This window comes from Microbacterium sp. KSW4-4, assembly GCF_023091185.1.
Taxonomy (GTDB): Bacteria; Actinomycetota; Actinomycetes; order Actinomycetales; family Microbacteriaceae; genus Microbacterium; species Microbacterium paraoxydans.
This window is the reverse complement of the sequence record NZ_JAHWXJ010000001.1, coordinates 392068-448810: the sequence shown is the minus strand read 5'-3', so window position 1 is coordinate 448810 and position 56743 is coordinate 392068. Positions and strand designations below refer to the sequence as shown.

Sequence of the window (56743 nt, the reverse complement as noted above, 5' to 3'; positions counted from 1 at the left end):
AGGACGATCGCCGCGCCGAAGCGGGGGAGAGAAGTGCGAGTATTCATGATGATGCCTTTCAGGAGTTCTCTGCCGTGTCGTCGCCGGATTCCGGCGGCACGGCCGCCGCGCGGCGGCGGCGGAGGATGAGGAGGAGGGCGAAGGCGGCGACGGCGAGTGCCGCGCCCGCCCCGCCGACGAGCAGGACCCGGATCGGGCCGCCCGTCTCGTCTGCGTTCTGATCCGATGCGGTCGACGATCCGTCCGGGGCGGACGCGGTCGACTCCGGGTTCCCTGTCGATGCCAGCGGGACGGCGTCACCGATCGCGAAGGGGATGACCCCCGCGATCGGATGTCCGTCCTCGGAGACGACCTGCCAGCGCACCTGGTACCCGCCGTCCGGCATGTCGGGCAGGAGGGCAGCGGTGATGTTCCGTCCGCGCACCTCCACCTCGCCCGTCGCCCAGTCCTCGCCCTCCGCGTCGACGACGAGGACGACGGCCCCGGCGGTCGACTCGTCGAGGACGAGGAGTTCGCCCGAGAACGTCATGGTGACGCTCGAGGGCGCAGCGTCGAGATGCTCCCCGTCGCCTGGGCTGCTCTCGATGAGTTGGTCATGGGCGGTCGCCGGCGCTGCCGTCGCGAGGATCGCGACAGCCGCCAGCACCGCCCCGGCCGCGAATCTGCGGACAGGGGACATGGAAGAGCCTCTCTTCAGACGTCGCCGAGCGACGCGGGTACCTGCGTTCGGACGCGCGTCACAGCGGACGGCGCGAGGACGCACCGCACGGCGGGAGGCCGCGGGCGCGGATCAGAGCGCGGGGAGAGAGGGCGGGGCGCGCCCGAGAAGCGGAGTGAGGAGGCGAAGACCACGGCCCGCCGGCACGAGGAAGAGCCCGGCGAGGCGGAACGGAGAAGCAGCGGCGCGCGGGGCGAGCGTCGCGTCCGCACGCCGACGCACCCAGCGGACCATTCGGACGGCGAGAGCGCGCAGGGTGAGCAGCAGCCGCTCCCCGCGGTGGAGCGCCGTCACCGTGACGACCGCGGCGAGGGCATGCCCGAGCCACATCGCGGCATCCCCGCTCGCGACGACCGCAGAGCCTTCGGCTGCGGGGAGCACGAGCGGAGCGCCGTGCACGTGACGGATCGCCGCGCCGGACGGAGTGACCGTGCCGAGCACGAAGAGGACGTGGAAGAGGAACTGGCTCACGACCACGGAGAGCGTGAGCCGGGTGAGGGAGAGCCTTCGTCCGGCGAGGAGCACGCTCACCATGAAGGCGAACAGCCAGGGCACCAGGATGCCCAGAGGGCCCGGCATCTCTCCGCCGCCGCTCACGTGACCCGCCAGGGCCACGAAGATCGCGAGCGACGAGGTCGCGAAGCCCCGCACGACGGCGGGCTTGCGGGACGGGCTCACGGGCACCAGTCTGCCATGCGCCGGCGGTGGCCGCGGGCGTGAGCCAGGCGTCAGCTCCGCGGTGCGCCGGAGCGCTTCACGACGTCGTAGGCCGCGAGCGCTGCCTTCCGAGTCTCACCGAGGCCGACGATCGGCTCGGCGGGGGCGCCCGCAGCCCAGCGGCCGATGTACTGCCCCTCGCCGTCGAACTTCTTGGCCTGCAGCTCCGGGTTGAACACACGGAAGTACGGGGCGGCGTCGGCACCGGAGCCCGCGACCCACTGCCAGTTGAACGGATTGCTCGCGTCGTCGGCGTCCACCAGCGTGTCCCAGAACCACTCCTCGCCGAGCCGCCAGTCGATCAGGAGGTTCTTGACGAGGAACGATGCCGTGACCATCCGCACCCGGTTGTGCATGTACCCCGTGTGCCAGAGCTCGCGCATGCCCGCGTCGACGAGGGGGACTCCGGTCTCGCCGTGCTGCCAGAGCTCCAGCCGCGCGGGGTCCAGGGGAGGCCACGGGAACGCGTCGAACTCGCGCCGCAGGTTCTTCGTCGCGAGATCCGGGAAGTGGAACAGCGTGTGCCAGGCGAACTCGCGCCAGCCGAGTTCCGAGAGGAATCCGCCGGCCCCGTCGACCTCGATCGCCTCGTGCCACACGGTGAACGGACTGAGCTCGCCCCAGCGCAGACGCGGGGACAACCGGGAGGTGGCACCGGCAGCCGGCGCGTCGCGAGCGTGGTCGTACGTGCGGAGGTCTTCGGCGAGGAAATGCCGCAATCGGCGGCGCGCGGCGGGCTCGCCGGGCTCCCAGGTATCGCGCAGACCGCCCGCCCAGTCTGGGGCGGTGGGCAGGAGCCTCCAGTCGTCCAGCGCGTCGGAGCGGAGCCGCCTGCCGTCGCCGCGGAGCTCTCGAGGCTCAGGGAGCGGGGCGCGCGGGGCCGGGAGGGCCAGGCAGGCCCGCCAGAACGGCGTGAAGACCGAGTAGTGCGTGCCGCTCCCGGTGGTGACCGTCCACGGCTCGTGCAGAAGCGACGCCGCGAAAGAAGCCACCTGGAGACCGTCGTCGCGCAGCGCCGCCTTCAGCCCCGCGTCGATCTCGCGCCCGGCCGCCCCGTAGCGGCGGTTCCAGAAGATCGCTCCGGCGCCCGACTCCGCAACCAGCTCCCGCACGATCCGGTCGGCGGGCCCACACCGCAGCACCAGCGTCGCCCCCTTCTCCTGCAGCCGCTCGGCGAGCGAGGCCAGCGAATGGTGCAGCCACCAGCGCGCCGCGCCGCCCAGCGGACGGATGCCGGGGGAGTCCTCGTCGAGGACGAAGAGCGCGATGATCGGTTCGTCGCGCTCGACGGCGGCACGCAGCGCGGGGTTGTCGGCCAGGCGGAGATCGTCGCGGAACCAGACGATCGAAGGCGAGGTCATCGGGTCGCCCACAGGGCCCAGGCGATCAGCAGAGGTTGCAGGAACAGGCGGCCAAACCGCCGTCGGTCCGTATCGAGTCCCGGCGTCGATCGCCCGGTGCGCCACTGGTGCCAGTTGCCGGGGAAGACCGCGGCGAAGAACCCCGCTGTCGCCCACCCCATCTTCCGTCTTTCTCGCGGCAGTGCCACCAGCCCCGCGGCGAGCGCGACCTCGGCCGCACCCGACGCCAGGACGATCGTGTCCTTGTCCATCCGGGTCAGGTGGGTCGCCCAGTCGGGCACGACGACCCGGAACCCGCGGGTCTGGGTGAAGTGCAGCACGCCCATCGCCCCGAGGGCGAGCGCGAGGAGCCAGCGGGCGATCGTCCGTGTCATGCGCCCACGCTACCGTCCCCGTCGGACGCCGAGGCTGTCACACTGAGGCGATGACCGTGCTGCGCATCGCCGTCCTCTTCCTCCTCGCCGCCGTCGCCGAGATCGGCGGTGCCTGGCTCATCTGGCAGGCGGTGAAGGAAGACCGCGGGTGGTTGTTCGCGGTCCTCGGGGTCATGGCGCTCGGTGCGTACGGGTTCATCGCCGCTCTGCAGCCGGATGCGAACTTCGGCCGCGTCCTGGCTGCGTACGGCGGGATCTTCATCGCCGGATCCCTCGCCTGGGGCGTCATCGTCGACGGATTCCGCCCCACCTCGTGGGACGTCATCGGCTCCGTGGTGGCGCTGGCCGGGGCGGCGATCATCATCTTCGCGCCGGTGGCCGCGGATCCGCTGTCGGAGACCGCCGCGTGACGGTCGGCGACCCGCGAGCGGACGAGTAGCCTAGATCCAGACCCAGATGGAGTGATCAGTGCTTGAAAACGCCCAGCCGACCGACGGCTTCGCCCTGTTCTCTGACCGAAACGTCGTCGCCATGCGCGTCGGCGGCGTCCTCAAGGACCTCGCTGCGACGGTCACCGAGACCGACGACGTCGAGCCCGTCACGATCGACAGCCCCGACGGCCTGAACATCCTGCGTCACTCGACCGCGCACGTGCTCGCGCAGGCGGTGCAGCGGATCAACCCGCAGGCGAACCTCGGCATCGGTCCACCCATCACCGACGGCTTCTACTACGACTTCGGTGTCGACACCCCGTTCACGCCGGAGGACATCAAGGCGATCTCCAAGGAGATGCAGCGCATCGTCCGTGAGGGCCAGCGCTTCGTCCGTCGCGTCGTGACGGATGAGGAGGCTCGTGCGGAGCTGGCGGACGAGCCGTTCAAGCTCGAGCTCATCGGGCTCAAGGGCCCTTCGACAGGCTCAGGGACCCAGGGTGATGCCGAGATCGCGGAGGGGGCCTCCGTCGAGGTGGGCGAGGGCGAGCTCACGATCTACGACAACACCACCCGCGACGGCGAGGTCGTCTGGAAGGACCTCTGCCGCGGTCCGCACCTGCCCAACACGCGCATGATCGGCAACGGCTGGGACCTCACCCGCATCGCCGCCGCGTACTGGCGGGGGAGTGAGAAGAACCCGCAGCTCCAGCGCATCTACGGCACCGCATGGCCGACGAAGGACGAGCTCCGCGCCTACCAGGAGCGCATCGCCGAGGCCGAGCGCCGCGACCACCGCAAGCTCGGCGCCGAGATGGACCTGTTCTCCTTCCCGGACGAGATCGGCTCGGGACTGGCGGTGTTCCACCCCAAGGGCGGCATCATCCGCTACGAGATCGAGGAGAACCTGCGCAAGCACCTGCTGCGCAACGGCTACGACCTCGTCAACAGCCCGCACATCACGAAGAAGGATCTCTTCATGACGTCGGGGCACCTGCAGACCTACGCGGACGGCATGTTCCCCCCGATGCACCTCGACGAGGTCGTCGACGACGAGGGCAACGTCACCCGCCAGGGCCAGGACTACTACCTGAAGCCGATGAACTGCCCGTTCCACAACCTCATCTTCCGTTCGCGCGGGCGCTCCTACCGGGAGCTGCCGCTGCGTCTGGCCGAGTTCGGCACGGTCTATCGCTACGAGAAGAGCGGAACGCTGTCAGGGCTCACCCGCGTGCGCGGCCTGACCCAGGACGACGCGCACATCTACGTCGCCCAGGACCAGGTCAAGGAGGAGCTCACCACCAACCTGAACCTCGTGCTCGACCTGCTCCGCGACTACGGCCTCAACGACTTCTACCTCGAGCTCTCGACGAACGAGGAGGGCAACCCGAAGTTCCTGGGCGAGCCCGAGCAGTGGTCGACGGCGATCGACACGCTGCGCGAGGTCGCGATCGAGTCCGGTCTCGAGCTCGTGGCCGACCCGGGCGGCGCGGCCTTCTACGGCCCGAAGATCTCGGTGCAGGCTCGCGACGCCATCGGCCGCACCTGGCAGATGTCGACCATCCAGCTCGACTTCAACCAGCCCGACCGCTTCGAGCTGGAGTACACCGGTCCTGACGGGCAGAAGCACCGCCCCGTGATGATCCACCGGGCGCTCCTCGGCTCCGTCGAGCGCTTCTTCGCGATCCTGCTCGAGCACTACGCCGGCGACTTCCCGCTCTGGCTCGCGCCCAGCCAGGTGGTGGGTGTGCCGGTGGCCGAGCAGTACGGCGACTACCTGGACGACGTCATCGCGCAGCTGCGCGCGGCGGGCGTGCGGGCCGACGTCGATCACTCCGACGACCGCATGCAGAAGAAGATCCGGAATCACACCACCGCGAAGGTCCCGCTGATCCTCATCGTGGGGGAGCAGGATCGCGCCGCGGGGACCGTGTCGTTCCGCTTCCGCGACGGCACGCAGGAGAACGGCGTGCCGGTCGCCGACGCCGTGCGCCGGATCAGCGCCGCCATCGCGTCGCACGCGCTGGTGTTGAAGGCGGGAGACCTCGCATGACGGGCGGTGAGGCGGACCTCGAGGACGCCTCCCGTCTCGTCGGGGTGCCCGACGAGTTCCAGCGGCTGTGGACCCCGCATCGGATGGCGTACATCCAGGCCGGGCCGGAACCGCTGCGCGAGGAATGCCCGTTCTGCGAGGCGCCGAAGTACCCGGACGCCGAGCGGCTCATCGTGGCGCGCGGGGAGACCGCGTACGTGCTGCTGAACCTCTTCCCGTACAACTCGGGGCATCTGCTCGTGTGCCCGTACCGGCACATCGCCACCTACGACCAGGCGACGCCCGAGGAGGTCGCGGAGATCGGCGCGCTCACCCAGACCGCGATGCGCGTGCTCCGCGAGGTCTCCGGCTGCGACGGCTTCAACCTCGGGATGAACCAGGGCGCGGTGGCCGGAGCGGGCGTGGACGCGCATCTGCACCAGCACGTCGTGCCGCGGTGGCGCTCAGATGCGAACTTCTTCCCGATCATCGCCAAGACGAAGGCGCTCCCGCAGCTCCTCGGTGAGGTGCGGGAGGCCGTCGCGGAGGCCTGGCCCGCCGCCGATCGCTGAGCCGCCTCTGGGTCGCTGAGCCTGTCGAAGCGTCGTGACCCGGCCCTTCGACAGGCTCAGGGACCCAGGGTCGAGGAGGAGTCAGCGCACCTGGCGGGCGGTGAACTGCATCCGCGGGTTCGCGTAGAACTCCTGCGCCTCGACGAGCTGCAGCTCGCGCTCGCCCGAGTCGAGCGTGGCCTGCAGCAGGTCGTAGACGCTGGAGGCGGTGCGCTCCAGAGCGATCTGCGCGCTGCCGGTCGCGACGTAGTGCGCGGTGAACAGCGCGGCCGTCACGTCGCCGGAGCCGTTGGCCTTCATCGGCAGGTGCGGGGTCTGCACGAGCCAGGCGCCTGCGTCGTCGACGGCGAGCATCTCGATCGTGCCCTCTTCGCGGTCGGGCCGCTCGACGCTCGTGACGAGCACCGTGCGCGGCCCCATCGCCCGCGCGAGGTCGACCGACGCGAGGGTGGACTCGAGCGTGTCGGGCTCGGTCTCGGTGAGGAAGCCGAGCTCGAACTGGTTCGGCGTGATGATGTCGGCCACGGGAACCACGCGTTCGCGGAGCAGGATCGGGATGGCCGGAGCCACGAAGCAGCCGGACTTGGCATTGCCCATGACCGGGTCGCACGCGTACAGCGCATCGGGGTTGGCCGCCTTCACCCGGGAGACCGCGTCGATGATGACGTCGCCGATGCCTTCGCTGCCCTGATAGCCGCTGAGCACGGCGTCGATGGAACCGAACACGCCGCGTTCCTCGATGCCGGTGATGACCTCGCCGACGTCGGCCGGGTCGATCAGCGGGCCGCGCCAGGCGCCGTAGCCAGTGTGGTTCGAGAACGTCACGGTATAGACCGGCAGCACCTCGACGCCGATGCGCTGCAGCGGGAAGACGGCGGCGGAGTTGCCGACGTGACCGTATGCGACGGCGGACTGGATGGACAGGATCTTCATACCCGGTCCCTTTCATTCTGGGCGGGTCGATGCCCGCGTCGGGTGATCATCGTCCGGCGGCGACGAGGTCGGCGATGAGGGTCTCCGTGTCGTCCTCGGCGAGGTCGTGCACGGTGAGTCGGAGGTGATGCGAGGGCTCGGCGCGCTCGTCGAGCGCGAAGTCGTCGCCGGTGCGCGCGAGCCAGCCGCGCCGCATGAGGTGGTCGGCGACCGTGCGCGCGGGCTTCTCGAATCCGACCCACAGGCTCAGGCCGTCCGGGTCGGGCGCGTCGATGCCCGCGGCGCGCAGGCGTGCCGCGAACGCGGCGTTCCGCACGGCGTAGTGCCGGCCCGCCTCCGCGATCTCCTCGCGGACGTCGGGGTCGGTGAGTTGGGCGAGCGTGAGGCGCTGCAGCAGGTGGCTCACCCACGTGGTGCCGGGGCTGAGCCGCATCGCCAGGCGCTCTGCGGTTTCCGGGTCGGTCGCCGCGAGCGCCAGGCACATGTCAGGCCCGAGGAACTTCGACACCGAGCGCACCAGGGCGAACCGCTGGTGGCCGGGGCCGATCAGCGATTCGAAGGGACGCTGGGAGAGGAGAGAGAAGTGGTCGTCCTCGATGACGAGCACATACGGGTGGTCGGCGAGCACGCCGCGCAGCGCCTCCGCGCGGGCGGGGGAGAGGCTCACCCCCGTCGGATTCTGCGCGCGCGGGGTGCAGATCACGGCGCGGACGCCCGCGTCCAGAGCGGCGCGGAGGCCATCGACCGTCATGCCCTCGCTGTCCACCGGGACTGTGATGGCGCGATACCCGCCGAGCCGCACGGTGTGGATGCTCGCGAGGAAGCAGGGGTCCTCGAGTGCCACGGCGTCGTCACGCATGAGCGCCTGCGCGAGCAGGCGTTCGACGGCATCGACCGCACCGCTGGTCACGGTGACCCGGAAGTCGTGACCGGGGAGGTCGGCACCCATCCACTCCCGCGCCCACGCTTCGAGACCGCGGTCGATCACCGGCTCCCCGTAGAGCACGGGACGACGACCGATCGTGCCGAGCGCCTGCGACGGGTCGGGGATGCGGGCCGGGTCAGGGTTGCCGGTGCCGATGTCGCGGAGCACGGTGTCCGGTGCGTAGCCCTCCTGCGGCACGACGTCGACCCCGGCGACGACCGTGCCCGCGCGCCCTCGCGAATGCACGAGTCCCGCCTGCGCGAGCTGGCGGTAGGCGGCGACCGCCGTGTTGCGGTTGACCCCGAGGGTCGCCGCGAGCTCGCGCACGGGAGGAAGGACCTCGCCGGGCCGGAGCGTGCCGCGGTCCCGGAGGGCGCGCACGCTGTCCGCGATCTCCGCCGCGGTGGTTCCCCTGATCTGCTCGCTCATGATCCTCCTCCGAGATTCTAGGTGGATCGGACAGTGCTACCTTTGATCTAGATCAAAACCGATTTCGGATCATCCGACAGGAGACCCCCATGACCGAGCAGCCCACCACCGGATCCGCACGCGTGAAGCGCGGTCTCGCCGAGATGCTCAAGGGCGGCGTCATCATGGACGTCGTCACCGCCGAGCAGGCGAAGATCGCCGAGGACGCCGGTGCCGTCGCCGTGATGGCGCTGGAGCGGGTCCCCGCGGACATCCGCGCGCAGGGCGGTGTCTCCCGGATGAGCGACCCCGACATGATCGACAGCATCATCGACGCGGTCTCCATCCCCGTCATGGCGAAGGCGCGGATCGGCCACTTCGTCGAGGCGCAGGTGCTGCAGGAACTCGGCGTCGACTACATCGACGAGTCCGAGGTGCTCTCGCCCGCCGACTACGTGAACCACATCGACAAGTTCGGCTTCACCGTGCCGTTCGTCTGCGGCGCCACGAACCTGGGGGAGGCGCTCCGCCGCATCAACGAGGGCGCTGCGATGATCCGCTCCAAGGGTGAGGCCGGCACGGGGGACGTCTCCGAGGCCATGAAGCACATCCGGAAGATCCGGGGAGAGATCGCCGCGCTTGCCGCGCTGCCGAAGGATGAGCTGTTCGTCGCCGCGAAGGAGCTGCAGGCACCGTACGAGCTCGTCGCGGAGATCGCCGAGACCGGGAAGCTCCCCGTGGTGCTCTTCGTCGCCGGAGGCGTCGCGACCCCGGCCGACGCGGCGATGATGATGCAGCTCGGCGCCGACGGCGTGTTCGTCGGCTCCGGTATCTTCAAGTCCGGAAACCCGGCCGAGCGCGCGAAGGCCATCGTCAAGGCCACCACGTTCTTCGACGACCCGAAGGTGATCGCCGAGGTGTCCCGCGGGCTGGGCGAGGCTATGGTCGGCATCAACGTGAGTGACCTGCCTGCGCCGCACCGCCTCGCCGAGCGTGGCTGGTAGCCCGCGCGTCGGCGTCCTCGCCCTGCAGGGCGATGTGCGGGAGCACGCCGCGCTCCTGGAAGTGCTCGGCGCCGACGTCACCCTGGTCCGTAGGGCCGAGGAGCTTGCGCGCGTCGACGGTCTCGTGCTCCCCGGCGGCGAATCGACCGTGATCGACAAGCTGTCCCGACTGTTCGGTTTGCAGCAGCCGATCCGCGACGCGATCGCCGACGGGATGCCGATGCTCGGCACCTGCGCGGGGCTGATCCTGCTGGCCGACGAGGTCGTCGACGCGATCGAAGGACAGCAGAGTTTCGGCGGACTCGATGCCGTCGTGCGGCGCAACGCGTTCGGGCGTCAGGCCGAATCGTTCGAGGCCGAGCTGACCGTGCCCGCGTTCGACGAGCCGGTGACGGCGGCCTTCATCCGCGGACCCGTCGTGGAGGCGGTCGGGCCGAGGGCCTCGGTGCTCGCGACACTGCCGGACGGCCGCGTGGTCGCAGTGGAGCAGGACGGGCTGCTCGGGCTCAGCTTCCACCCGGAGATCACGAACGAGACGCGGTTCCACCGGCGCTTCCTCGACCGGGTCGCCCGCCGCTGACGGTGTCGTGGGTTCAGGCATCGGCGCGAGTTCAGGCGCGTGCGCGCGCAGGTGCCTGAACTCGCGCGAACGCCTGCGCGAGCGGGACGACAGCGGTGCCGCGGCACGGTTCGATAGACTGGACGACGCCCTGGGCGGCGTTCCGGGGCGCAGACGACGAGCGGAGACTTATGTCCGGGCATTCCAAGTGGGCCACGACCAAGCACAAGAAGGCCGTCATCGACGCGCGCCGTGCGAAGTCCTGGGCCAAGCTCATCAAGAACATCGAGGTCGCGGCCAAGCTGGGCGGCGCCGACCTGCAGGGCAACCCGACGCTCTTCGACGCGGTGCTCAAGGCGAAGAAGACCTCGGTCCCCAAGGACAACATCGACCGCGCCATCAAGCGCGGCGCCGGCATCGGCGGTGAGGCCGTCGAGTACACCTCGATCATGTACGAGGGCTACGGTCCTAACGGCGTCGCCCTCATGATCGAGTGTCTGACCGACAACAAGAACCGTGCAGCGGCCGAGGTACGCACCGCGCTCAGCCGCAACGGCGGCACCCTCGCCGATCCGGGCAGCGTCGCGTACAACTTCAGCCGCAAAGGCGTCATCGTCGTCGGTTCCGAGGGCACGACCGAGGACGACGTCATGATGGCGGCGCTGGAGGCCGGCGCCGAGGAGATCGAACCGCACGCCGAGGGCTTCGAGGTCATCACCGAGGCGAGCGACCTGGTGGCCGTCCGCTCCGCCCTGCAGGACGCCGGGATCGAGTACGAGTCGGCCGACGTCGAGTTCGTGCCGAACCTCAAGGTCGAGATCGACGCCGAGACCGCCCGCAAGGTGTTCCGCCTCATCGATGCGCTCGAGGACAGCGAGGATGTGCAGAACGTCTTCAGCAACTTCGATCTGTCGGCCGAGGTCCAGGCAGAGCTCGAGAACGACGACGCGTAGGCGCGGCGCGAGCCGACGACGCGGCGCGCGGCCTAGCCTGGTCAGGTGACCACTTCGTTGCGCGTGCTCGGCATCGACCCCGGACTGACCCGGTGCGGTGTCGGCATCGTCGACGTCGATCGCGCTCGTCGCGGCACGCTCGTCCACGTCGGAGTCATCCGCTCCGCCCCGGATGCGGAGATCGGCGACCGGCTCGCGATCGTCGCCGCGGGGATCCGCGCGGCGATCGCCGAGCACCGGCCCGATGCCGTCGCGGTCGAGCGGGTGTTCGCGCAGCAGAACACGCACACCGTGATGGGCACGGCGCAGGCGAGCGGGGTCGCCCTCCTGATCGCGGCCGAGGCCGGCCTGCCGGCGGCGACCCACACGCCCAGCGAGGTGAAGGCCGCGGTGACCGGGTACGGCTCCGCCGACAAGCGTCAGGTCCAGGCGATGATCGCGCGGATCCTCCGGCTGGACGCGCCTCCGCAGCCCGCGGACGCGGCGGACGCCCTGGCGATCGCGCTGTGTCACGCTTGGCGCCGCGGCGCTCCGTCGACGAGTCGCACGGGTGGCGGCCTGACTCCCGCGCAGCGCGCGTGGGCCGACGCGGAGCGTGTCGCTCGAACATATCTACGAGCCGGCTCCTAGACTGACAGGATGATCTCCTCTCTGCACGGCACCGTGCTGCACACGACGCCGGACCAGGTCATCATCGACGTCGGGGGCGTGGGCTTCGCGGTCGCCGTCCCCGCGGATGTCGCCCACACCGCAACGGTGGGGGAGAAGCTCCTCCTGCACACGAGCCTCATCGTGCGCGAGGACTCGCTCTCGCTGTTCGGCTTCGCCGACCGCGGCGAGTTGGAGATCTTCTCCCTGCTGCTCAGCGTCACCGGCGTCGGCCCGAAGTCTGCGCTCGGGGTGCTGTCGCACCTCACCGCGGACCAGATCGCGGAGGCCGTGACCGCAGAGGACGATGCACCGTTCCGCCGGGTCTCCGGCATCGGACCGAAGACCGCGAAGCTCATCGTCGTGCAGCTCGCCGGCAAGGTCCAGGCCGTGGCTGCCCCGTCGTCGCCCGCCGGGTCGGGAGGGGACGATGTCGTGGCCCAGGTGACGGTGGCTCTGGTCGGCCTCGGCTGGTCCGAGAAGGTCGCCGCCGAGGCGGCGACCCAGACGGCGACGGACGCCACGGATGCCGAGCGGGCCTCCGTGGCCCTGCTGCTGCGGCGCACGCTCGCGCTGCTCGGCCCGGCGCAGGCAGGCCAGGGTCGTGGCTGACGCCCTCGATCCGACCGAGCCGACCGACGAGTCCGAGCTCGCCATCGAGGGCGCTCTCCGGCCGTCGAGCCTCGGCGAGTTCGTGGGACAGCAGAAGGTACGTGGACAGCTGCAGCTGCTCCTGGAGGCGGCCCGCATCCAGTCCCGCCCCGCGGACCACATCCTGCTCGCGGGGCCCCCGGGACTCGGCAAGACCACACTGGCCATGATCGTCGCGCACGAGAGCGACCGTCCGCTGCGCATGTCCAGCGGTCCGGCCATCCAGCACGCCGGCGACCTCGCGGCGCTGCTGTCGAGCCTCGTGCCCGGCGAGGTGCTCTTCATCGACGAGATCCACCGCATGGCCCGGTCGGCGGAGGAGATGCTGTACCTCGCCATGGAGGACTACCGGATCGACATCATGGTCGGGAAGGGCGCGGGGGCCACCAGCATTCCGTTGGAGCTGTCCCCATTCACGCTCGTCGGCGCCACCACGCGCTCCGGACTGCTGCCGAACCCGCTCCGCGACCGCTTCGGCTTCACCGGTCACCTCGAGTTCTACGACGAGGGCGAGCTGGAGCAGGTCATCGGGCGGTCCGCCTCGGTACTCGGCGTCGACCTCCCGACCGACTCGCTCTCCGAGATCGCGCGACGCTCCCGCGGGACCCCGCGCATCGCCAATCGCCTGCTGCGCCGGGTGCGCGACTATGCGCTCGTGCACGGCGGAGGCGAGGCGACCCTCGGGGGCGTGCGGGCGGCGCTCGACCTCTACGACGTGGACGCGATCGGCCTGGACCGTCTGGACCGCGCGGTGCTGGACGCCCTGGTCCGTCGGTTCCGCGGCGGGCCCGTCGGCCTCAGCACACTGGCGGTCGCGGTGGGGGAGGAACCGGAGACCGTGGAGAGCGTGGTCGAGCCCTACCTCGTGCGGATCGGCTTCCTCGGGCGCACCCCTCGCGGGCGGGTCGCGACGCCGGAGGCGTATGCCCACCTCGGCGTGGCGCACCCGGACGGGATGCTGAAGTTGGATGACCTATAATCGCTGAAGACTTCCCCGATACCGCTGTGCGCCCAAAGGCTGGTGCGTGCACCTGAGAAAGGCGCCATCCCCATGCCCATGGAATTTGTCCTCTTCGGACTCCTCGCCGTCCTGCTGATCTTCATGATCTTCAACACGCGCAAGCGCACGCGGCAGATGAAGGCCGAGCAGGAGGAGAAGGCGACCAAGACGGTTCCCGGCGCCAAGGTCCTGCTGCAGGGCGGCATCTACGGCACCATCGTCGCGTACGACGCCGAAGACCTCGACTCCCCGGCCCTGGTGGAGATCGCTCCCGGTACCGTCATCGAGGTGCACAGCCAGGCGATCCTCCGCGTCGTGGAGCCCAAGGACGCCATCGTCGACGCGCCCGTCGACGCCGCGGACGACCACGTCGTCGACGAGACCGCCGCTCCCGCGCTGGAGACGCCGGAGGAGACCCGTGCCCGCCTCGAGCGGGACGCCGACGACAAGTAAGACGAGGGCCGTCGCGGCCTCCCGGATCACCGTCCTTCCAGAAAGCTGAACACACGTGGCTTCATCCTCTCCTGTCCGTCACGCCTGGCGGGTCCTCCTCGGCCTGCTCCTCGTGACGGGCGTGCTCTTCGGCATCAACGCGCTGGGTGTGTACGTCTTCAAGCAGAGTTCGTGGACACCTGAGCTCGCGCTCGATCTGCAGGGCGGCACCCAGATCGTCCTGAGCGCGGAGACGGAGGACGGCGCGGCACCGACACAGGAGCAGCTCGACCAGGCCGCGGCGATCATCCGTCAGCGCGTCGACGCCTCCGGTGTGGCCGAGGCCGACATCACGACCGAGGGTGGACGCAACATCGTCGTCCAGATCCCCGGTGAGGCGGACGAGCAGACGCGGCAGCGGATCCAGTCCAGCGCCCAGCTCGAGTTCCGTCCGGTGCTCTACACCACGGCCGCGAGCACGGAGTTCGTCGGAGAGGACGGCAACTCCACCCCGTACCCGAGCCCTGACCCCTCGCTGAACGCCGAGCCCACGGCCGAGCCCACCGACGCCAGCGACCTGTCGTGGGTCACCGACAAGCTCGCGGCGGAGTTCCAGGCGTACGACTGCGCCAACCCGTCCAACGACCCGTCAAAGGCGCCGAAGGACGAGCCGGTGATCGCCTGCTCGCCCGACGACACCGCCAAGTTCATCCTCGGCCCGGCGGAGCTCGACGGCCGTGCGATCACCGACGCGACGGCGGGACGCGACCCGCGCTCCGGCGCCTGGATCGTGCAGCTCACCATGAACGGCGAGGGCGCGGACGCCTTCGGTCAGGTGAGCACCCGGCTCAACCAGAACCGCATCGACGGGCTGTCGCCGCGCGACCAGTTCGCCTTCGTGCTCGACGGCGAGGTCATCAGCGCGCCGCGAATGAACGGCGTCATCCTCGACGGCCGCCCCAGCATCTCCGGCAGCTTCACGCAGGAGAGCGCGACGACCCTGGCCGACCAGCTGAAGTTCGGAGCCCTTCCGCTCAGCTTCGAGGTGCAGAGCTCGGACACGATCTCCGCGACCCTCGGCACCCAGCAGCTCCAGATCGGCCTCATCGCGGGCCTCATCGGCCTCGCGCTCGTGGCGGTGTACTCGCTGCTGTCCTACCGGGCGCTCGGGACGGTGATCATCGCGTCGATCGCGGTGATGGCAGTGCTGACCTACATCGTCATCTGCATCCTGGCGTGGCGGATCGGCTTCCGCCTGTCGCTCGCCGGCGTCGCCGGCCTGATCGTGTCGATCGGCTTCACCGCCGACTCCTTCATCGTCTACTTCGAGCGCATCCGCGATGAGCTGCGCGACGGCAAGTCGATCACCGGTGCCGTCGAGGACGGCTGGGGTCGGGCCAAGCGGACGATCTACATCTCCAAGTCCATCAACGTCCTGGCCGCCGTGGTGCTGTACATCCTCGCCGACTCGACGGTGAAGGGCTTCGCGTTCACGCTCGGCCTCACCACCGTGATCGACGTGCTGATCTTCGTGATCTTCACCCACCCGGTGATGCAGCTGCTCGCTCGTACGCGGTTCTTCGGTGGCGGGCACAAGCTCTCCGGTCTGGATCCGGAGGCCCTGGGCGCCGTGTACCGGAGCCGCTCGCAGTACCGCGAGGTCGCCACGGCGTCCGCGGGGCGCGGAGCGAAGAACGCGCGTTCGCGCGGAGAGGCGGATCGCCGGCAGACCATCGCCGAGCGCAAGCGGGCGGAGGCCCTCGCCGCCGAGAGACAGACCACGGCCGGAAGTGAGGGAGACAACTGATGCCTTCCATGAATGAGTTCGGCAACAACCTCTACACGGGCAAGACGTCCTTCCCGTTCGTCGGGCGCCGTCGTCTCTGGTTCATCATCGCGATCGCTCTGGTCGTCGGCTCGGCCCTCGTGCCGCTGTTCCGCCCGATCCAGTTCTCGATCGAGTTCACCGGCGGTTCGCAGTTCACCGTCGCTGCGCCCGACACCACGGATCAGGACACCGCGACCGAAGCGGTGCAGTCCGTCGTCCCCGGTGCCGTGACCAAGGTCGTCATCGTCAACGACCAGGATGTCCGGGTGCAGACCGACCAGATGACCGCGGGCGAGACGCAGCAGGTGGCGCGCGCCCTCGCGGATGCCTACGGCGTCGAACCGGACGCCGTCGCCTCCTCGTACATCGGTCCGGCCTGGGGCGAGAGCGTGACCCGGCAGTCCCTGTGGGGCCTGGCGATCTTCCTCGCGCTGACCTTCCTCATCCTCGCCATCTACTTCCGTACGTGGAAGATGTCGGCGGCCGCGATCATCGGCCTGCTCGACGTGCTCGTGATCACGGTCGGCGTGTACGCCCTGGCCGGATTCGAGATCTCGCCCGCGGCCGTCATCGGCTTCCTCACGATCCTCGCGTACTCCCTGTACGACACCACCGTCGTGTTCGACAAGATCAGGGAGAACACCACGGAGGACGGGGAGAAGACGTCGCGGCTGTTCGGGGAATCGGTCAACCTCGCGGTGAACCAGACCCTCATCCGCTCGATCAACACCTCCGTGGTGGCCGCGCTGCCGGTCGGTGCGATCCTCTTCATCGGCGCCTTCTGGCTCGGTGCGGAGACGCTGACCGACATCTCGCTGTCGATCTTCGTGGGCATCCTCGTGGCGACCTACTCGACCCTGTTCGTGGCCGCGCCGCTGTACTCGCTCTTCCGCGAGAACGAGCCGCAGATCAAGGAGCGCGACGCCCGTATCCGCGCTGCGCGAGCCAAAGCGGCTGTCGAAGCCTGACGCCCCCGTTGCGGGGCCGACCCCCGCTCAGCGCGCGTAGGATTGTCTGATTCGGAGGTGAGTGGATGGCGGAGCCGCAGACGGCATCGCAGGGTTCGAGTCTGCGACGGCTGGTGCCCCGCATCTTCTCGCGTGCGTCCCGGATCAACGATCTCGACAACCTGATCCGCACCGTCAGGGCGAACCACCCCAAGGGCGACTTCGCCGTCATCTCCCGCGCCTATGCCGTGGCCAAGGAGAAGCACGAGGGGCAGAAGCGGCAGAGCGGCGAGCCGTACATCACGCATCCGCTCGCCGTCGCCCAGATCCTCGCGGAGCTGGGGCTCGGCCCGCGGGCGATCGCGGCCGCCCTGCTGCACGACACGGTCGAGGACACGGGCTATGCCCTCACCGACCTCACCGCCGAGTTCGGCGATGAGGTCGCGATGCTCGTCGACGGCGTGACAAAGCTCGACAAGGTCAAGTACGGCGAGAGCGCCCAGGCCGAGACCGTCAGGAAGATGATCGTCGCGATGTCGAAGGACATCCGCGTGCTGCTCATCAAGCTCGCCGACCGGCTGCACAACGCCCGCACCTGGGGCTTCGTCCCGCCGGAGAAGGCCGCGAAGAAGGCCAAGGAGACGCTCGAGATCTACGCGCCGCTGGCCAACCGCCTCGGTATCCAGGCGATCAAGTCGGAGCTCGAAGACCTCTCCTTCGCCGTCCTGCACCCGAAGATCTACAACGAGATCCACAGCCTCATCGCCCAGCGCACCCCGCAGCGGGAGAAGTACCTGAGCCAGGTCATCGAGGAGATCGACGAAGACCTCCGCGACCTGCGCATCCGCGGCAAGGTCGTCGGCCGGCCCAAGCAGCTGTACTCGGTGTACCAGAAGATGGTCATCCGCGGCCGCGAGTTCGACGACATCTACGACCTGATCGGGATCCGTGTCCTCGTCTCCTCCGTGCGCGACTGCTACGCCGTGCTCGGGGCCATCCACGCCCGCTGGACGCCGCTGCCCGGCCGGTTCAAGGACTACATCGCCACCCCGAAGTTCAACCTCTACCAGTCGCTGCACACGACCGTGATCGGCCCGGCCGGACGCACGGTCGAGATCCAGATCCGCACGCACGAGATGCATCACCAGGCGGAGTACGGCGTCGCCGCGCATTGGATGTACAAGGAGCGGATGAACGGCGGCGGCAAGGCCGAGGTCCGCGCCTCCGACACCGACATGGCGTGGCTCGCACACATCTCCGACTGGCAGGCCGAGACCGCGGACCCCGGCGAGTTCCTCGACTCCCTCCGGTTCGAGATCGGCGCCAAGGAGGTCTACGTCTTCACGCCGAAGGGGCGGGTGATCGGTCTCCCGGCCGGTGCCACCCCGGTCGACTTCGCCTATGCCGTGCACACCGAGATCGGGCACCGCACCATGGGCGCCAAGGTCAACGGACGCCTGGTGCCGCTGGAGTCCGAGCTGAAGAGCGGCGACGTCGTCGAGGTCTTCACGTCCAAGAACCCGGATGCGGGACCCAGCCAGGACTGGCTCGGCTTCGTCAAGAGCACGCGCGCCAGGAACAAGATCCGCGGCTGGTTCACCAAGGAGCGCCGCGAAGAGGCCATCGAGCAGGGCAAGGAGGCCATCGCGCGCGCGATGCGCCGGCAGAACCTGCCGCTGCAGCGTCTGATGAGCCAGGACTCGTTCACCGAGGTCGCCCACCAGATGCACTACGAGGACGTCTCGGGTCTCTACGCCGCCGTCGGCGAGGGGCACGTCTCGACGCAGTCGGTGCTCGAGAAGGTCACCGCGCTCGTCGCCACCGACGAGCCCACGACCGGCGCGATCGACCTCCCGGGAAGCATCCAGACCCGCGAGTCCCGGGGCGGCGATTCCGGTGTGCTCGTGCGCGGCGCGAACGACATCCTGGTGAAGCTGGCGAAGTGCTGCACGCCCGTCCCCGGCGATCCGATCGTCGGGTTCGTCACGCGGGGGAGCGGCGTCTCCGTGCACCGGGCGGACTGCGTGAACGTGAAGGCCCTCAGCGGCGAGCAGGATCGGTTCGTCGAGGTCTCCTGGGCACCGACGACGAAGAGCGTCTTCCGGGTGCAGATCCAGGTCGAGGCCCTCGATCGTTCCGGCCTCCTCTCGGACGTCACACGGGTGCTCAGCGAGCATCACGTGAACATCCTCTCGGCGACCGTGTCGACGACCGACGAGCGCCTGGCGTTGAGTCGCTTCGTGTTCGAGATGGGCGACGCGGTGCATCTCGACCGGGTCCTGAACGCGGTGCGCCGGATCGACGCGGTCTACGACGTCTACCGCGTCACCTCCTCCTGAGGAGCCTCTCCAGCGCGGCGAGGCCGCTGACGCTCCCGGGAACCCGGTGCGCTCCCTTGAGGGCCCGGATCGCACCCTCGAGAGCCGTGGGGTGGGCAGGGGCGAGCGCCTGCATCCAGGACAGCACACGCGGATCGCGGTGGAGCGTCGTGGCGAGATCGCACATCGTGCGGACGGGAGACGTCACGAAGATCCCGCCGAGGCGGCGCACGTCTTTCTCCGGGACCATCGTGTCGTGGAAGGACACGCGGGTGTGCACCCGCGGGCGCACACGACGTTCCACACAGCGACGCACGTGATGGATCGACGGCGGGGCATCGCCCGCTCCGTGTATCCAGGCGGCGCTCGGCCCGCACGCGGCGGCACCTTCCTGGACCAGGGCGGCGATGCTGCTCGCACGGACATCGGCGGATTCGGGAAGATCAGCGGGGATGTAGGCGTCGCCGACCTCGATGACATGTCCGTCGAGGCGGGCGGCGCTGAGTTCACAGACGCTGAGTCGCGCGCCGGGCAGATACAGCAGAGCGGGGTGCATCCCGCCAGTGTGGCGGCCTGCACCCCGCTCGTGCGGAGATCGGTGGATCTGTGGAGAGCTCAGCCACCCAGGGCGTTGAGCCAGGCGCGACGGGCCTCGAGGGCGTCCGCGGCCTCCTTGGCGGCCTTGCTGTCGCCGGAGGCCTCGGCGGCTGCGAGCTCCGCCTCCAGCTTCTCGATCGCCTCGTGGAGCTGCGAGCTCATGTCGTTCGCCCGCGCCTTGGTCTCCGGGTTGTTCTTCTTCCAGTCGACGTCCTCGCGGGCCTTGAGTGCCTGCTCGATGACGCGGAGCTTGTCGTCGAGCGCACGCTCCTTGTCGCGCGGGAAGATGCGGCCGACCTCGTCCCACTCGCGCTGGATGCGCGTGAGCAGGGCGCGGGCGCGCTTGATGTTCGGCTCGTCGGCGACAGCCTTGGCCTGCTCGAGCAGCGCCTGGCGGGCTTCGATCTTCGGAGCGGAGTCGGCTTCTTCCGCTGCGGCCTGCTCGGCACGAGCGGCGTAGAGAGCGTCGCCGGCGGCCTTGAAACGTGCCCAGAGGGCGTCGTCGGCCTTGCGTCCGGCGCGACCGGCCGTCTTCCACTCGTCGAGGAGCGATCGGTAAGCGGGGATGCCGTCGACACCGCGCGGGGCCAGGGCCTCGGCGCGCTCGACCAGTCGCGACTTCGCATCACGCGCCGCCTTGTGCGCATCGTCGAGCTCGGAGTAGAACGCCCGGCGGTGCTTGTCGACGACGGCCCTCGCGTCGCGGAACCGCTTCCAGAGCTGCTGCGAGACGCCCTTCGACAGGCGCGGACCGTTCTGCTGCTGGGCCTGCCAGGACTCGAAGAGCTCGTTGAGCTCGGCGGTGACCTGCTTCCACTGCACCTTGCTGAGGTCGCGGGCGGCGATGGCCTCGGCACGCTCGACGAGGGCGGTGCGCTCGGCGACGGCCTGCTCGACGAGCTCCTTCGCCTGCTGCGCCTCCTGGGCGGTGGCCTCGGACAGCGACGCGGTCAGCGCGGTGAGGCGGTCGCGGAGACCGGCGAGGTCGCCGACGGCCGCGGCATCCGTGGCCTCGTCGATGAGGTGCGCGGCCTGCTTGGACAGGTCGCTCGCGGAGGCACCGCCGGCCTGGTGGCGCTGCTCCAGGGCGACGACCTTGAACGCGATGTCGTCGTACTTGCGGACGTAGTAGGCGAGAGCCTCGTCGGGGGTCCCGTCCGGGTACTGACCGACGACGCGCCAGGACTCGCCTTCGCGCACCTCGACGGTGCCGTCTTCGGAGACGCGGCCCCATTCGCCGGCGGACGAGACCGGAGTCGGCTTCGCCGCGGCCGGTGCGACGGCGGCCGGAGTCGGCGTCTTCCGCGGCATCGGCACGGCGGGCGGGGTGGGAACGGGCGGGGTCGGCTTCGCGGGCTCGTTGGCAGACACGGTGATTCTCCTTGCGCGGTCACGCCGCGGGAGGCGGAAAGGACGAGGCTCAGCCTAGTACGCACTCTCTGATCCGCGAGACCCCGTCTTCCCGCCCAGACCCCGTGATTCGTGCGCGAACGAGGCGGGGTCTCGGCGACGAGGCGGGGTCTCGCGGGGTGGGACGTTACCGTTTCGTGAGCAGAACGTTCGATGCAGGACACACTGCGCGTCATCTGCGGGTAACACGGCGCTCCTATCGTCGCGACCACGACAGTCCCCAGGTCGACAGGAGTTCCATGGACGACATCCCAGCGCGCACAGTGGACATCGTCGTCGTGGGGGCGGGCATCGCGGCGCATCGTTTCGTCGCGCGGATGCTGGAGGACCCGGACCGTGCCGTGCGGATCACGGTGTTCGGGGATGAGGGACGCCTGCCGTACGACCGTTCCGGACTGGCGCGCGTCGTCGGCGGCAGCCCGGCGTCGGCGGGGGAGCTCGACCGCGCGCCGTTCCGCGACGACCGCGTCCGCCTCATCGACGACGACCGGGTCCTGCGGATCGACAGGGGAGGGCACCGCGTGCGGACGCGTTCGCAGCGGTGGTACGACTACGACGCGCTCGTACTCGCGACGGGGACCCACGCCCATCGGCTCGACGTGCCGGGGATCCGTGCCCGTGGCTCCTTCCTCCTTCGCACGATGGAGGACGCGCACATGCTGCGTGCGTTCCTCGCGGTCCGTGCGACGGAGATGCCGCGGGCGCTACGCGCGGTCGTCGTCGGCGGCGACGAGGGCGGAGTGGACGCCGCATGCGCGCTGCACGACGCCGGGGTGCAGACGACGATCGTGGACGCCGCGGATCGCCTGCTGCCCACGCACCTCACGCTTCCGGCGGCGAGCGCACTCCGCGGGATCATCGAGGCGCGCGGTATCGCGGTCCGGATGCGGACGCGGGTGACCCGCGTGGACCCCGACGCGACGGGCGCGGTGACGGCCGTGGAGTTCCAGGACGGCACGTTCGCACGGACCGACCTCATCGTGACGACGGGTGCGCGGGCACGCGATGAGCTGGCACGGAACGCCGGGCTCCGCACGCGGCCGGGCGGCGGTGTCCTCGTGGACGCAGACGGGCGGACATCCGACCCGCGCGTCCTCGCGATCGGCGACGTCGCCGCGGACCCGGCATCCGGCGGCACGGAGGCTGCCCTGGCGTCCGCGGATCGAGCGGCGGCCACCCTGCTCGGCGCTCGGGTCGCGAGCCCCGTGGGACACGGGTGGCACGGGAGCCCCGGCGGTATCGAGGTCGTGACCCTGCGTGTCGCGGACGGTGACGAACCGACGGTCGACGTCCCTCTTCCGAGCCGCGGAGACCGCGTGTTCGGGGAGGTCGTGCTCTCCGAGGATGCCCGTGTGGTGCACCGCGTGACGGTCATCGGCGCGTCGGCGGATGCGTCGCTCGCCGGGCTCGCGTCCTGGTCGCTCGACGGTCAGAGGGCGGCGCGGGCGCTGCTGGCCGCCGCCGTGACCGAGGACGGTGCGGAGGCTTGCACACATGGGCTGCCGTCCGCGCCGCTGGAGGTGCTGGCAGCGGAGCTCACGGACCGAGGAATCCGGACCGTCGCGGAGGCTCTGGACGGTGCGGTCGAGAGCCGCGGCTGCGGCCCCTGCCTCCGCCGTCTCGCGCTCGCGTTGCAGGAGCGCGCCGAGGTGAATTTCGGCGTACGGCCCGGCGACCGCGGAACCCTTCGCCCCGAGGTGCGTCTCCGCGGGACGGCGGCCGTTCCTGTCCTGGAGGTGCGCGTCGGCGCCGACTCCGACGGGGCGCTGCTCCTCGTCGTGGGTCGTCTCGCGGCACGACGGGAGGCGACGGTACGGATCGATCGAGGGCTCCTCGCCGTCAGCGGCCTCCGGGCGGAGGACATGCCGGACGCACTCGCGGACCTGCGAAGCGCCGGCGCCGTCGTTCCGGAGGCCTTGATCGGCGGGGCGGACCTCGCGCGGCCCGGAGGCCCGATCGCCGTCGTCCGGCACCCGTCACGGACAGGACGGCGCGCCGGTGGTGCGAGGTCGGCGGAGGGCTCGGCATGAGTGCGCCCCCGCGTCCCGCTCCGGCGCTGGTCGGCTGCCGCGTCGTGGTGGTCGAGGTGCCGCGGCCGGTGCGTCCGGAGCCGGTCGACGTCGACACGCTTCTGCGGATCCTCGCGGCGACGGGCTCGGAGGTCGTCCGGATCACTCCGCCGCGGGCGGACCACGCGATCCCCGCCGGCTCCAAGCGGACGCTGTACCGGATCGCGTCCGGTCAGGTGGACGCGGTGCTGTTCCCCGCGGCGGAGGCCCTACCCGGGTGGCTCGGAACGGTGGAACGACTGGGCATGCTCGACGCCATCCGCGAGCGGTCGCGCGCGTCCCGCCTGCTTCTCGCCACCAGCGATGCCGCTGCAACCGCGCGGTTGATGGAGAACGGCCTGCCGGCATCGACGTCGTGCGGGCCCACCGCGGACGATCTTGCCCGGAGCGCGCTCGCCCCTCTCACACACGGGGTCCTCGAGCGGCGGACTGCGGCGGGTCGGCTGGCGGTGCGCAGCGGCGGCGCGCTGATCGACGGCGGCTTCGTCCCGCTCTCCCGCGGCGCGGTCAGCATCCTCGAGGCCCTGTTCGTCGCCGACGGGCGCGTGCTCACCAGGGCCGAGATCGGCCAGGTGCTCCCCGGCGGTCGACGCAGTGCGCGTGCGGTCGAGGTCGCGGTTGCGCGGCTGAGGGAGGCCCTCGGCGAAGGGGACCTCGTGCAGACCGTGGTCAAACGCGGGTACCGGCTCGCCGTCCTCGACGAGGACTGACGACGCCGGAGAGCCTCACTCCGAGGGGGTCTCGGGAGCGGTCGGTGCCGGGCTCGGGGTGTCACTCGGCGCCGGGGAGGGAGCGGTCGACGACGAGGGCGACGGCGTCGGCTCCGGTGTGGTCACCTGCGCGTGCACGACCTGACTGACGATGGCGCCCACGACGATGAGGGAGCCGACCGTGACCGCGATGATGTTGTCGCGCGTGCGCCGGCGGATCTGGTCCTGGTGCCAGCGGGTACGGGCGGTGTGCAGCCGGGCGCGCTCCGCCTCGGTGCGTGTCTGCGCCTTCTTGGAACCGCGTGCGGCCATGCCCTGTCTCTCCCGTCCGACGCCGGTCCACGACGTCGCCTGAGAGCCTACCGGGGGCACGGCCTCGCCTCGTGTCCCCGGCCGCCGTTAGCCTGGAGGAATGTCCTCTCCCTCCGCCCTGCTCTCCGGGCAGACACCGCTCGCCGTGCGCATGCGCCCGGTGTCGCTGGACGAGGTCGCGGGGCAGCGCCACCTGCTGCGGGCCGGGTCGCCCATCGTGGCCCTCGCCGATCCGGAGGCCAGCTCGCCCGGCGCGGTGTCGATCATCCTCTGGGGTCCGCCGGGCACCGGAAAGACCACGCTCGCGCAGGCCATCGCCCGCTCGTCCGGTCGCCGGTTCGTCGAGCTCTCGGCGATCACCGCCGGCGTCAAGGATGTGCGGGAGGTCATGCAGGAGGCGATCACCCAGCGCGACCTGTACGGGCAGACGACGATCCTCTTCCTCGATGAGATCCACCGCTTCACCAAGGCCCAGCAGGACGCGCTGCTGCCCGGCGTGGAGAACGGGTGGGTCATCCTCATCGCCGCGACCACGGAGAACCCCTCGTTCTCGGTGATCTCGCCCCTGCTGTCCCGGTCGCTGCTGCTCACGCTGCAGCCGCTCACCGATGACGACATCGGCGTGCTCGTGGACCGCGCGGTGTCGGATGCCCGCGGACTCTCCGGTACGGTCGCGCTCAGCGACGAGGCGCGGTCGGCGCTCATCCGCCTCGCGTCGGGGGACGCCCGTCGTGCCCTCACCGGACTGGAGGCCGCCGCTGCCGTGGCGCTCTCGCACGCCGCCGCCTCCGAAGCCGACCACGACGGCGAAGACCCGGAGACGGTCGTCCCGGAGGTCACCGCCGACGACGTGGCGCAGGCCGTCGACAAGGCTCTGCTCCGTTACGACCGCCAGGGCGACGAGCACTACGACGTCATCAGCGCCTTCATCAAGTCGATCCGGGGTTCCGACCCGGACGCCGCGCTGCACTACCTCGCCCGCATGATCGAGGCGGGGGAGGACCCGCGGTTCATCGCCCGTCGGCTCGTCATCTCCGCCTCCGAAGACGTGGGGCTCGCCGACCCCCAGGCCCTCGGCATCGCCGTGGCCGCGGCCGACGCGGTGGCCTTCATCGGGATGCCGGAGGGGCGCATCCCGCTCGCCGAGGCCACCGTCTATCTCGCCACGACCGCGAAGTCGAACGCGGCCTACGTCGGCATCGACGCCGCCATCGCCGACATCCGCGCAGGGGGATTCGGGCGCGTGCCGCTTCACCTCCGCGACGCGCACTACCCCGGAGCGAAGCGCCTCGGGCACGGCCGCGGCTATCGCTACGCGCACGACAGCGAGTTCGGGATCGTGCCGCAGCAGTACCTGCCCGACGAGCTCGACGGGCGGCACTACTACGAGCCGAAGAACCTCGGCGCGGAGCGCGACATCAGCGCGCGGCTGGAGCGTATCCGCCGCATCCTCGGCGACCGCTGAACCGCCGGCCCCGGGCTTCGGCCGCCGTCTGATAGAATTGAGCGGCTCGAAACCGAGTTTTCGGGCATCTCCTCGTTCATACCCCACCTTGCTGGCGCCCCGGCGTGCGCTCCAAGGCAGAACGCGGGTGATACGTCCGCGAGTCGCGAAAGTCGCGACCGCGTCATCGGAAGGACAGCTTCGTGACCACGAAGTCCCAGGACCGCCGCAAGGTGCGTCTCAGCCGCGCTCTCGGCGTGGCTCTCACCCCGAAGGCCGCCCGCTACCTCGAGAAGCGTCCCTACGCTCCGGGCGAGCACGGCCGCACCAAGCGCAAGGCCGACAGCGACTACGCCGTCCGTCTGCGCGAGAAGCAGCGTCTGCGCGAGCAGTACGGCATCCGCGAGAAGCAGATGCGCAACACGTTCAACGAGGCCCGTCGTCAGGACGGTCTGACCGGTGAGAACCTGGTCGAGCTGCTCGAGATGCGTCTCGACGCCCTCGTGCTGCGTTCGGGCTTCGCCCGTACCACCGCGCAGGCTCGCCAGCTCGTCGTGCACCGTCACATCCTCGTCGACGGCCAGCTCGTCGACCGCCCGTCGTTCCGCGTGAAGCCGGGTCAGCTCATCCACGTGAAGCCCAAGAGCGAGGGCACCGAGCCCTTCCAGGTGGCGGCCGCCGGCGGCCACGCCGAGGTCCTGCCCGCCGTTCCGGGCTACCTCGAGGTCGAGCTCGACAAGCTCCAGGCCCGTCTGGTCCGTCGTCCGAAGCGCGCCGAGGTCCCCGTGACCTGTGAAGTGCAGCTCGTCGTCGAGTACTACGCGGCTCGCTGATCCAGCGGAAGAGCATCAGGCAGGAGGCGTCGGGGTTCCCGACGCCTCCTGTCGTTTCCGCCTACGATGGAGAGACCGCGCCTTCGCGGCTCTAGGGCAAGGATGACGACATGAAGAATGTGCTGTGGTTCCTGATCGGCGTGATCGGCGGCTTCGTCGCGGCTCACTTCATGAACAAGGACCCGCGGGGCCACGACATCCTGGCCGACGTCGACGCCCGCCTCAACGGCCTCGCCGCGATCCTCAGCGACGCGTATCGCGCGCAGGAGGCTCGGCTGACCGAGCCGGGCGAGAACTGACCCCCCGCATCTGCGCCTCGGCGCGCCCCCTCACGCAAGGACATCCGGCACTCCTATGAAAACTGCGGAAATCGCGCAGCGCTACCTCTCCTACTTCGAGAAGAACGACCACCTCATCGTCCCCTCGGCGTCCCTGGTCAGCGACGACCCCTCGCTGCTGTTCACCGTCGCCGGCATGGTCCCGATGATCCCGTACCTCACGGGCGTGGTCCCGGCGCCGCATCCGCGCATCGCCGACCTGCAGAAGTGCATCCGCACCAACGACATCGAGGAGGTCGGGCGCACCGCGCGTCACGGCACGTTCTTCCAGATGCTCGGCAACTGGTCGTTCGGCGACTACTTCAAGGAAGGCGCGATCCGTTACGCCTGGGAGCTGCTCACGAGCTCGGAGGCGGACGGCGGCCTCGGCTTCGACGAGAAGGATCTCTGGGTCACCGTCTACGAGACCGACGACGAGGCCGAGGCGATCTGGCGCGACATCATCGGGCTCAAGCCGGAGCGCATCCAGCGCCTCGGTCGCGCGGACAACTACTGGAACACAGGCCAGCCCGGTCCCGGCGGCCCTGACTCCGAGATCTTCTTCGACCGCGGCCCCGCCTACGGCAAGGACGGCGGCCCTGCGGTCGACGACTCGCGGTTCCTGGAGATCTGGAACCTCGTGTTCATGCAGGACTTCATCGAGAACATCCGCGGCAAGACCGAGTTCGACATCGTCGGCGAGCTGCCGATGAAGAACATCGACACCGGCATGGGGCTGGAGCGTGTCGCCTTCCTCAAGCAGGGCGTCGAGAACATGTACGAGACCGACCAGGTGCGTCCGGTGCTCGACCGCGCCGTCGAGCTCTCCGGCCGCCGCTATGGAGCGGTCCACGAGGACGACGTCCGCTTCCGGGTGATCGCGGATCACGTGCGCTCCTCGCTCATGCTCCTCTCCGACGGCGTGCGTCCGTCGAACGAGGGCCGCGGCTACATCCTGCGGCGCCTCATGCGCCGGACCGTGCGCGCCATGCGTCTGCTGGGCGTCGACGACCCCGCCTTCCCCGAGCTGTTCGCCGCCTCCCGCGATGCGATGAAGTCGGCGTACCCGGAGCTGGAGCGCGACTGGTCCGTGCTCTCCTCGGCGGCGTTCGCCGAGGAGGAGACCTTCCGGCGCACCCTGGCGCAGGGATCGACCATCCTCGACCTCGCGCTCGACGAGACGAAGAAGGGTGGCGGGAAGACCCTCAGCGGTTCCGAGGCGTTCCTGCTGCACGACACCTACGGCTTCCCGATCGACCTCACCCTCGAGGTCGCCGAAGAGGCCGGGCTGGACGTGGACCGTGCCGCGTTCGACTCCCTCATGCAGGAGCAGCGTCAGCGCGCAAAGGACGACGCCCGCAATCGCAAGCGCCAGCTCGCGGATGTCTCGGTCTACCGCGACCTGCGTGCGCTGGGCGAGACGGGCTTCGACGGCTACACGGCCCTCGAGGTGGAGTCCCGTGTGCTCGGCCTGCTCGTCGACGGGGCGCCGGTGCGCAGCGCCGCCGAGGGGCAGATCGCCGAGGTCGTGCTCGCCGAGACGACGCTGTACGCCGAGTCGGGTGGTCAGGTCGCCGACAAGGGCACCATCGTGGGCCCCGGCTACGAGCTCGAGGTGCTCGACGTGCAGCGTCCGGTCCCGGGGCTGATCAGCCACACGGTCGAGGTCTCCCGCGGCACGGTCGCGGTCGACGACATCGCGACGACGATCGTCGACGCCGCGAACCGGCGCGCCGCTCGGCAGGCGCATTCCGCCACCCACCTCGTGCACGCCGCCCTCCGCGACACGCTCGGTCCGACGGCCACACAGTCCGGGTCGCTCAACCGTGCCGGGTACATGCGGTTCGACTTCGCCTGGTCGCAGGCGCTGTCGACCGACACCCGCACGGAAATCGAGGAGATCACGAACCGCGCCGTGCAGGACGCCCTCGAGGTGACCACCCGCATCGTGACGCTCGACGAGGCCAAGGAAGCGGGCGCCATGGCGCTCTTCGGCGAGAAGTACGGCGACGTCGTGCGGATGGTCGACATCGGCGGCCCGTGGTCGCGAGAGCTCTGCGCCGGCACGCACGTGTCGACCAGTGCGGAGATCGGTCTGGTCAGCGTGGTGGGGGAGTCGTCGGTCGGCGCCTCCAACCGCCGGATCGAGGCTCTCGTCGGCGCGGATGCCTTCCGTGAGCTCGCGGCGGAGCGGGCTCTCGTGTCGCAGCTCACCGCCTCCCTGAAGACCCCGCGCGAGCAGCTCCCCGAGCGGATCGCCGATCTCGCCGCGAGCCTCAAGGCCGCGGAGAAGCGCATCGCGCAGTTCGAGGCGAAGGAGCGGGCGGGGCGCATCCCCGCGATCGCCGAGGCCGCGACGCGCGTCGGAGACTACCGCGTGGCGGCGCAGACGCTGGGGGACGTGGCCTCCGCGGACGATGTCCGCGAGCTCGTCAATGGCGTGCGCGACCGGCTGGGTTCCGACCCCGCGGTGGTGGCGCTCGGTGCGGTCGTCAACTGTCGCCCTGTCGTCGTCGTCGCCACGAACGAGGCCGCGCGCGGTGCCGGTGCGAAGGCGGGTGCGCTCGCGAAGCGCGCCGCCGGTGTGCTCGGCGGAGGCGGCGGCGGTCGGGACGACGTCGCCCAGGGCGGCGGTACCGACGCAGCGGCACTGCCCGCCGCGCTCGAGGCCGTCTCCCAGGAGCTGCGCGGCGCGTGAGCGGCTACCGCCGCGGTGTCCGGCTCGGCATCGACGTCGGCCGGGCCCGCGTGGGCGTGGCGCGGTCCGATCCGGACGGCATGCTGGCCGTCCCCGTCGAGACCGTACCCCGCGATGAGCGCTCGCTCACGCGCATCGCGGAGCTGGCTGCGGAGTACGAGCCGCTGGAGATCGTCGTCGGTCTGCCGGTGAACATGCAGGGTGCGGACACGCCGTCGACGGTGGATGCGCGCGAGTTCGCGGCGGCTCTCCAAGCGCGCAGCGGCGTGCCGGTACGCCTCGTCGACGAGCGTCTGAGCACGGTCTCGGCGCATGCGGCGTTGCGGAGTTCTGGGCGATCACAGAAGAACTCTCGTAGCATTGTGGATCAGGTCGCCGCCGTGGTGCTGCTGCAGCAGGCGATCGACACGGAGAAGAGCACCGGAAACCCGGCCGGTGCCCCGGTCCCCGTTGACGAGGAGCCCGCCTGAACATGTCCGAACGCGAGAGCCGTGCGCCCGAGCACGAGCAGAGCACCCGGTTGGGGGATCTGTTCGAGAACCTCCCCGCTCCGTCCCCGCAGGTCCCGACCGCCGGAGACGACACGCCGGCACCCGGATCCCGCCGCGCGGCCAGGGAGGCCGCGGCACGCGAGCAGGACGCCTCGCCCACTCCGGACGCCGGGGTCGCGCCCGGTGCCGATGTGCCCGCCCGCCCGGTCTCGGCGTCGGCGGCGACCACCGCGGATGCGGCCGTGACCGACCACCGGCCGCAGGCGAATGCCGCAGACGTCGAACCGGTCGTGACCCGCGCGATGCCCGTCGCCGCGACGAGCGCGGATGAGACCCCCGCTCCGGGGCCGCGCCGGTCGACCGGCACCGAAGACCCCGCACCCGCGCTGGGCGGCGGGCTCGACGAGATCTTCGCCGCCCAGGACGACGGCCGCGATCACGGCGCGCCGACCAAGAAGAAGCGCCGCAAGGGCTGCCTCGTCGCCCTGATCATCGTCCTGGTGATCCTCGGCGGCATCGCCGCCGGCGGAGTCTGGGTCGCCAACACCTTCGGCGACCGCATCGCCGACGCCATGGGGTGGGGGGAGCCGAAGGACTGGGAGCCCGGTCAGGCGACCGGTGAGGTGTACGTCACGATCAAGCAGGGCGACACGGGCGGCCCCGTGTCGACGGCGCTGTACGAAGCCGGCGTCACGAAGACCGAGGACGTCTTCTACGACTACCTCATCGACGAGAACATCGCGGTGACCTTCTATCCCGGCGTCTACCGCCTGCAGAAGAAGATGACAGCGGAGGATGCCCTCGCCGCGCTCCGCAACGAGGAGAACAAGCTCGAGAACACCGTCTCCATGCCGGAGGGCGGGACGATCGAATCGGCCCTGCCGTCCATGGCAGAGACTCTCGGGATGCCGCTGGCCGACCTCGAGGCAGCCGTCGCCGATCCGTCCGCGTACGGGGTGCAGGCGCAGAGCCTGGAGGGGTGGCTGTTCCCCGCGGTGTACACGTTCGACCCCGAGGTCACCGCGACGCAGGTCATCCAGCGCATGGTCGACCGGACGCGCGAATCGCTCGCCGCCGCCGGCGTCCCGGACGAGGACGCGCAGCGGATCCTCACGATCGCCTCGATCATCCAGCGCGAAGGCCGCACGGACGACTTCGCCAAGGTTTCCCGCGTGATCCAGAACCGCCTCGACGACGACATGCTGCTCCAGATGGACTCGACGGCGCAGTACGGGTACGGCTCCCTGCACGAGGGCGTGGTCTCGAGCTCGGCCGAGGCTCTGGAAGACCCCAACGAGTGGAACACCTACGTGAACAAGGGGCTTCCGGCCACGCCGATCGCGAGCCCGAACGATGCCGCGATCGATGCCGCGATGCACCCCGCGGACGGGCCGTGGATCTACTTCGTCACCGTCAACCTCGAGACCGGCGAGACGCAGTTCTCGGAGACCCTCGCGGAGCACGAGCAGGGCGTGGAGAAGTGGCGGGACTGGTGCCGCGCGAACCCCGACGCCGGTTGCTGACGCGGTGAACCGGAGACGACTGGCGGTCTGGGGCGACCCGATCGGGCACTCACGGTCGCCGGAGCTGCACGCTGCGGCCTACGCGGTGCTCGGACTGGACTGGGAGTACGAGCGCCGCCAGGTCGGCGCGGAGGGCTTCGCGGACGCGGTCGAGGCGCTCGACGACTCCTGGCGCGGCCTGTCGCTGACGATGCCGCTCAAGGAGGAGGCGTACCGGTACGCCGCCAGCCGGGATGCCCACGCGGAGCTGACCGGCGCGGTCAACACGCTCCTGGTCTCGGAGACCCCGGCGGGATTCAACACCGACGTCGGCGGGATCGTCGATGCGCTCGGGGACGCCGGCATCCGCGAGATCGGGACGGCGCGGATCCTGGGCGCCGGAGCCACGGCGGCCTCGGCCCTCGTCGCCCTCGCCGACCTGGGGGCGACACGGGTCGAGGTCGCCGCCCGTCGGCCGGAACGCGCCGCCGGGCTCGTCCGCATCGGAGAGCGTCGCGGCGTCGTGGTCACCCCTCGATCGTTCGAGGAGGTGGACGGCGACGCGGACCTCACGGTGGCGACGTTGCCCTCCGGCACCGCGCTGCCACCGGACGTCGCCTCCCGCCTGTCTGACATGGGCGGGACGCTCTTCGATGCGGCCTATGCCCCGTGGCCGTCCGCGCTCGCGACGGAGTGGGGCGATCAGCCGGTGGTCTCCGGGCTCGGGATGCTGCTGCATCAGGCGGTGCGGCAGATCCGGATCTTCCTGCACGGCGACCCGGTCTCGCCGCTGCCGGACGAGGAGGCCGTCCTCGCCGCGATGCGCGCCACCCTCTGAGCGCCGCCGGACGAAACGCGGCACGGCGCGGGGGGAAACGCATGGGAGACTAGAGCACATGCTCCGCGTGCTCACGGCCGGCGAATCGCACGGCCCAGAACTCATCGCCGTCATGGAGGGTCTGCCCTCCGGCGTCCCGGTGTCGTCCGAGGCCATCCAGGCCGACCTCGCCCGCCGCAAGCTCGGCTATGGACGCGGCTCCCGGATGAAGTTCGAACAGGACGAGCTCACGATCTCCGGCGGCGTCCGGCACGGGAAGACGCTGGGCAGCCCCATCGCCCTGCGCATCGGCAACACCGAGTGGCCGAAGTGGATCGAGGTCATGAACCCGGAGCCGGTGGAGCTCACCGATCGCTCGCGCGGTCGTGGCGCCCCGCTGACCCGGCCACGTCCGGGCCACGCCGACCTCGTGGGCATGCAGAAGTACGACTTCGACGAGGCCCGCCCGATCCTCGAGCGCGCGAGCGCCCGGGAGACCGCCGCCCGCGTGGCGCTCGGTGCCGTCGCCCGCTCCTTCCTCGGCGAGCTCGGCATCCGACTCGTCAGCCACACGCTCTCCATCGGTCCGGTGCGCGTGCCGGATGGCGCGGCGCTGCCGACCCCGGACGACGTGGACGCCCTGGACGCCGACCCGCTGCGGTGCTTCGACCCCGCGACCTCGGCGCTCATGGTCGCGGAGGTGGACGACGCCAAGAAGGACGGCGACACCCTCGGCGGCATCGTCGAGGTCCTCGCGTACGGCCTGCCGCCGGGGCTCGGCTCCCACGTGCACTGGGACCGCCGCCTGGATGCCCGACTGGCCCAGGCGCTCATGAGCATCCAGGCCATCAAGGGCGTGGAGGTCGGCGACGGCTTCGAGACCACGCGCCGCCGCGGCTCCGCCGCCCACGACGAGCTCTTCGCCACCGCCGACGGCATCGCCCGCGGCACGGACCGCGCCGGCGGCACCGAGGGCGGCATGTCGACCGGAACCGTGCTGCGCGTCCGCGCCGGCATGAAGCCGATCGCGACCGTGCCCCACGCGCTGCGCACGATCGACGTGGCGACCGGTGACCAGGCGACCGCGCACCACCAGCGTTCCGACGTCTGTGCGGTGCCCGCGGCGGGCGTCGTCGCGGAGGCCATGGTCGCCATCGAACTGGCCCGCGCCGTGCTGGAGAAGTTCGGCGGCGACAGCATCCGCGAGACGCGCCGCAACCTGGAGGGGTACCTCGACGGCATCCCGGCGGAGCTGCGCACGGCCCCCGCGTCCGAGGCGGCGCTCATCGCGCATGACGAACGAGGCTGAGCCGCTGACGCTGGTCCTCGTCGGACCGATGGCGGCCGGTAAGACCAGCGTCGGGCGACGCGTCGCGCGGCGGCTGGGCGTCGCCTTCGTCGACACCGACAAGCGCATCGTCGCCGCGCACGGCCCGATCCCCGAGATCTTCGCCACGCATGGCGAGGCGCACTTCCGGGACCTGGAGCGCGCGGCGGTCCGGGAGGCCCTCGCCGAGGGCGGCGTGATCTCCCTCGGCGGCGGCGCCGTCACGGATCCGGAGACGCGCGCGCTGTTGCGCGCCCACCCCGTGGTCTTCCTCACCGTGAGCGAGGCCGCCGTCGCCGACCGCCTGCGCGGCGGGACGCGCCCGCTGCTGGCGGGCGAGGACCCGGTCGAGAAGTGGAAGCGCATCTTCGCCGAACGGCGAGGATGGTACGACGAGGTGGCGTCGGCCACGTTCGACACCTCACGGCGTCCGATGCAGCGCATCGCCGACGAGATCGTGGCATGGAGGAGAGAACAGCGATGAGCACGACGACCATCAGCGTCACCGGGAACGACGCCTACGACATCACGATCGGACGGGGGATCCTCGACCAGGTGTCCGCGGCTCTCGCGCCGGGCGTCCGCAAGATCCTCGTCGTGCACCCGCCGACCCTCGCGGCCCGGGCCGCCGAGCTCCGCGACCGGCTCCTCGCCGACACCGCGGACGGGCCGCGCGAGGTGCTGCTCGCCGAGATCCCGGACGCCGAGCAGGGCAAGCGCATCGAGGTCGCCGCCTTCTGCTGGCAGGTCATGGGCCAGGCCGACTTCACGCGGACGGACGCCGTGGTCGGCTACGGCGGGGGAGCGGTGACCGACCTCGCCGGCTTCGTCGCGGCGACCTGGCTGCGCGGCATCCAGATCGTCCAGGTGCCCACCACCGTCCTCGGTCTCGTGGACGCCGCCGTCGGCGGCAAGACCGGGGTCAACACCGCGGAGGGCAAGAACCTCGTCGGCGCCTTCTGGGCACCGCGCGCGGTGATCGGCGACCTCGACGAACTGGGCAGCCTGAGCCCCAACGAGGCCACGGCCGGCTTCGCGGAGGTCGTCAAGGCCGGCTTCATCTGGGCGCCGGAGATCCTCGACATCGTCGAGGCCGATCCGGCGCGCGCGGTCGACTCCACGACGGACGAGTTCCGCCGGGCGGTCGAGCTCGCGATCGACATGAAGGCGCAGGTCGTCTCTGACGACTTCCGCGAGGCCGGACAGCGCGAGATCCTGAACTACGGCCACACGCTCGGCCACGCAATCGAGCACGCCGAGCGATACCGCTGGCGGCACGGGGCGGCCATCTCGATCGGCATGCTGTACGCCGCGGAGCTCTCCCGGCTCGCGGGGCGGCTGTCGGACGCCGCGGCGGAGCGCCACCGTACGATCCTCGAGTCGCTGGGCCTGCCCACGTCGTACCGCGCCGGCGCCTGGCCGCAGCTGCTCGCCACGATGCACCGCGACAAGAAGAGCCGCGGCGGGATGCTCCGATTCATCCTCCTCGACGACATCGCCAAGCCCACCGTGCTCCAGGCGCCGGACGAATCGCTGCTCTTCGCCGCCTACCAGGAGATCGGCGCATGAGCATCGCCGTCCGGCGCATCACACCGGAGGACTGGCGGGAGGTCAAGGCGCTGCGGCTGCAGGCCCTCGCCGACCCGGCCGCACCGATGGCCTTCCTCGACACCGTCGAGCACGCCGCCGCACAGCCCGACCGCTTCTGGCAGGAGCGCGCCGCGAATGCCGCGGGCGACGCCGCCGCGGCGCAGTTCGTCGCGATCGCCGACGACGGCGCCTGGACCGGGACCGTGACCGTGCTCCCGCATCGCGAGCAGCACGACGCGGGGCTGGTCGTGGGGGTCTATGTGGCGGATGCGCATCGCGGTGCGGGCGTCATCGATGCGCTCCTCGACGCCGCGGCGGCCTGGGCCCGCGATCGCGGCCTCCGCGCGCTCGTGCTCGAGGTGCACGTGGACAACTCCCGGGCTCAGGCCGTGTACCGCCGAGGCGGCTTCGTCCGGACCGGGGAGATCGAGACGGCCAACTTCGGGCGGGAATGGGTCATGCGCCGCGAGCTGGTCGACACCGGGAGCGTGCCCGCATGAGCGCCCCGCGTCGGCTGCTGCTCGTCAACGGCCCCAACCTCAACCTCCTCGGCACCCGCGAACCCGAGGTGTACGGCACCGCGACCCTCGCCGACGTCGAGCGGATCACCGCCGAGACCGCTGCCGCCCTGGGGTTCGAGGTGCGGGCGCTGCAGAGCAACCACGAGGGCGTGCTCATCGACGCGATCCACGATGCGCGGGCGGACTGCGCGGGCATCGTCATCAACCCGGGCGGCCTCACCCACACCTCCGTCGCCCTGCGCGACGCGCTCACCGGCGTCGCGTTGCCCTTCGCCGAGGTCCACATCTCCGACGTGTACGCCCGCGAGGAGTTCCGTCACCACTCGTACCTGCACGACGTCGCCGCGGTCCGGGTCATCGGACGCGGCGTGGGAGGCTACGCCGACGCGGTGCGGGAACTCGTCGCGCAGCTCTGAGCGCGCAGGATCAGGGCAGGCCCACGAGCAGCACGCACACCGTGATGCCCACGAGCGTCAACAGGGCCATGGCGAGGAAACAGGCGGCCAGGGCACGGAGCCGCGGCCGCACGCTCGCCACCGCGAGGCGGATGACGACCATCGCGACCAGGCCCAGGACCAGGATGATCGCGGTCACCAGGCCGACGGTCCCCGCCGCGCCGCCGCTGCGGACGATCCCGATCAGGGGCACGAGGCTGACCGCCGTGAAGATCGTGGCGACGATGAGCCACACCGCCCCGGACGATGTCCGCAGCGCCGGCTGATTCGCCACCCTGGTCGGGTCCCGGTCGCGATCGTCCTCGCTCATGTCGACTCCTTCTGTCCTCGTCCACGCTGCCCGGGGCCACGGGCATCGTCACGGGGCTTCCGCTCTCGCGGAGGAGCGTCTATCGTGCCCCGCGACGGCCCGCGCCGGGCATCCCGTAGAATCGACTGTCGGCCGACCCCGGCCCCCACGGACTCAGGAACGGAACTCCTCGCACATGGCATCCACCGCAGACATCAAGAACGGCGTCGTCCTCAGCATCGACGGGCAGCTCTGGAGCGTCATCGAGTTCCAGCACGTCAAGCCCGGCAAGGGCGGCGCGTTCGTCCGCACGAAGCTGAAGAACGTCGTCTCGGGCAAGACCGTGGACCGCACGTACAACGCCGGCGCGAAGATCGACATCGAGAACGTCGACCGCCGGGACTACACCTACCTCTACACCGACGGTGACGGGTTCGTGTTCATGGACCAGACCGACTTCGACCAGATCACTCTGCCTGCGGCCACGGTCGGCGACGCGAAGAACTTCCTGCTCGAGAACCAGCAGGTCACCATCGCCCTCAACAACGGCAATCCCCTCTACATCGACCTCCCGGCGTCGGTCATCCTCGAGGTGACCTACACCGAGCCCGGCCTGCAGGGCGACCGCTCGTCCGCCGGCACCAAGCCCGCCACGCTCGAGACCGGTTACGAGATCCAGGTCCCGCTGTTCCTGGAGACCGGCACGAAGGTCAAGGTCGACACCCGCACGGGCGAGTACCTCGGCCGCGAGAAGTAAGGCGTGAGCGCCCGCACGAAGGCGCGCAAGCGCGCGCTCGACATCCTGTTCTCCGCCGACGTCCGCGGCGACGAGGTCGCGGTGGCCCTCGCCGCCGAGGCGAAGCGCGCGGCGAACGAGCCCGCACGCGAGGCGTCGTGGCTGTACGCCCGCGAGATCGTCGACGGCATCATCGACCAGCGCGACGAGATCGACGAGCAGATCACGACGCACAGCCGCGACTGGAAGCTCGAGCGGATGCCCGCCGTCGACCGCGCCCTGCTGCGCATCGGCGCGTGGGAGATCCTCTACAACGACGAGGTGCCGACCGCGGTCGCGATCGACGAGGCGGTGGAGCTCGCGAAGGAGTTCTCCACCGACGAGTCGGGCGCGTTCGTGCACGGCGTGCTCGCCCGCGTCGCCCGCTCGGCCTGAGCGCCGCAGCGGCGGTGTCGGCGGTGGCGGGCAGGATCGTGTCATGATCCGCCCGCCCGCCTCCGCCACCCCGGGAGACGGCGCGCGGGATTGGCGTGCCCTGTTCGACGCCGGCGCTGCTCCGGCGGCGGCGACCCCGCTCGCCCTCGGGTTCGAGGTGCGCGTCCGCGACGCCCGAGGAGCCAATCCGTGGGCATCACGCCCGCAGCGCACCGCGACCCCCCGCGACGTCGCCAAGGGTGTGGGGGAGATCCTCCTCGGCATCCGTCCGCTGGAGCGGAGCGCGGCGACGGGGTCCTGGGTGCTCGGCTCCGCCACCTGGGACGCGGTCCGCCGCGCGCCGGACCAGTACGGTCGGGAACGGTCGCGGTGGTTCGCCGATCTGCTGAGCATCGCGCGCGACACGCTGCTCTCCGGCACGGCGGGGGACTGGCTCGTCGCCGACCTGATCGAGTCGCGGCTCCTCTGGGGGCATCTGCGGTCGGCGACCGACCTCGGCATCCCGCTCGTGGCGGCGCAGCGGTCGACGAGGCTCGTCCTCGCCGACACCGCGGAACTGACGGCGACTGTGTCCCGTGACGACGACGGCGGCCTCGTCGTCCGTCCGGTCGTGACCCTGGACGGGCGCGAGACGCCGCCGGGCAGCATCCGCGCCCTCGGGCGCTCCGGCGTGTACGAGGTCGCACAGAGCGGGTCGCGCCTGCAGGTGACGCTCGCGGAGCTTCCGCTCGCGGGGCCCGCGCCGTCGCTGCTCCGGGCCGGGATGCTCGTCGTCCCCGCGGCGGAGGAGGCGGCCTTCCTCCAGGACGCCTACCCACTCCTCGCGCGCCGTCTCCCCGTCCGCGCGGTCGGCCGCGTCGCGCTCCCCGACCTCCCACCGCCCCGTGCCGTGCTCCGGGTGGCGTTCCGTCGCGGAGACACCGTGGAGTACACCGTCGAGTGGGACTATCGCGGCTTCGGGCGGGTGCCGTTCACGCCGGGTCCGGAGGCCGTGCGCGATCCGGAGGCCGAAGCCTCTGTGACGCATCGGATCCGGAACGTCTGGCAGGAGCACGGCGTCGCGTTCGCCCCCGCGGGGGCGTTCCACGACGTGGAGGCCGCGGAGTTCATGACGCGCGTCGTCCCCGCCGTGGAGGCGGAGGGCGTCGAGGTGGAGGTGTCGGGCCGCCGCAAGACGTATCGCGAGCTCGCCGGGGAGCCGGAGATCACGGTCTCGACCGTGGAGAGCACCGACCCGGACTGGTTCGACCTCGGCGTGATCGTCCGCATCGACGGGCGGAACATTCCCTTCGAGCCGCTGTTCACGGCGCTGAGCGCGGGCCGGCGAAAGCTCCTGCTCGTCGACGGCAGCTACTTCTCCCTGAACCACCCGGCGCTCGACCGCCTGCGCGACCTCCTCGACGAGGCCGGGGATCTGGACGAGTGGGAGACGGGCCCGCGGATCAGCCGTCATCAGACGGATCTGTGGGAGGAGTTCGAGGATCTGGCGGACGAGGCCCTTCCCGCGGTGAGCTGGCGGGCCACCGCCGAGGGACTGCGCAGCGCCACCGCGGTACCGGCGGTGCGGATCCCTCCGGGACTCACCGCACAGTTGCGGCCGTACCAGAAGGAGGGGCTGGACTGGCTCGCGTTCCTCTGGTCGCACCGGCTCGGCGGCGTCCTCGCCGACGACATGGGTCTCGGGAAGACGGTCCAGCTGCTCGCGCTCATCCTGCATGCCCGTGCGGCGGGGGAGGGACGCCCTTTCCTCGTGGTGGTGCCGACATCCGTGCTGGCCACCTGGCGCACCGAGGCGGCGCGGTTCGCTCCGGGTCTCCGCGTGATCACCCGGGACTCCACCGCCGGGCCTGCCGTGGCCGCCGTGGCTCGCGAGGCCGACGTGGTGCTCACCACCTACGCGGTCGCGCGGCTCGACGAGGAGGGGTTCGCGGGCGTCACCTGGGCCGGGCTGATCCTCGACGAGGCCCAGTTCGTGAAGAACCCGGCGACGAAGCTGCATCGTGCCGTCGCGCGTTTCCCGGCCGACGTCACCATCGCGGTCACGGGCACGCCGCTGGAGAACAGCCTCGAGGAGCTCTGGGCGCTGCTGAAGCTCACGGCACCCGGCCTGTTCGCTTCCGCGCGGAAGTTCCGCGAGCACTACATCCAGCCGATCGAGCAGGGGAAGGTCCCGGAGAACGCGGAGGGCGGACCGTACCGGCAGCGCCGCCTCGCGCAGCTCCGACGACGGATCCGCCCGCTCGTGCTCCGCCGCACCAAGGAACTCGTCGCCCCGGACCTCCCGCCGAAGCAGGAGCAGGTGCTGGAGATCGAGCTGAGCGCCGGGCATCGCGAGCTCTACGAGACGGTGCTGCAGCGGGAGCGGCAGAAGGTGCTCGGCCTGCTGGAGGATCTCGACCGCAACCGCTTCATCGTGTTCCGCTCCCTGACGCTGCTGCGGATGCTGAGTCTCGCTCCGGCGCTGATCGACCCGGCCGACGCGCGCCTCGGCTCCCGCAAGCTTGACGAGCTCCTGGAGCGGATCGTCGAGCTGCAGGCGGAGGGGCACCGCGCGCTCGTGTTCAGCCAGTTCACGTCCTTCCTCGACATGGCGGCCGCGCGTCTGGACGCCGCCGGCATCCCGTACGCGCACCTCGACGGCTCGACGCGTCATCGCGAGCAGGTGGTCGCGGACTTCGCGGAGGGGGAGCAGCCCGTCTTCCTCATCAGCCTGAAGGCCGGCGGGTTCGGGCTCACGCTGACCGAGGCCGACTACGTGTTCCTCCTCGACCCGTGGTGGAACCCCGCCGCCGAGGCCCAGGCCGTCGACCGCACGCACCGCATCGGCCAGCGCAGCCAGGTGTTCGTCTACCGCATGATCGCCAGCGGAACGATCGAGGAGAAGGTCCTCGCGCTGCAACGCCGCAAGGCCCGCCTGTTCACCGCCGTGCTCGATGATGACGCGCTCTTCGCCCAGGCGCTCACGGCGGACGACATCCGCGGTCTCTTCGACGACTAGACCGTTTTCCCCGGCCCGTCCCGCCGGGCGCTCAGGGAGCCGTCGGTACAATCGAACGGTTCATCTTCGAGAGGAATGCAATGCGGATCACGGGACTCGGCCACGCCGGCATGTTCATCGAGACGGTGGGCGGCAACATCATCTGCGACCCGGTGCTCGGCCCGTCCTTCTTCGGGTCCTGGTTCCCGTTCCCGGACAACCGTGCCCTCGACTGGGAGCGCTACGGTCGTGAAGCTGACTTCCTCTACATCTCGCACCGGCACCGCGACCACTTCGACCCGGCGCTGCTGGAGCGGTACATCCGCAAGGACATCGAGGTGCTCCTGCCGGAGTATCCGATCGACGACCTGGAGCAGGACATCCGGGCGCTCGGCTACACGAACATCACCTACGCGCCCGCTGGCGAGATCATCGAGCGCGGAGCGCTCAAGATGATGATCACCCCGCTGCGCGCTCCGAGCGACGGCCCGATCGGCGACTCGTCGCTCAGCGTCGACGACGGCACCGGCTCGATGCTGAACCAGAACGACTCGCACCCGCTCGACCTCGACAAGCTGCTGCACTTCGGGAAGCCCGACGCCTACTTCACGCAGGTCTCCGGAGCGATCTGGTGGCCCATGGTCTACGACCTCCCGCTGGATGCGAAGCAGAACTTCGCCCGCCTCAAGCGCGAGGCGCAGAACAAGCGCGCGATGTACTACATCGAGAAGGTCGACGCTCCGCATGTCTTCCCGATGGCGGGTCCGCCCATGTTCCTGCGCGACGACCTCTTCGACTTCAACGGGATGGGCCGCAACGGCGAGTCCATCTTCACGGACCAGAAGCAGTTCATCGCGCACATGAAGGAGCTGGCCCCGAAGTACGACGGGCAGCTCTTCGTCCCCGGCACTCTCGTCACGATCGACGGCGGTGCGGTGACCACCGAGCAGACGCTCTACACCGAGGCCGAGCTCGCCCACATCTTCGACGAGAAGTGGGAGTACCTGGAGGAGCAGCGCGCGACCCGCCAGCAGGAGATCCGCGACGAGGAGGCCTCGCGCGCCGAGATCATCCCGCCGGACGAGATGCTGGCCGCGATCAAGGAATGGTGGGAGCCGCTGCTGAAGAAGTCGCGCACCATCCGCCTCGGCGTCGGCGGGCACGTCCGCTTCCGCATCGGGGAGCTGGACATGGTGGTCGACTTCCCGCGCGCCAAGGTCCGCGAGTACGCGGGGGAGGAGTGCGTGTACTGGTACACGATCCCGGCCGACCTCGTCTCGACGAACATCCGCGACCACGAGATCGACTGGTCGAACTCGATCTTCCTGTCGATGCAGTTCTCGGTCGGCCGCAGCGGCAAGTTCAACGAGTTCCTCACCACGTTCCTGAAGTGCCTCTCGGTCGACCGGATCGAGTACGTCGAGAACTGGTACCAGGAGCAGACCGACCAGACCGAGGACGCGGAGATCGGCGACTGGGTCGTCCAGCGCCGCTGCCCGCACCTGCGCGCCGACCTCACCAAGACCGGGAAGGTCGACGAGGACGGCATCCTCACGTGCAGCATGCACGACTGGAAGTGGGACCTGAAGACCGGACGCTGCCTCTCCACGAGCGGCCACCCGATCCGCTCCTCGAAGATCGACGACGTGACGGATCCGGTGCTCCGCGAGGCGAGCTGATCTGCGCCTGTACCACCGAGTGCAGCCGGTGGTACAGTGAGGCGATGCCGACCGCTCTGACCCGCATCCAGGTGACGCAGACCGCCGCGCTGCGCGAGGCGCTGGAACTCGCGGAAAGCGAGTGGCCAGGACTGCCGAAGTCGGAGCAGGTGGCGAGGCTCGCGGTGCTGGGGGCGGAGCGGCTCGCAGAGCGAGGATCCCACCGGCGCGCGACCCGGCGGGCGGCGCTTGAGGCGACACGGGGATCGATCGCCTATCCACCGGGGTATCTCGACGCTCTCCGGAAGGACTGGCCGGAGTGATCGTCGTGGACGCCGGTGTCCTCATCGCGCACCTTTCCACCGACGATGTCCACCAGGAGGCGGCGTTCGACATCCTCGATACCGAGGAAGACCTTCTGATCCACCCGATCACCCTCGCGGAGGCGCTCGTGCATCCGGCGCGGATGGGCACAGAGCTCGCCGATCTCGCCAAGATCGACTCCCTCGGGCTGCTGCGTCGGGAGGAGACGGTCGACGAACCGGTCCATATCGCGCGGCTCCGCGCCGCGACCTCCCTGAAGCTCCCGGCCTGCGCGGTACTCGTCACAGCGGAGGCGTTCGGCGCGACGCTGGCGACCTTCGACCGTCGTCTCGCGACGGTCGCCAGAGAGCGCGGTGTCGAGGTCGTAGGCGTCTGATCCCTCCGATAGACTGAGATCACAAGCAACCTTTAACACCGTCCTGTGAGGCGGAGAAGGGAGCGGCTGATGGGTGTGCGCACTGTGTTGCACCAAGCCGACATCTCACGAGCGCTGACCCGGATCGCGCACGAGATCCTCGAGTCCAATCGCGGGGCCGACGACCTCGTCCTGCTGGGCATTCCGACCCGCGGCGTGACGCTGGGCCATCGGCTCGCCGCCCTGATCAGCGAGATCGCGCAGGTCTCCGTCCCCGTCGGGTCCCTCGACGTGACGCTCTTCCGCGACGACCTCGCCAAGCACCCGACGCGATCGCCGCAGCCGACGGAGATCCCCGCGGGCGGCATCGACGGGAAGACGGTCGTCCTCGTCGACGATGTCCTGTTCTCCGGCCGGAGCATCCGCGCCGCGCTCGACGCCCTCCAGTCGATCGGCCGTCCCGCCGTCGTGCGGCTCGCGATCCTCATCGACCGCGGACACCGGGAGCTTCCCATCCGCCCGGACTTCGTGGGCAAGAACATCCCCTCCGCGCGCACCGAGCGCGTCAACGTGCGTCTGTTCGAGAACGACGGCGCCGAGGAGGTGACGATCGGCGAATGAGGCATCTCCTCGACACCCGCACCCTCGACAGAGCGACCGCCCTGCGCATCCTCGATGTCGCGGAGGACATGGCCGACACGCAGTCCCGCGAGGTCAAGAAGCTTCCCACGCTCCGCGGGAAGACCGTCGTGAACCTCTTCTTCGAGGACTCGACGCGCACCCGCATCTCGTTCGAGGCCGCCGCGAAGCGCCTGTCCGCCGACGTCATCAACTTCGCCGCCAAGGGTTCCAGCGTCTCCAAGGGCGAGAGCCTGAAGGACACCGCGCAGACGCTCGAGGCCATCGGTGCCGACGCGGTCGTCGTGCGGCACCCCGGCTCCGGCGCGCCGCAGACCCTGGCGACGAGCGGCTGGATCTCCGCCGGCGTCGTCAACGCGGGCGACGGCACCCACGAGCACCCCACCCAGGCGCTCCTCGACGCCTTCACCATCCGCAAGCGTCGCTTCGGCGTGGACAGCCGCGGACGCGACCTCTCCGGTCTCCGGGTGACGATCGTCGGTGACGTGCTGCATTCGCGGGTGGCGCGCTCCAACGTCTGGCTGCTCACCACGCTCGGCGCCGAGGTCACGCTCGTGTCGCCGCCGACCCTGGTTCCACAGAACGTGTCCCTGTGGCCGGTCCGCGTGGTCTACGACCTGGACGAAGCCCTCGCGGAGGGGCCGGACGCCGTGATGATGCTGCGCATCCAGCTCGAGCGGATGAACGCGGCGTATTTCCCGACTGAGCGGGAGTATTCGCGCCGGTGGGGCCTGGACGCACGGCGCGTGGCGGCTCTGCCGGGCGGTAGCATTGTCCTGCACCCCGGACCCATGAACCGGGGACTGGAGATCTCCTCCGAAGCTGCCGATTCCCCCCGTTCGACGGTGCTGGAACAGGTGTCGAACGGGGTCTCCGTGCGCATGGCGGTGCTGTACCTGCTGCTGGCAGGAGAACGAGACGACGAACGAGGGGGAGACCTGTGAGCGAGACCCTCGTCATCACCGGTGCACAGCTGCTCGGCGCGGACGGCGCCGACATCATGATCGAGGACGGCGTCATCGCCGAGGTCGGGACGGGGCTCACCCGCACCGGCGCGCGGGTGATCGACGCCGCGGGCCTGGTCGCGCTGCCGGGCCTCGTCGACCTGCACACCCACCTGCGCGAGCCGGGGTTCGAGGCCTCTGAGACGATCCTCACCGGCACCAGAGCGGCCGCCGCGGGCGGGTTCACCGCCGTGTTCGCGATGCCGAACACCTCCCCGGTCGCCGACACGGCGGGCGTGGTCGAGCAGGAGCTCGCCCTCGGCGAGGCGGCCGGCTACGCGACCGTGCAGCCGATCGGCGCCGTCACCGTGGGGCAGAAGGGCGAGCGCCTCGCCGAGCTGGGCGCCATGGCCACCTCCCGTGCCCAGGTTCGGGTCTTCAGCGACGACGGCTTCTGCGTGTGGGACCCGCTGATCATGCGCCGGGCTCTGGAGTACGTGAAGTCCTTCGACGGCGTCATCGCCCAGCATGCGCAGGACCCGCGGCTCACCGAGGGCGCCCAGATGAACGAGGGCACCGTCTCGGCCGAGCTCGGGCTGGCTGGGTGGCCCGCGGTCGCCGAGGAGTCGATCATCGCCCGCGACGTGCTCCTCGCCGAGCACGTCGGCTCGCGACTGCATGTCTGCCACCTCTCGACGGCAGGCTCCGTCGACATCATCCGCTGGGCCAAGAAGCGCGGTGTCAACGTGACGGCGGAGGTCACGCCGCACCACCTGCTGCTCACGGACGAACTCGTCCGCGGCTACGACGCACGATTCAAGGTCAACCCGCCGCTGCGCCGCGAAGAGGACGTCCTCGCGGTCCGGGAGGGTCTGGCCGACGGCACGATCGACATCGTCGCGACCGATCACGCACCGCACCCCAGCGAGCACAAGGCGTGCGAGTGGCAGGCCGCCGCGAACGGCATGGTGGGTCTGGAGAGCGCCCTGCGGGTCGTGCACCAGTCGATGGTGCAGACCGGCCTGCTCGACTGGGCCGACGTGGCCCGGGTCATGAGTGCGACGCCCGCCCGCATCGGCCGGCTCTCCGGCCACGGCACGCCCCTCACTGCCGGGCGGCCCGCGCACATCACGCTGTACGACCCCGCGGTCGACGGCGTGTTCACCGCAGCGGACCTGCACGGGCGCAGCGTGAACTCGCCCTACCTGGGCCGCGCACTGCCCGGGCGCGTGGAGTACACGGTGCACGGCGGCGTCCTCACGGTCGACGGCGGCGCCGTCGTCGAGGAGCTCGGCGCATGAGCGCACGGGACCTCGCGGTCGCGATCATCATCGCCGTCGCGCTGCTGATCCTGCTCTCTATGCTGTTCGCCTGGCGACGACGAGTGCGGCGCGATGCCGCGTACACGGCCCCGCTCGGGGTGCCGGAGCACGCGGAGGTGACGCGCCGTGACGAGGTGCTCTACGTGTCCACCACCCGGCACGAGCAGCCCCTCGAACGGCTCGCGATCACCCCGCTGGCGTTCCGCGCACGCGGCGAGCTGGCTGTGACCGACCGCGGCATCGCGCTGGCCCTCGACGGTGCCCCCACCGTCTTCCTCGCCGCCGACCGCCTCGTCTCCGTCGACCGCGCGACCGTCACCATCGATCGCGTCGTGGAACCCGGCGGGCTCGTGCGCATCTCGTGGCACGTCGACGACACGACCGTCGTCGACAGCTATGTGCGCCTCACCGGCGGCGACCTCCCGACCCTCATCTCCGACCTGCAGCGGCTCATCCCCGCCGCCCCTGACACAGGAGCCTCGTCATGACCCTCTCGACTTCCTCCCCGCAGGCCTCTGCGGCACGCCTTCCCGACCCCGCCGTCCTCGTCCTGGAGGACGGCACCCGACACCGCGGACGCGCGTACGGCGCGCGCGGGCGCACCCTCGGCGAGGTCGTGTTCGCCACCGGCATGTCGGGATACCAGGAGACCATCACCGACCCGTCCTACGCCGGGCAGATCGTCTTGCAGACCGCCCCGCACATCGGCAACACCGGCATGAATGACGAGGACACCGAGTCCCGCCGCATCTGGGTCGCCGGCTACATCGTGCGCGACCCCTCGCGCGTCGTCTCGAACTGGCGGGCGAACGCCTCTCTCGACGACGTCCTCGTCGAGGACGGCATCGTCGGCATCAGCGGCATCGACACGCGCGCGGTCACCCGCCACATCCGCTCGGCCGGCTCCATGCGGGGCGGCATCTTCTCGGGTGCGGAGGCGGAGCTCGACCCGGAGGAGCAGCTGCGCATCGTCCGCGAGGCCCCGGAGATGACCGGCCTCAACCTCTCCGCGCAGGTGTCCGTCCAGAGCGCGACCGTCGCCCCGGCGGTGGGGGAGCGCATCGGCAACCTCGCCGTGCTCGACCTCGGCGTGAAGCAGGCGACCATCGACAACCTCGCGGCCCGCGGCTTCGACGTGCACGTCCTCCCGCAGGACGTGGGCATCGACGAGATCCGGGCGATCGAGCCGGTCGCCGTCTTCTACTCGAACGGTCCCGGCGACCCCGCGGCGTCGGGCGACCACGTCGAACTGCTGCGCGCGGTCCTCGACGACGGGCTGCCCTTCTTCGGGATCTGCTTCGGCAACCAGCTCCTCGGCCGGGCCCTGGGTCTCGGCACGTACAAGCTGCCGTTCGGCCACCGCGGCATCAACCAGCCCGTGCTGGACAAGCAGACGGGCAAGGTCGAGATCACCGCGCACAACCACGGCTTCGCCGTCGAGGCGCCTCTGGAGGGCTCCTTCGACAGCCCGCACGGCTACGGCAAGGTCGAGGTCAGCCACGTCGGCCTCAACGACAACGTCGTGGAGGGCCTGCGCGCCCTCGACATCCCCGCGTTCTCGGTGCAGTACCACCCCGAGGCCGCGGCCGGACCGCACGACGCCAACTACCTCTTCGACCGCTTCCGCGACATGGTCATCGCGACCCTTCGACCCGCTCAGGGACCCACCCAGGGAGATGCAAAGTAATGCCCAAGCGCGACGACATCCGCTCCGTCCTCGTCATCGGCTCCGGCCCGATCGTCATCGGCCAGGCCTGCGAGTTCGACTACTCCGGCACCCAGGCGTGCCGCGTCCTCCGTGAGGAGGGCGTCCGGGTCATCCTCGTCAACTCCAACCCCGCGACGATCATGACCGACCCCGACTTCGCCGACGCGACGTACATCGAGCCGATCACCCCTGCGGTGATCGAGACGATCATCGCGAAGGAGAAGCCCGACGCGATCCTGCCGACGCTCGGCGGTCAGACGGCGCTCAACGCCGCGATGGCGCTGCACGAGCAGGGGATCCTCGAGAAGTACGACGTCGAGCTCATCGGCGCGAAGGTGGACGCCATCAAGAAGGGCGAGGACCGTCAGGTCTTCAAGGAGCTCGTCCTCGAGGCGGGCGCGGACGTCGCCAAGAGCGTCATCGCCCACACCATGGACGACCTCCTCGCCGGGGCCGAGCAGCTCGGCTACCCGCTGGTGGTGCGCCCGTCCTTCACGATGGGCGGCCTGGGCTCCGGGTTCGCCTACGACGAGGAGGACCTGCGCCGTATCGGCGGCGCCGGCCTGCGCGACTCGCCGACGACCGAGGTGCTCCTGGAGGAGTCGATCCTCGGCTGGAAGGAGTACGAGCTCGAGCTCATGCGCGACACCGCCGACAACACGGTGGTCGTCTGCTCCATCGAGAACGTCGACCCGGTCGGCGTGCACACCGGCGACTCGATCACGGTGGCGCCGGCGCTGACCCTGACGGACCGGGAGTACCAGAAGCTCCGCGACATCGGCATCGACATCATCCGCGCCGTGGGCGTGGACACCGGTGGCTGCAACATCCAGTTCGCGGTCAACCCCGAGAACGGGCGCATCATCGTCATCGAGATGAACCCGCGCGTCTCCCGGTCGAGCGCCCTGGCCTCGAAGGCCACCGGCTTCCCGATCGCCAAGCTCGCGGCCAAGCTCGCCCTCGGCTACCGCCTCGACGAGATCCCGAACGACATCACCGGCGTGACCCCGGCGAGCTTCGAGCCGACGCTCGACTACGTCGTCGTCAAGGTCCCGCGCTTCGCGTTCGAGAAGTTCCCGGCCGCCGACGCGACCCTCACCACGACCATGAAGTCCGTCGGCGAGGCGATGGCCATCGGCCGCAACTACGCCACCGCACTGCAGAAGGCGCTGCGGTCGCTCGAGAAGCGGGGCTCCAGCTTCCACTGGGGCGAGGAGCCGCGCACCGTCGAGGAACTGCTCGAGATCGCGAAGACCCCGACCGACGGCCGGATCGTCACCCTGCAGCAGGCGCTGCGCAAGGGCGCGACCGTCGAGCAGGCGTTCGAGGCCACGGCCATCGACCCCTGGTTCCTCGACCAGATCGTCCTCATCAACGAGGTCGCCGATGTCGTCCGCACCGCCGGCGAGCTGGACGACGCGACGCTGCGCTACGCCAAGGAGCACGGCTTCTCCGACGCGCAGATCGCCCAGCTCCGCGGCGAGAGCGAGGCCGAGATCCGCGGCGTACGCCACGGCCTGGGCATCCGCCCGGTCTACAAGACGGTCGACACCTGCGCAGGGGAGTTCCCCGCGCTGACGCCGTACCACTACTCGAGCTATGACGCCGAGACCGAGGTCGCGCCGTCCGACCGCACCAAGGTCGTCATCATCGGCTCCGGCCCGAACCGCATCGGTCAGGGCGTCGAGTTCGACTACTCCTGCGTGCACGCCTCGTTCGCGCTGTCCGACGCGGGCTTCGAGACCGTGATGATCAACTGCAACCCGGAGACCGTGTCGACCGACTACGACACGTCCGACCGGCTGTACTTCGAGCCGCTGACGCTCGAGGACGTGCTCGAGGTGCTGGACGCGGAGGCCGCGAGCGGCACCATCCTCGGCGTCGTCTGCCAGCTCGGCGGGCAGACCCCGCTCGGGCTCGCGAAGGGCATCGAGGCGGCCGGCTACACGGTCCTGGGCACAAGCCCGGAGGCCATCGACCTGGCCGAGGAGCGCGAGCTGTTCTCGCGCCTGCTCGACGAGGCCGGGCTCCTCGCGCCGCGTAACGGCACGGCGATCGACGTGGAGGGCGCGGTGCGCATCGCCGAGGAGATCGGCTACCCGGTGCTCGTGCGCCCGAGCTTCGTGCTCGGCGGCCGGGGCATGGAGATCGTCTACGGCACCGATGCACTGCGCGACTACTTCGTGCGGACCGCCGGCGAGGTCGTGATCGAGGAGGGCAAGCCGCTCCTGGTCGACCGCTTCCTCGACGATGCGATCGAGCTCGATGTGGACGCCCTGTACGACGGCACCGACCTCTTCATCGGCGGCGTCATGGAGCATCTGGAGGAGGCCGGCATCCACTCCGGCGACTCGAGCTGCACGCTGCCGCCGGTCTCGCTCGGCCGCAGCGACGTGGACCGCGTCCGCGAGGCCACCCTCGCCATCGCACAGGGCGTGGGCGTGCGCGGTCTGCTGAACGTGCAGTTCGCGATCAGCGCCGGCGTGCTCTACGTCATCGAGGCCAACCCCCGGGCGAGCCGCACGGTGCCCTTCGTCTCCAAGGCGCTGGGCATCCCGATGGCGAAGGCCGCCAGCCGCATCATGGCCGGCTCCACGATCGCCGAGCTCCGCGCCGAGGGGATGCTGCCCGCGCAGGACGGCTCGCGCGTCCCGCTGGACGCCCCGGTCTCGGTCAAGGAGGCCGTGCTGCCCTTCAAGCGGTTCCGCACCGCCGACGGCAAGACGGTCGACTCGGTCCTCGGCCCGGAGATGCGCTCGACCGGCGAGGTCATGGGCATCGACCGCGACTTCCCGACCGCGTTCGCGAAGTCCCAGGCTGCGGCCTACGGCGGCATGCCGACCTCGGGCACCGTGTTCATCTCGGTCGCCGACTCCGACAAGCGCGCGGTCATCCTCCCGGCGCACCGCCTCCAGCAGCTCGGCTTCACGATCGTGGCGACCGAGGGCACGGCGGAGATCCTGTCCCGCAACGGCATCGCCGTCACGGTGGTCGAGAAGTACAGCGAGACCCAGGAGAGCGGAGCCCGGAACATCGTCGACCTCATCAACGACGGGGAGATCGACATCGTCGTGAACACCCCGTCCGGTGGTGCCGCTCGCGCGGACGGCTACGAGATCCGCGCCGCCGCCGTCGCCGCGGACAAGGCGCTCTTCACGACCATCGCCGTGCTCGGCGCGGCGGTGAGCGGGATGGACGCCGCGCACGAGGGCTTCCAGGTCAAGAGCCTGCAGGAGTACGCCCAGGACCGGATGGCCGCGGTATGACGGAACGCTTCGGCGGGCGAGCCCGCGCCGCTCTGGAGGCGCACGGTCCGCTCTGTGTCGGCATCGACCCCCACGCCGCTCTGCTGGCGGCGTGGGGGCTGACCGCCGACGCCGCCGGAGTCCGGGAGTTCGGGCTCCGTACCGTCGAGGCGGCCGCCGGTCGCGTCGGTGTCGTGAAGCCGCAGGTGTCGTTCTTCGAGCGGTACGGCGCCGCCGGGTTCGCCGCGCTGGAGGACGTGCTCGCCGCCGCGCGGGCGGCCGGACTGCTCGTGATCGCCGATGCCAAGCGCGGGGACATCGGATCGACGATGGCCGATTACGCTCAGGCCTGGCTGCCCGCCGGTGCGCCGCTCGAGGCGGACGCCCTGACGGTGAACCCGTACCTCGGCGTCGGTGCGCTGGAGGGCGCGTTCGCCCTGGCCGAGGAGCACGGCAAGGGGCTCTTCGTCCTCGCGGCGACCAGCAACCCCGAGGCGACCGTGCTGCAGCGCGCGACGACCGCGGACGGCGAGACCGTGTCCGCGGCCGTGGTCGCCGAGGTGTCGCGCCGGAACGCCGCCGCGACGCCCGAGGGGGAGTGGGGGAGCTTCGGCTTCGTCATCGGCGCCACCGTGGACGCGGCGGATGCCGGCCTCGTGCCGTTCGCGCCCGTCGCCCCGATCCTCGCCCCCGGCTTCGGCGCGCAGGGCGCCACTCCCGCGGATCTCGCCCGCCGCTTCGGCCCCCAGGCCGCCTCGGTGATCGCGAGCGAGAGCCGCAGCCTCCTCTCCGCGGGCCCGGCGGCCCTCGCCGAGACGATCGCCGACCGTGCCGCCCAGTATCGAGAGGTCAGCCGTGGCTGAGGAACGCCGCACCGTCCCCGAGGTCGACAGGGCCGCCGCCGCCCGCCGTGCGGTCGAGAGACGACGTGCCAGGGCCTCGCTCAAGCGGGATCTGACGATGCGCGTCGTCACTCCGCAGGCCGTGCTGCATCGCGCGACCGACGACCCGGACTCGGTCGAGGGCTCCATGCGCATCACCGACTTCCTCCTGGCCCTCCCGGCGATCGGCGCGGGGAAGCGCGACCGCGTGCTGGAGCAGCTCCACATTTCGCCGGTCAAGCGGCTCGGGGGGCTGGGCGCCCGGCAGCGCCGGGTGCTGGAGGAGTGGCTGGACGACCGGTTCCCCGTACCCGCCCCCCGCGGGGCGCGCAGCCGACTGCTCGTCCTCGCCGGCCCCACGGCGGTGGGCAAGGGGACCGTCGCCGCGCACATCCGCGAGAACAACCCCGAAATCCATCTGTCCGTCTCGGCGACCACCCGACCGCCACGCCCGGGCGAGATCGACGGCGTGCATTACTACTTCGTGGACGACGCCGAGTTCGACCGCCTGATCGCCGACGGCGAGCTGCTGGAATACGCGGTCGTGCACAACCGCTCGCGCTACGGCACCCCGCGCGCTCCCATCGACGCCGCCCTGGCCGAGGGGAAGACCGTGCTGCTGGAGATCGACCTGCAGGGCGCGCGTCAGGTGCGCGAGGCCGAGCCCTCGGCGACCCTCATCTTCCTCCTGCCGCCGAGCTGGGACGAGCTGGTGCACCGACTGGTCGGCCGTGGCACCGAGGACGCCGAGGAGCGAGCACGCCGGCTGCGGACCGCGAAGGTCGAGCTGGCGGCGCAGAACGAGTTCGACCACCTCATCGTGAACGAGGACGTCGCCACCGCCGCTCGCGAGGTCGTAGACTTGTCTACAAGCTCTGCGCGCTGACCTGATTCCAGGGTCGAGCACCACGCCGGTCCCTGAGCTCGTCGAAGGGTCGCGCGCCCGCAGCACCGTCTTCGCGGCGAATCCCGTCGCCTGATCAGGAGGTCCACCCATGGCCGGACGCAACAACGGCATCATCGATCCCCCCATCGACAACCTGCTGGAGCGCGTCGACTCCAAGTACGAGCTCGTGATCTACGCGGCCAAGCGCGCCCGTCAGATCAACGACTACTACTCCGACCTGCACGAGGGGAACCTCTTCGACAACGTGGGCCCGCTCGTCGACTCGTCGGTCGAGGACAAGCCGCTCACCATCGCCCTGCACGAGATCAACGAGGACAAGCTCCGCCTGCGTCACGCGGAGTAACTCGACGACCGCGCCGCCGCAACGTCGGTGGCGCGGTCCAGAATGGGTGCCACACCCTCCCACCGTCCGTCCCCGTTCTGGAGCATCGATGAGCGCGCTGCGTCTGTTCACGTCCGAGTCCGTCACCGAAGGGCATCCGGACAAGATCTGCGACCAGATCTCGGACAGCATCCTCGACGGACTGCTCGCGAAGGACCCGGCCTCCCGGGTCGCGGTCGAGACGCTCGTCACGACCGGGCTCGTGCATGTGGCCGGCGAGATCCGCACCGACGCCTACGTCGACATCCCGACGATCGTCCGCCAGGTCGTGAACGGCATCGGCTACACGTCGTCCGACACCGGCTTCGACGGCGACTCGTGCGGCGTCAGCGTCTCGGTGGGGGAGCAGTCCACGGACATCGCCCACGGGGTCGACAACGCCCAGGAGCACCGCGACGGCTCGTCGGTCGATCCGCTCGACGGCCTCGGCGCCGGAGACCAGGGCATCATGTTCGGGTTCGCCACCAACGAGACCCCGCAGCTCATGCCGATGGCCGCATGGACCGCGCACCGCATCGCCGAGCGGCTGACCGAGGTGCGCCGCAGCGGGCTGCTGCCCTTCCTGCGCCCGGACGGGAAGACGCAGGTCACCCTCGGCTACGACGGCTTCACCCCGAAGACCGTCGACGCCGTCGTGCTCTCCACGCAGCACAACCCGGACATCGCCCAGGACGACCTCAAGGCGCAGATCCGCGAGCACGTCATCGATCCGGTCCTCGCCACGACCGGCCTCGACCTCGACGACGTCACCTACTACATCAACCCCGCGGGCCCCTTCGTCACGGGCGGCCCCAAGGGAGACGCCGGGCTCACCGGTCGCAAGATCATCATCGACACCTACGGCGGCGCCGCACGGCACGGTGGTGGTGCCTTCAGCGGCAAGGACCCGTCGAAGGTCGACCGCTCCGGCGCCTACGCGACGCGCTGGGTCGCCAAGAACGCGGTCGCCGCGGGACTCGCCGACCGCCTCGAGGTGCAGGTCGCCTACGCGATCGGCGTCGCCCGACCCGTCGGCCTGTACGTGGAGACCTTCGGCACCGGACGGGTGTCCGACGAGGTCATCACCCGCGCCATCGACGAGGTGTTCGACCTCCGACCGCAGGCCATCATCGAGCAGCTCGACCTGCTGCGGCCGATCTATGCGCAGACGGCCGCGTACGGGCATTTCGGCCGGGAGCTGCCGGACTTCACGTGGGAGCGGACGGACCGGGCCGAGGAGCTGCGGCGCGCTGCCGGGCTCTGACGGGTCCGCGGTGCTGATCTCTCCGGAGAGCAGGCGCATCGCGCGGGTGCTTCTGGAATCGCCGCTGCCGCAGCTCGACCGCCTGTTCGACTACGCCCTTCCGCCCGAACTCGGCGATGTCGAGCCCGGGGTCCGGGTGCGCGTGCCCCTGCGGACCGCCGGGCGCGTGGTCGACGGGTTCGTGGTGGAGCTGGACGTGGAGGACGACGCCGATCGTCCGCTCTCCGAGGTCGAGAGCATCGTGTCGGCCGTCCCCGTGCTGCCGGATCGTCTGTACCGACTGGCGCGGCGCGTCGCCGATCGCGCGGCAGGGTCGGCATCGGACGTGCTGCGGCTGGTGATCCCGAAGCGGCAGGTGCGGGTCGAGAAGGCCTGGACCGCCGACGCTCCGACGCCGCTCCTCGAACCCGAGGCCCGCGACGCGGCCGCGTCCGTGGTCGGACTGTACGACGGACTGCAGGCGGTGCTCGACGAGAACGGACGCGCGGCCGTCGAGGCCATCCCGCAGCTCAGCGACGACACACCGGGCTGGGCGCGGATGCTCGCTGCCTCCGCCGCGATGACGCTCGCGGCGGGGAAGTCGACCATCCTCGTCGTGCCAGACCACCGTGACCTCGATCGGCTGCTCGCCGCCCTCGACACGTTCGTCCCGGCGGAGGCGATCGCGCGGTACGACTCCCGACAGTCGAACCCGGATCGCTACCGCTCCTTCCTGCGCACGCTCGAGGACGCGCCCTGCATCGTCGTCGGGAACAGGTCCGCCGTGTACGCCCCTGTCGTCGCCGGTCTGGTGGCGCTGTGGGACGACGGCGACAGCCTTCTGGGTGAGCCGCTCGCACCCTACGTCCACGCCCGGGATGCGGCGCTGCTGCGGCAGGAGGGGGAGGGCTCGGCCCTACTCTTCGCCGGTCACACGCGGACGACCGAGATCGAGCGGCTCGTCGTGCACGGCTGGCTGCGGGATGTCCGCGCGACCCGTCGCGTGCTCCCGCGTGTGGTGCTGAGCACACCGCAGGAGATGGAGCAGCCGACGCCCCAGCGCATGCCGTCGTCGGCCTTCCTCGCCGCCCGGAATGCGGCCGCGCAAGGGCCGGTGCTCGTCCAGGTCTCGCGGCCCGGCTTCGCGCCGTCCCTCGTCTGCGCCGACTGCCGGGCTCCCGCCCGATGCCCTCACTGCGGCGGTCCTCTCGGCGCCCGCCATCGTGGCGCGGTCCCGGTGTGCGGGTGGTGCGGGCGTGGTGCCAGGGCGTGGACCTGCCCGGCGTGCTCCTCGACCCGTCTCCGGCTCGCCTCATCCGGCAGCGAGCGGACCGCCGACGAGCTCGGCCGCGCCTTCCCCGGCGTCCGCGTCATCGTCGCCGACGGCAGCCATCCGGTGGAGCGCGTCGACGCGCGCCCGGCCCTCGTGGTCGCGACGCGCGGCGCCGAGCCCCTCGCGGAGGGCGGCTACCGGGCCGTCGTCCTACTGGACGGCCCGCGGATGCTGCAGGCGCCGGATCTGCGCATCGGCGAAGCGTGTCTGCGGTGGTGGTCGAACGCCGCCGCCCTCGCCGCGCCGGGCGCCCCCGTCCACCTCGTCGGGGTCGACGGCGCCGTCGCCAGAGCCCTCGCCACGTGGAACCATCCCGCCTACGCGCGCACCGAGCTGGAGCAGCGCGCGCCGCTGCACATGCCGCCGACCGCCCGAGTCGCGCTCGTGGAAGGCTCGTCCGCCGCCGTGGCGCGCGCTCTGGAAGCCCTGTCCGAACTCTCCCTGCCCTCCGACGCGGTGCTCGGTCCCGTCCCCGTCGAATCGGATGACGTCCCGCCCCGGGTCCGGGCGCTCGTGCGCTTCGACTACGGCGCGGGGAGCCGCGTCGCGACCACCCTCCGTGCTGCCGTCGTGGCGGAGGCGGTGAGCGGACGCCGAGGCCGGACCAAGGCCGCCCGCAGCACGCTCGCGGTCCGCCTCGATATCCTCGATCCAGAACTCTGACCCTTCCGGAGAACCTTCATGCGCCTCGTCTTCGCCGGCACTCCCGCCGCCGCGGTCCCCACTCTGCGACGCCTCGCCGCCGAGCACGACATCGTCGCCGTGGTGACGCGCCCCGACGCCCCCCTCGGGCGCAAGCGTGTGCTGACCCCGTCGCCGGTCGCTCAGGCTGCGGTTGAACTCGGCCTGCCGGTCATCCACGCTGCCCGGTTGGACGAGGCGGTGACCACCGAGATCTCGGCCCTCCGCCCGGAGCTCGGCGTGATCGTCGCGTACGGCGGACTCGTGCGCGAGCCGCTCCTGTCGGCGCCGGATGCCGGGTGGATCAACCTGCACTTCTCGCTCCTGCCGGCCTGGCGCGGCGCCGCGCCGGTGCAGCGGGCTCTGATCGCGGGAGATGCCGTCCTCGGCGCGAGCGTCTTCCAGCTCGTCGCCGAGCTCGACGCCGGCGACGTGTTCGCGATGCGCGCCGTCGAGTTCCCGGCGACCGCCACGGCGGGGGAGGTGCTGGAAGCTCTGGCTCTCGACGGTGCCGCTCTCACCGCCGATGTGGTCGCAGCGATCGCGGACGGCAGTGCCCGCGCCGTCCCGCAGGAGGGCGAGCCGACGTTCGCCGGCAAGCTGACGCTCGAGGACGGTCTCCTCGACTTCCGCGAGCCGTTCGACGCCGTGTACGCCCGGTTCCGCGGAGTCACGCCGGAGCCGGGAGCGCACACGACGATCGACGGTCAGCGGCTGAAGATCCTCGAGGCGCGACCCGCCGGTGCCGAGGCGGAGGACCTGCGACCGGGTGCCATGGCGGGCACGCGAGCAGAGGTCCTG

56 protein-coding genes (2 of these 56 running past the window's edge) are annotated in these 56743 nt (G+C 70.7%); 45 read left to right on the top strand and 11 right to left on the bottom strand.

Translation table 11 applies throughout. From position 1 onward, the window contains the following. The 5 genes from KZC57_RS02230 to KZC57_RS02210 all read right to left on the bottom strand — a co-directional run. Positions 1-47, bottom strand: the 5' end (the start) of a protein-coding gene (locus tag KZC57_RS02230; RefSeq protein ID WP_247640942.1) for a copper chaperone PCu(A)C. It extends 487 nt beyond the left edge of the window; 47 of the gene's 534 nt are visible here — the first part of the coding sequence; the start codon lies at positions 45-47; its stop codon lies off the left edge, out of view. Positions 48-58: 11 nt separating this feature from the next. Beyond that, positions 59-679, bottom strand: a complete 621-nt coding sequence (locus KZC57_RS02225) for a copper resistance CopC family protein (protein ID WP_247640941.1) — start codon at positions 677-679, stop codon at positions 59-61. A gap of 111 nt (positions 680-790) precedes the next feature. Next, positions 791-1396 carry a hypothetical protein gene (locus tag KZC57_RS02220; RefSeq protein ID WP_157546958.1) on the bottom strand — a complete coding sequence of 202 codons (606 nt, stop codon included), beginning with the start codon at positions 1394-1396 and terminating at the stop codon, positions 791-793. 50 nt (positions 1397-1446) lie between these two features. Continuing rightward, on the bottom strand, positions 1447-2796 hold the full coding sequence (locus tag KZC57_RS02215) for a deoxyribodipyrimidine photo-lyase (RefSeq protein ID WP_247640940.1): 1350 nt from the start codon (positions 2794-2796) through the stop codon (positions 1447-1449). Next, the gene (locus tag KZC57_RS02210; protein WP_060923166.1) at positions 2793-3170 is read right to left on the bottom strand and encodes a hypothetical protein; all 378 of its coding nucleotides are present in this window, start codon (positions 3168-3170) and stop codon (positions 2793-2795) included. Before KZC57_RS02210 ends, KZC57_RS02215 begins: the two co-directional genes overlap by 4 nt. A 50-nt stretch (positions 3171-3220) precedes the next feature. On the opposite strand from KZC57_RS02210, the gene KZC57_RS02205 reads away from it, so the two are divergent. The 3 genes from KZC57_RS02205 (at position 3221) to KZC57_RS02195 (ending at position 6205) form a co-directional block, all read left to right on the top strand. Then, positions 3221-3580: a YnfA family protein gene (locus KZC57_RS02205; protein WP_060923165.1), complete on the top strand. Its 360-nt coding sequence runs from the start codon at positions 3221-3223 to the stop codon at positions 3578-3580. 121 nt (positions 3581-3701) lie between these two features. Next, positions 3702-5654 carry a threonine--tRNA ligase gene (gene thrS / locus KZC57_RS02200; protein ID WP_247641602.1) on the top strand — a complete coding sequence of 651 codons (1953 nt, stop codon included), beginning with the start codon at positions 3702-3704 and terminating at the stop codon, positions 5652-5654. Beyond that, the gene (locus KZC57_RS02195; RefSeq protein WP_025103533.1) at positions 5651-6205 is read left to right on the top strand and encodes an HIT domain-containing protein; all 555 of its coding nucleotides are present in this window, start codon (positions 5651-5653) and stop codon (positions 6203-6205) included. The genes thrS and KZC57_RS02195 overlap by 4 nt, the downstream gene beginning before the upstream one ends. Before the next feature lie 81 nt (positions 6206-6286). Here the strand turns inward: KZC57_RS02195 and pdxY are convergent, their stop codons facing one another. Continuing rightward, positions 6287-7138, bottom strand: a complete 852-nt coding sequence (gene pdxY / locus KZC57_RS02190; RefSeq protein ID WP_060922279.1) for a pyridoxal kinase PdxY — start codon at positions 7136-7138, stop codon at positions 6287-6289. A 46-nt stretch (positions 7139-7184) separates the two neighbouring features. Then, complete coding sequence (locus KZC57_RS02185; protein ID WP_247640939.1) at positions 7185-8492, bottom strand: aminotransferase class I/II-fold pyridoxal phosphate-dependent enzyme; 1308 nt, start codon at positions 8490-8492, stop codon at positions 7185-7187. A gap of 89 nt (positions 8493-8581) precedes the next feature. On the opposite strand from KZC57_RS02185, the gene pdxS reads away from it, so the two are divergent. The 10 genes from pdxS (at position 8582) to KZC57_RS02135 (ending at position 18832) form a co-directional block, all read left to right on the top strand. Further along, positions 8582-9475, top strand: a complete 894-nt coding sequence (pdxS, locus tag KZC57_RS02180) for a pyridoxal 5'-phosphate synthase lyase subunit PdxS (RefSeq protein ID WP_247640938.1) — start codon at positions 8582-8584, stop codon at positions 9473-9475. After that, positions 9465-10055: a pyridoxal 5'-phosphate synthase glutaminase subunit PdxT gene (gene pdxT, locus KZC57_RS02175; RefSeq protein ID WP_060922278.1), complete on the top strand. Its 591-nt coding sequence runs from the start codon at positions 9465-9467 to the stop codon at positions 10053-10055. Before pdxS ends, pdxT begins: the two co-directional genes overlap by 11 nt. 170 nt (positions 10056-10225) lie before the next feature. Beyond that, positions 10226-10987 (top strand): YebC/PmpR family DNA-binding transcriptional regulator, encoded by a 762-nt coding sequence (locus tag KZC57_RS02170; protein ID WP_060922277.1) that lies wholly within the window; start codon positions 10226-10228, stop codon positions 10985-10987. Positions 10988-11032: 45 nt separating this feature from the next. Beyond that, complete coding sequence (ruvC, locus tag KZC57_RS02165) at positions 11033-11617, top strand: crossover junction endodeoxyribonuclease RuvC (RefSeq protein ID WP_060922276.1); 585 nt, start codon at positions 11033-11035, stop codon at positions 11615-11617. Positions 11618-11626: 9 nt separating this feature from the next. Beyond that, positions 11627-12247 (top strand): Holliday junction branch migration protein RuvA, encoded by a 621-nt coding sequence (gene ruvA, locus KZC57_RS02160; protein WP_247640937.1) that lies wholly within the window; start codon positions 11627-11629, stop codon positions 12245-12247. Then, the gene (gene ruvB, locus KZC57_RS02155; RefSeq protein ID WP_060922274.1) at positions 12240-13265 is read left to right on the top strand and encodes a Holliday junction branch migration DNA helicase RuvB; all 1026 of its coding nucleotides are present in this window, start codon (positions 12240-12242) and stop codon (positions 13263-13265) included. Before ruvA ends, ruvB begins: the two co-directional genes overlap by 8 nt. A gap of 72 nt (positions 13266-13337) precedes the next feature. Then, positions 13338-13739: a preprotein translocase subunit YajC gene (yajC, locus tag KZC57_RS02150; protein WP_370670655.1), complete on the top strand. Its 402-nt coding sequence runs from the start codon at positions 13338-13340 to the stop codon at positions 13737-13739. Positions 13740-13794: 55 nt separating this feature from the next. Further along, a complete protein-coding gene (gene secD / locus KZC57_RS02145) occupies positions 13795-15525 on the top strand; it encodes a protein translocase subunit SecD (protein ID WP_060922272.1) in 1731 nt (576 codons plus the stop codon). Beyond that, positions 15525-16514, top strand: a complete 990-nt coding sequence (secF, locus tag KZC57_RS02140; protein ID WP_247640936.1) for a protein translocase subunit SecF — start codon at positions 15525-15527, stop codon at positions 16512-16514. Before secD ends, secF begins: the two co-directional genes overlap by 1 nt. Before the next feature lie 65 nt (positions 16515-16579). Further along, a complete protein-coding gene (locus KZC57_RS02135) occupies positions 16580-18832 on the top strand; it encodes a bifunctional (p)ppGpp synthetase/guanosine-3',5'-bis(diphosphate) 3'-pyrophosphohydrolase (RefSeq protein ID WP_060922270.1) in 2253 nt (750 codons plus the stop codon). Here KZC57_RS02135 and KZC57_RS02130 read toward each other — a convergent pair. Beyond that, positions 18819-19367: a hypothetical protein gene (locus KZC57_RS02130; protein ID WP_060922269.1), complete on the bottom strand. Its 549-nt coding sequence runs from the start codon at positions 19365-19367 to the stop codon at positions 18819-18821. The two genes, KZC57_RS02135 and KZC57_RS02130, sit on opposite strands and share 14 nt — an antisense overlap. 59 nt (positions 19368-19426) lie before the next feature. Continuing rightward, entirely contained in the window at positions 19427-20779 is a 1353-nt protein-coding gene (locus KZC57_RS02125; protein WP_231919617.1) for a DUF349 domain-containing protein, read from the bottom strand. 278 nt (positions 20780-21057) lie between these two features. On the opposite strand from KZC57_RS02125, the gene KZC57_RS02120 reads away from it, so the two are divergent. After that, positions 21058-22848, top strand: coding sequence for an NAD(P)/FAD-dependent oxidoreductase (locus tag KZC57_RS02120; RefSeq protein WP_247640935.1), 1791 nt, complete (start codon positions 21058-21060; stop codon positions 22846-22848). Next, positions 22845-23597: a winged helix-turn-helix domain-containing protein gene (locus tag KZC57_RS02115; RefSeq protein WP_247640934.1), complete on the top strand. Its 753-nt coding sequence runs from the start codon at positions 22845-22847 to the stop codon at positions 23595-23597. Before KZC57_RS02120 ends, KZC57_RS02115 begins: the two co-directional genes overlap by 4 nt. A 15-nt stretch (positions 23598-23612) precedes the next feature. Here the strand turns inward: KZC57_RS02115 and KZC57_RS02110 are convergent, their stop codons facing one another. Next, positions 23613-23909, bottom strand: a complete 297-nt coding sequence (locus KZC57_RS02110) for a hypothetical protein (protein ID WP_144881107.1) — start codon at positions 23907-23909, stop codon at positions 23613-23615. A gap of 100 nt (positions 23910-24009) precedes the next feature. Between KZC57_RS02110 and KZC57_RS02105 the strand changes: the two genes are divergently transcribed. The 12 genes from KZC57_RS02105 (at position 24010) to aroQ (ending at position 35865) form a co-directional block, all read left to right on the top strand. Continuing rightward, entirely contained in the window at positions 24010-25374 is a 1365-nt protein-coding gene (locus KZC57_RS02105) for a replication-associated recombination protein A (RefSeq protein ID WP_082750059.1), read from the top strand. 182 nt (positions 25375-25556) lie between these two features. Further along, positions 25557-26186: a 30S ribosomal protein S4 gene (gene rpsD, locus KZC57_RS02100; RefSeq protein WP_060922265.1), complete on the top strand. Its 630-nt coding sequence runs from the start codon at positions 25557-25559 to the stop codon at positions 26184-26186. A gap of 110 nt (positions 26187-26296) precedes the next feature. Beyond that, positions 26297-26485, top strand: a complete 189-nt coding sequence (locus tag KZC57_RS02095) for a hypothetical protein (protein WP_025103513.1) — start codon at positions 26297-26299, stop codon at positions 26483-26485. Between the two features lie 55 nt (positions 26486-26540). After that, positions 26541-29201 (top strand): alanine--tRNA ligase, encoded by a 2661-nt coding sequence (gene alaS / locus KZC57_RS02090; RefSeq protein WP_247640933.1) that lies wholly within the window; start codon positions 26541-26543, stop codon positions 29199-29201. Beyond that, a complete protein-coding gene (ruvX, locus tag KZC57_RS02085; RefSeq protein ID WP_060923676.1) occupies positions 29198-29671 on the top strand; it encodes a Holliday junction resolvase RuvX in 474 nt (157 codons plus the stop codon). Before alaS ends, ruvX begins: the two co-directional genes overlap by 4 nt. A 2-nt stretch (positions 29672-29673) precedes the next feature. Further along, on the top strand, positions 29674-31215 hold the full coding sequence (gene mltG / locus KZC57_RS02080; RefSeq protein ID WP_083370861.1) for an endolytic transglycosylase MltG: 1542 nt from the start codon (positions 29674-29676) through the stop codon (positions 31213-31215). Between the two features lie 4 nt (positions 31216-31219). Next, entirely contained in the window at positions 31220-32032 is an 813-nt protein-coding gene (locus KZC57_RS02075; RefSeq protein WP_247640932.1) for a shikimate dehydrogenase, read from the top strand. Positions 32033-32090: 58 nt separating this feature from the next. Beyond that, positions 32091-33320 carry a chorismate synthase gene (gene aroC / locus KZC57_RS02070; RefSeq protein ID WP_144881103.1) on the top strand — a complete coding sequence of 410 codons (1230 nt, stop codon included), beginning with the start codon at positions 32091-32093 and terminating at the stop codon, positions 33318-33320. Then, positions 33304-33822 carry a shikimate kinase gene (locus tag KZC57_RS02065; protein ID WP_060922153.1) on the top strand — a complete coding sequence of 173 codons (519 nt, stop codon included), beginning with the start codon at positions 33304-33306 and terminating at the stop codon, positions 33820-33822. The genes aroC and KZC57_RS02065 overlap by 17 nt, the downstream gene beginning before the upstream one ends. Further along, positions 33819-34907 (top strand): 3-dehydroquinate synthase, encoded by a 1089-nt coding sequence (gene aroB / locus KZC57_RS02060; protein WP_247640931.1) that lies wholly within the window; start codon positions 33819-33821, stop codon positions 34905-34907. Before KZC57_RS02065 ends, aroB begins: the two co-directional genes overlap by 4 nt. Beyond that, positions 34904-35428, top strand: a complete 525-nt coding sequence (locus tag KZC57_RS02055) for an N-acetyltransferase (RefSeq protein WP_060922154.1) — start codon at positions 34904-34906, stop codon at positions 35426-35428. The genes aroB and KZC57_RS02055 overlap by 4 nt, the downstream gene beginning before the upstream one ends. Further along, a complete protein-coding gene (gene aroQ / locus KZC57_RS02050) occupies positions 35425-35865 on the top strand; it encodes a type II 3-dehydroquinate dehydratase (protein WP_144881101.1) in 441 nt (146 codons plus the stop codon). Before KZC57_RS02055 ends, aroQ begins: the two co-directional genes overlap by 4 nt. Positions 35866-35875: 10 nt before the next feature. Here the strand turns inward: aroQ and KZC57_RS02045 are convergent, their stop codons facing one another. Next, entirely contained in the window at positions 35876-36214 is a 339-nt protein-coding gene (locus tag KZC57_RS02045) for a hypothetical protein (RefSeq protein WP_247640930.1), read from the bottom strand. A gap of 175 nt (positions 36215-36389) precedes the next feature. Between KZC57_RS02045 and efp the strand changes: the two genes are divergently transcribed. From efp to fmt, 18 genes are all read left to right on the top strand, one after another. Further along, positions 36390-36950 (top strand): elongation factor P, encoded by a 561-nt coding sequence (efp, locus tag KZC57_RS02040; protein WP_025103502.1) that lies wholly within the window; start codon positions 36390-36392, stop codon positions 36948-36950. A 3-nt stretch (positions 36951-36953) separates the two neighbouring features. Then, positions 36954-37364, top strand: a complete 411-nt coding sequence (nusB, locus tag KZC57_RS02035; protein WP_060922157.1) for a transcription antitermination factor NusB — start codon at positions 36954-36956, stop codon at positions 37362-37364. Between the two features lie 43 nt (positions 37365-37407). Next, positions 37408-40362 carry a DEAD/DEAH box helicase gene (locus KZC57_RS02030; RefSeq protein ID WP_247640929.1) on the top strand — a complete coding sequence of 985 codons (2955 nt, stop codon included), beginning with the start codon at positions 37408-37410 and terminating at the stop codon, positions 40360-40362. Positions 40363-40442: 80 nt separating this feature from the next. Continuing rightward, positions 40443-42020 carry a Rieske 2Fe-2S domain-containing protein gene (locus KZC57_RS02025; protein ID WP_025103499.1) on the top strand — a complete coding sequence of 526 codons (1578 nt, stop codon included), beginning with the start codon at positions 40443-40445 and terminating at the stop codon, positions 42018-42020. A 44-nt stretch (positions 42021-42064) separates the two neighbouring features. After that, complete coding sequence (locus KZC57_RS02020) at positions 42065-42322, top strand: hypothetical protein (protein WP_060922159.1); 258 nt, start codon at positions 42065-42067, stop codon at positions 42320-42322. Further along, a complete protein-coding gene (locus tag KZC57_RS02015) occupies positions 42319-42699 on the top strand; it encodes a PIN domain-containing protein (protein WP_158698536.1) in 381 nt (126 codons plus the stop codon). The genes KZC57_RS02020 and KZC57_RS02015 overlap by 4 nt, the downstream gene beginning before the upstream one ends. 69 nt (positions 42700-42768) lie before the next feature. Then, positions 42769-43299, top strand: coding sequence for a bifunctional pyr operon transcriptional regulator/uracil phosphoribosyltransferase PyrR (gene pyrR, locus KZC57_RS02010; RefSeq protein WP_025103498.1), 531 nt, complete (start codon positions 42769-42771; stop codon positions 43297-43299). Continuing rightward, on the top strand, positions 43296-44261 hold the full coding sequence (locus KZC57_RS02005) for an aspartate carbamoyltransferase catalytic subunit (protein WP_060922161.1): 966 nt from the start codon (positions 43296-43298) through the stop codon (positions 44259-44261). Before pyrR ends, KZC57_RS02005 begins: the two co-directional genes overlap by 4 nt. After that, positions 44258-45562 (top strand): dihydroorotase, encoded by a 1305-nt coding sequence (locus KZC57_RS02000; protein ID WP_247640928.1) that lies wholly within the window; start codon positions 44258-44260, stop codon positions 45560-45562. Before KZC57_RS02005 ends, KZC57_RS02000 begins: the two co-directional genes overlap by 4 nt. Continuing rightward, positions 45559-46071, top strand: a complete 513-nt coding sequence (locus KZC57_RS01995; RefSeq protein WP_062634504.1) for a hypothetical protein — start codon at positions 45559-45561, stop codon at positions 46069-46071. The genes KZC57_RS02000 and KZC57_RS01995 overlap by 4 nt, the downstream gene beginning before the upstream one ends. Continuing rightward, entirely contained in the window at positions 46068-47270 is a 1203-nt protein-coding gene (gene carA, locus KZC57_RS01990) for a glutamine-hydrolyzing carbamoyl-phosphate synthase small subunit (protein ID WP_247640927.1), read from the top strand. The genes KZC57_RS01995 and carA overlap by 4 nt, the downstream gene beginning before the upstream one ends. Continuing rightward, the gene (gene carB, locus KZC57_RS01985) at positions 47270-50557 is read left to right on the top strand and encodes a carbamoyl-phosphate synthase large subunit (protein ID WP_247640926.1); all 3288 of its coding nucleotides are present in this window, start codon (positions 47270-47272) and stop codon (positions 50555-50557) included. The genes carA and carB overlap by 1 nt, the downstream gene beginning before the upstream one ends. After that, positions 50554-51399 (top strand): orotidine-5'-phosphate decarboxylase, encoded by an 846-nt coding sequence (pyrF, locus tag KZC57_RS01980; protein WP_105949852.1) that lies wholly within the window; start codon positions 50554-50556, stop codon positions 51397-51399. Before carB ends, pyrF begins: the two co-directional genes overlap by 4 nt. Continuing rightward, positions 51392-52303 (top strand): guanylate kinase, encoded by a 912-nt coding sequence (gmk, locus tag KZC57_RS01975; protein ID WP_060922167.1) that lies wholly within the window; start codon positions 51392-51394, stop codon positions 52301-52303. Before pyrF ends, gmk begins: the two co-directional genes overlap by 8 nt. A 109-nt stretch (positions 52304-52412) precedes the next feature. Next, positions 52413-52667 carry a DNA-directed RNA polymerase subunit omega gene (rpoZ, locus tag KZC57_RS01970; RefSeq protein WP_025103490.1) on the top strand — a complete coding sequence of 85 codons (255 nt, stop codon included), beginning with the start codon at positions 52413-52415 and terminating at the stop codon, positions 52665-52667. An 88-nt stretch (positions 52668-52755) separates the two neighbouring features. Further along, the gene (metK, locus tag KZC57_RS01965) at positions 52756-53949 is read left to right on the top strand and encodes a methionine adenosyltransferase (RefSeq protein ID WP_105949851.1); all 1194 of its coding nucleotides are present in this window, start codon (positions 52756-52758) and stop codon (positions 53947-53949) included. 16 nt (positions 53950-53965) lie between these two features. Further along, on the top strand, positions 53966-55924 hold the full coding sequence (locus tag KZC57_RS01960; RefSeq protein ID WP_105950794.1) for a hypothetical protein: 1959 nt from the start codon (positions 53966-53968) through the stop codon (positions 55922-55924). A gap of 18 nt (positions 55925-55942) precedes the next feature. Next, positions 55943-56743: the 5' portion of a methionyl-tRNA formyltransferase gene (fmt, locus tag KZC57_RS01955; protein ID WP_105949850.1), read on the top strand. 120 nt of this gene lie beyond the right edge of the window; 801 of the gene's 921 nt are visible here — the first part of the coding sequence; it begins with the start codon at positions 55943-55945; the stop codon falls past the right edge of the window.

Bases quoted from the DNA above. Each gene is read 5' to 3' on its own strand.
- KZC57_RS02225 (WP_247640941.1), bottom strand. From the start codon at position 679: ATGTCCCCTGTCCGCAGATTCGCGGCCGGGGCGGTGCTGGCGGCTGTC.
- KZC57_RS02215 (WP_247640940.1), bottom strand. From the start codon at position 2,796: ATGACCTCGCCTTCGATCGTCTGGTTCCGCGACGATCTCCGCCTGGCC.
- KZC57_RS02210 (WP_060923166.1), bottom strand. From the start codon at position 3,170: ATGACACGGACGATCGCCCGCTGGCTCCTCGCGCTCGCCCTCGGGGCG.
- KZC57_RS02205 (WP_060923165.1), top strand. From the start codon at position 3,221: ATGACCGTGCTGCGCATCGCCGTCCTCTTCCTCCTCGCCGCCGTCGCC.
- thrS (WP_247641602.1), top strand. From the start codon at position 3,702: ATGCGCGTCGGCGGCGTCCTCAAGGACCTCGCTGCGACGGTCACCGAG.
- KZC57_RS02195 (WP_025103533.1), top strand. From the start codon at position 5,651: ATGACGGGCGGTGAGGCGGACCTCGAGGACGCCTCCCGTCTCGTCGGG.
- pdxY (WP_060922279.1), bottom strand. From the start codon at position 7,138: ATGAAGATCCTGTCCATCCAGTCCGCCGTCGCATACGGTCACGTCGGC.
- KZC57_RS02185 (WP_247640939.1), bottom strand. From the start codon at position 8,492: ATGAGCGAGCAGATCAGGGGAACCACCGCGGCGGAGATCGCGGACAGC.
- pdxS (WP_247640938.1), top strand. From the start codon at position 8,582: ATGACCGAGCAGCCCACCACCGGATCCGCACGCGTGAAGCGCGGTCTC.
- KZC57_RS02170 (WP_060922277.1), top strand. From the start codon at position 10,226: ATGTCCGGGCATTCCAAGTGGGCCACGACCAAGCACAAGAAGGCCGTC.
- ruvA (WP_247640937.1), top strand. From the start codon at position 11,627: ATGATCTCCTCTCTGCACGGCACCGTGCTGCACACGACGCCGGACCAG.
- yajC (WP_370670655.1), top strand. From the start codon at position 13,338: ATGCCCATGGAATTTGTCCTCTTCGGACTCCTCGCCGTCCTGCTGATC.
- secF (WP_247640936.1), top strand. From the start codon at position 15,525: ATGCCTTCCATGAATGAGTTCGGCAACAACCTCTACACGGGCAAGACG.
- KZC57_RS02135 (WP_060922270.1), top strand. From the start codon at position 16,580: ATGGCGGAGCCGCAGACGGCATCGCAGGGTTCGAGTCTGCGACGGCTG.
- KZC57_RS02130 (WP_060922269.1), bottom strand. From the start codon at position 19,367: ATGCACCCCGCTCTGCTGTATCTGCCCGGCGCGCGACTCAGCGTCTGT.
- KZC57_RS02120 (WP_247640935.1), top strand. From the start codon at position 21,058: ATGGACGACATCCCAGCGCGCACAGTGGACATCGTCGTCGTGGGGGCG.
- KZC57_RS02115 (WP_247640934.1), top strand. From the start codon at position 22,845: ATGAGTGCGCCCCCGCGTCCCGCTCCGGCGCTGGTCGGCTGCCGCGTC.
- KZC57_RS02110 (WP_144881107.1), bottom strand. From the start codon at position 23,909: ATGGCCGCACGCGGTTCCAAGAAGGCGCAGACACGCACCGAGGCGGAG.
- KZC57_RS02105 (WP_082750059.1), top strand. From the start codon at position 24,010: ATGTCCTCTCCCTCCGCCCTGCTCTCCGGGCAGACACCGCTCGCCGTG.
- KZC57_RS02095 (WP_025103513.1), top strand. From the start codon at position 26,297: ATGAAGAATGTGCTGTGGTTCCTGATCGGCGTGATCGGCGGCTTCGTC.
- alaS (WP_247640933.1), top strand. From the start codon at position 26,541: ATGAAAACTGCGGAAATCGCGCAGCGCTACCTCTCCTACTTCGAGAAG.
- mltG (WP_083370861.1), top strand. From the start codon at position 29,674: ATGTCCGAACGCGAGAGCCGTGCGCCCGAGCACGAGCAGAGCACCCGG.
- aroC (WP_144881103.1), top strand. From the start codon at position 32,091: ATGCTCCGCGTGCTCACGGCCGGCGAATCGCACGGCCCAGAACTCATC.
- KZC57_RS02065 (WP_060922153.1), top strand. From the start codon at position 33,304: ATGACGAACGAGGCTGAGCCGCTGACGCTGGTCCTCGTCGGACCGATG.
- aroB (WP_247640931.1), top strand. From the start codon at position 33,819: ATGAGCACGACGACCATCAGCGTCACCGGGAACGACGCCTACGACATC.
- KZC57_RS02055 (WP_060922154.1), top strand. From the start codon at position 34,904: ATGAGCATCGCCGTCCGGCGCATCACACCGGAGGACTGGCGGGAGGTC.
- aroQ (WP_144881101.1), top strand. From the start codon at position 35,425: ATGAGCGCCCCGCGTCGGCTGCTGCTCGTCAACGGCCCCAACCTCAAC.
- KZC57_RS02045 (WP_247640930.1), bottom strand. From the start codon at position 36,214: ATGAGCGAGGACGATCGCGACCGGGACCCGACCAGGGTGGCGAATCAG.
- efp (WP_025103502.1), top strand. From the start codon at position 36,390: ATGGCATCCACCGCAGACATCAAGAACGGCGTCGTCCTCAGCATCGAC.
- KZC57_RS02030 (WP_247640929.1), top strand. From the start codon at position 37,408: ATGATCCGCCCGCCCGCCTCCGCCACCCCGGGAGACGGCGCGCGGGAT.
- KZC57_RS02025 (WP_025103499.1), top strand. From the start codon at position 40,443: ATGCGGATCACGGGACTCGGCCACGCCGGCATGTTCATCGAGACGGTG.
- KZC57_RS02020 (WP_060922159.1), top strand. From the start codon at position 42,065: ATGCCGACCGCTCTGACCCGCATCCAGGTGACGCAGACCGCCGCGCTG.
- pyrR (WP_025103498.1), top strand. From the start codon at position 42,769: ATGGGTGTGCGCACTGTGTTGCACCAAGCCGACATCTCACGAGCGCTG.
- KZC57_RS02005 (WP_060922161.1), top strand. From the start codon at position 43,296: ATGAGGCATCTCCTCGACACCCGCACCCTCGACAGAGCGACCGCCCTG.
- KZC57_RS01995 (WP_062634504.1), top strand. From the start codon at position 45,559: ATGAGCGCACGGGACCTCGCGGTCGCGATCATCATCGCCGTCGCGCTG.
- carA (WP_247640927.1), top strand. From the start codon at position 46,068: ATGACCCTCTCGACTTCCTCCCCGCAGGCCTCTGCGGCACGCCTTCCC.
- carB (WP_247640926.1), top strand. From the start codon at position 47,270: ATGCCCAAGCGCGACGACATCCGCTCCGTCCTCGTCATCGGCTCCGGC.
- pyrF (WP_105949852.1), top strand. From the start codon at position 50,554: ATGACGGAACGCTTCGGCGGGCGAGCCCGCGCCGCTCTGGAGGCGCAC.
- rpoZ (WP_025103490.1), top strand. From the start codon at position 52,413: ATGGCCGGACGCAACAACGGCATCATCGATCCCCCCATCGACAACCTG.
- metK (WP_105949851.1), top strand. From the start codon at position 52,756: ATGAGCGCGCTGCGTCTGTTCACGTCCGAGTCCGTCACCGAAGGGCAT.